At 40.4% G+C, this 57,671-nt stretch carries 50 protein-coding genes, 3 tRNA genes and 1 pseudogene (1 of these 54 running past the window's edge); 21 read left to right on the forward strand and 33 right to left on the reverse strand.

Annotation, left to right across the window (positions count from 1 at the left end; genetic code table 11):
* Positions 1-2,094 (forward strand): COR domain-containing protein (locus VB732_RS14045; protein WP_323231473.1); only part of this gene is annotated, 2,094 nt, incomplete at its 5' end.
* A gap of 137 nt (positions 2,095-2,231) precedes the next feature.
* Here the strand turns inward: VB732_RS14045 and VB732_RS14050 are convergent.
* The 3 genes from VB732_RS14050 to VB732_RS14060 form a co-directional block, all read right to left on the reverse strand.
* A complete protein-coding gene (locus tag VB732_RS14050) occupies positions 2,232-2,915 on the reverse strand; it encodes an SAM-dependent methyltransferase (RefSeq protein WP_323231474.1) in 684 nt (227 codons plus the stop codon).
* 625 nt (positions 2,916-3,540) lie between these two features.
* Positions 3,541-5,811 (reverse strand): FdhF/YdeP family oxidoreductase, encoded by a 2,271-nt coding sequence (locus VB732_RS14055; RefSeq protein WP_323231476.1) that lies wholly within the window; start codon positions 5,809-5,811, stop codon positions 3,541-3,543.
* Between the two features lie 170 nt (positions 5,812-5,981).
* On the reverse strand, positions 5,982-8,036 hold the full coding sequence (locus VB732_RS14060) for a bifunctional metallophosphatase/5'-nucleotidase (RefSeq protein ID WP_323231477.1): 2,055 nt from the start codon (positions 8,034-8,036) through the stop codon (positions 5,982-5,984).
* A 684-nt stretch (positions 8,037-8,720) separates the two neighbouring features.
* Between VB732_RS14060 and VB732_RS14065 the strand changes: the two genes are divergently transcribed.
* Positions 8,721-9,077 carry a VOC family protein gene (locus VB732_RS14065; protein WP_323231479.1) on the forward strand — a complete coding sequence of 119 codons (357 nt, stop codon included), beginning with the start codon at positions 8,721-8,723 and terminating at the stop codon, positions 9,075-9,077.
* A 35-nt stretch (positions 9,078-9,112) separates the two neighbouring features.
* Here VB732_RS14065 and VB732_RS14070 read toward each other — a convergent pair whose 3' ends face one another.
* Positions 9,113-9,343 carry a hypothetical protein gene (locus tag VB732_RS14070; RefSeq protein WP_323231481.1) on the reverse strand — a complete coding sequence of 77 codons (231 nt, stop codon included), beginning with the start codon at positions 9,341-9,343 and terminating at the stop codon, positions 9,113-9,115.
* 264 nt (positions 9,344-9,607) lie between these two features.
* On the opposite strand from VB732_RS14070, the pseudogene VB732_RS14075 reads away from it, so the two are divergent.
* Positions 9,608-10,117: pseudogene (locus VB732_RS14075) on the forward strand (IS4 family transposase); the annotation flags it as partial.
* A gap of 179 nt (positions 10,118-10,296) precedes the next feature.
* Here the strand turns inward: VB732_RS14075 and VB732_RS14080 are convergent.
* Positions 10,297-11,586, reverse strand: coding sequence for a hypothetical protein (locus VB732_RS14080; protein WP_323231482.1), 1,290 nt, complete (start codon positions 11,584-11,586; stop codon positions 10,297-10,299).
* Between the two features lie 206 nt (positions 11,587-11,792).
* Between VB732_RS14080 and VB732_RS14085 the strand changes: the two genes are divergently transcribed.
* Positions 11,793-12,272 (forward strand): hypothetical protein, encoded by a 480-nt coding sequence (locus VB732_RS14085; protein ID WP_323231483.1) that lies wholly within the window; start codon positions 11,793-11,795, stop codon positions 12,270-12,272.
* Between the two features lie 86 nt (positions 12,273-12,358).
* Here the strand turns inward: VB732_RS14085 and VB732_RS14090 are convergent.
* The 12 genes from VB732_RS14090 to murA form a co-directional block, all read right to left on the reverse strand.
* A tRNA-Gln gene (locus VB732_RS14090) sits at positions 12,359-12,430 on the reverse strand.
* 530 nt (positions 12,431-12,960) lie between these two features.
* Complete coding sequence (locus VB732_RS14095) at positions 12,961-13,806, reverse strand: FAD-binding protein (RefSeq protein ID WP_323231485.1); 846 nt, start codon at positions 13,804-13,806, stop codon at positions 12,961-12,963.
* A 305-nt stretch (positions 13,807-14,111) separates the two neighbouring features.
* Entirely contained in the window at positions 14,112-15,173 is a 1,062-nt protein-coding gene (locus VB732_RS14100) for a polysaccharide pyruvyl transferase family protein (protein WP_323231486.1), read from the reverse strand.
* Positions 15,174-15,332: 159 nt separating this feature from the next.
* A complete protein-coding gene (locus VB732_RS14105) occupies positions 15,333-16,814 on the reverse strand; it encodes a lipopolysaccharide biosynthesis protein (protein ID WP_323231487.1) in 1,482 nt (493 codons plus the stop codon).
* A gap of 572 nt (positions 16,815-17,386) precedes the next feature.
* Entirely contained in the window at positions 17,387-18,184 is a 798-nt protein-coding gene (locus tag VB732_RS14110; RefSeq protein ID WP_323231489.1) for a WecB/TagA/CpsF family glycosyltransferase, read from the reverse strand.
* The gene (locus tag VB732_RS14115) at positions 18,156-18,293 is read right to left on the reverse strand and encodes a hypothetical protein (RefSeq protein ID WP_323231490.1); all 138 of its coding nucleotides are present in this window, start codon (positions 18,291-18,293) and stop codon (positions 18,156-18,158) included. Before VB732_RS14115 ends, VB732_RS14110 begins: the two co-directional genes overlap by 29 nt.
* A gap of 260 nt (positions 18,294-18,553) precedes the next feature.
* A complete protein-coding gene (locus VB732_RS14120) occupies positions 18,554-18,802 on the reverse strand; it encodes a hypothetical protein (RefSeq protein ID WP_323231492.1) in 249 nt (82 codons plus the stop codon).
* A gap of 34 nt (positions 18,803-18,836) precedes the next feature.
* Positions 18,837-18,920 (reverse strand) — tRNA-Leu (locus VB732_RS14125).
* Between the two features lie 111 nt (positions 18,921-19,031).
* On the reverse strand, positions 19,032-20,153 hold the full coding sequence (locus tag VB732_RS14130) for an alpha-hydroxy acid oxidase (RefSeq protein WP_323231493.1): 1,122 nt from the start codon (positions 20,151-20,153) through the stop codon (positions 19,032-19,034).
* Positions 20,154-20,233: 80 nt separating this feature from the next.
* Entirely contained in the window at positions 20,234-21,142 is a 909-nt protein-coding gene (locus tag VB732_RS14135; protein ID WP_323231494.1) for a hypothetical protein, read from the reverse strand.
* A 212-nt stretch (positions 21,143-21,354) separates the two neighbouring features.
* Positions 21,355-22,233: a M48 family metallopeptidase gene (locus VB732_RS14140; RefSeq protein ID WP_323231495.1), complete on the reverse strand. Its 879-nt coding sequence runs from the start codon at positions 22,231-22,233 to the stop codon at positions 21,355-21,357.
* A gap of 543 nt (positions 22,234-22,776) precedes the next feature.
* A complete protein-coding gene (gene murA / locus VB732_RS14145; RefSeq protein WP_323231552.1) occupies positions 22,777-24,144 on the reverse strand; it encodes a UDP-N-acetylglucosamine 1-carboxyvinyltransferase in 1,368 nt (455 codons plus the stop codon).
* 409 nt (positions 24,145-24,553) lie between these two features.
* On the opposite strand from murA, the gene VB732_RS14150 reads away from it, so the two are divergent.
* A tRNA-Leu gene (locus VB732_RS14150) sits at positions 24,554-24,634 on the forward strand.
* Between the two features lie 79 nt (positions 24,635-24,713).
* On the forward strand, positions 24,714-25,496 hold the full coding sequence (locus VB732_RS14155) for an RNA methyltransferase (RefSeq protein ID WP_323231496.1): 783 nt from the start codon (positions 24,714-24,716) through the stop codon (positions 25,494-25,496).
* Positions 25,497-25,520: 24 nt separating this feature from the next.
* Here the strand turns inward: VB732_RS14155 and VB732_RS14160 are convergent, their stop codons facing one another.
* Positions 25,521-25,781, reverse strand: a complete 261-nt coding sequence (locus VB732_RS14160) for a hypothetical protein (RefSeq protein ID WP_323231497.1) — start codon at positions 25,779-25,781, stop codon at positions 25,521-25,523.
* Positions 25,782-25,972: 191 nt separating this feature from the next.
* The gene (locus VB732_RS14165; RefSeq protein WP_323231498.1) at positions 25,973-26,398 is read right to left on the reverse strand and encodes a thioesterase family protein; all 426 of its coding nucleotides are present in this window, start codon (positions 26,396-26,398) and stop codon (positions 25,973-25,975) included.
* Between the two features lie 1,006 nt (positions 26,399-27,404).
* Here VB732_RS14165 and VB732_RS14170 point away from each other — a divergent pair.
* The gene (locus VB732_RS14170) at positions 27,405-27,719 is read left to right on the forward strand and encodes an S-layer protein (protein ID WP_323231499.1); all 315 of its coding nucleotides are present in this window, start codon (positions 27,405-27,407) and stop codon (positions 27,717-27,719) included.
* Positions 27,720-27,861: 142 nt separating this feature from the next.
* Here the strand turns inward: VB732_RS14170 and VB732_RS14175 are convergent, their stop codons facing one another.
* Positions 27,862-28,440, reverse strand: coding sequence for a Uma2 family endonuclease (locus tag VB732_RS14175; protein ID WP_323231500.1), 579 nt, complete (start codon positions 28,438-28,440; stop codon positions 27,862-27,864).
* Between the two features lie 94 nt (positions 28,441-28,534).
* Complete coding sequence (gene aroB / locus VB732_RS14180) at positions 28,535-29,626, reverse strand: 3-dehydroquinate synthase (RefSeq protein ID WP_323231501.1); 1,092 nt, start codon at positions 29,624-29,626, stop codon at positions 28,535-28,537.
* A 193-nt stretch (positions 29,627-29,819) separates the two neighbouring features.
* Between aroB and petL the strand changes: the two genes are divergently transcribed.
* Entirely contained in the window at positions 29,820-29,915 is a 96-nt protein-coding gene (gene petL / locus VB732_RS14185) for a cytochrome b6-f complex subunit PetL (protein ID WP_109007553.1), read from the forward strand.
* 82 nt (positions 29,916-29,997) lie between these two features.
* Here the strand turns inward: petL and bioB are convergent, their stop codons facing one another.
* Positions 29,998-31,005, reverse strand: a complete 1,008-nt coding sequence (bioB, locus tag VB732_RS14190; protein ID WP_323231553.1) for a biotin synthase BioB — start codon at positions 31,003-31,005, stop codon at positions 29,998-30,000.
* A gap of 326 nt (positions 31,006-31,331) precedes the next feature.
* On the opposite strand from bioB, the gene VB732_RS14195 reads away from it, so the two are divergent.
* Positions 31,332-31,907, forward strand: coding sequence for a GNAT family N-acetyltransferase (locus tag VB732_RS14195; protein ID WP_323231502.1), 576 nt, complete (start codon positions 31,332-31,334; stop codon positions 31,905-31,907).
* Positions 31,908-32,152: 245 nt separating this feature from the next.
* On the opposite strand, the gene VB732_RS14200 is transcribed toward VB732_RS14195, so the two are convergent.
* Positions 32,153-32,821, reverse strand: coding sequence for an SMI1/KNR4 family protein (locus VB732_RS14200; RefSeq protein WP_323231503.1), 669 nt, complete (start codon positions 32,819-32,821; stop codon positions 32,153-32,155).
* Positions 32,822-32,951: 130 nt separating this feature from the next.
* Between VB732_RS14200 and VB732_RS14205 the strand changes: the two genes are divergently transcribed.
* From VB732_RS14205 to VB732_RS14215, 3 genes are all read left to right on the forward strand, one after another.
* Positions 32,952-34,409 carry a protein adenylyltransferase SelO gene (locus VB732_RS14205; RefSeq protein WP_323231505.1) on the forward strand — a complete coding sequence of 486 codons (1,458 nt, stop codon included), beginning with the start codon at positions 32,952-32,954 and terminating at the stop codon, positions 34,407-34,409.
* 585 nt (positions 34,410-34,994) lie between these two features.
* Entirely contained in the window at positions 34,995-36,203 is a 1,209-nt protein-coding gene (locus VB732_RS14210; protein ID WP_323231507.1) for a TIR domain-containing protein, read from the forward strand.
* Positions 36,204-36,224: 21 nt separating this feature from the next.
* Positions 36,225-36,350: a hypothetical protein gene (locus VB732_RS14215; protein ID WP_323231508.1), complete on the forward strand. Its 126-nt coding sequence runs from the start codon at positions 36,225-36,227 to the stop codon at positions 36,348-36,350.
* A 49-nt stretch (positions 36,351-36,399) separates the two neighbouring features.
* Here the strand turns inward: VB732_RS14215 and VB732_RS14220 are convergent, their stop codons facing one another.
* The 3 genes from VB732_RS14220 to VB732_RS14230 form a co-directional block, all read right to left on the reverse strand.
* The gene (locus VB732_RS14220; protein ID WP_323231509.1) at positions 36,400-36,606 is read right to left on the reverse strand and encodes a hypothetical protein; all 207 of its coding nucleotides are present in this window, start codon (positions 36,604-36,606) and stop codon (positions 36,400-36,402) included.
* An 18-nt stretch (positions 36,607-36,624) separates the two neighbouring features.
* Positions 36,625-37,263: a histidine phosphatase family protein gene (locus VB732_RS14225; protein WP_323231510.1), complete on the reverse strand. Its 639-nt coding sequence runs from the start codon at positions 37,261-37,263 to the stop codon at positions 36,625-36,627.
* A 337-nt stretch (positions 37,264-37,600) separates the two neighbouring features.
* Complete coding sequence (locus VB732_RS14230) at positions 37,601-39,325, reverse strand: ABC transporter ATP-binding protein (RefSeq protein WP_323231511.1); 1,725 nt, start codon at positions 39,323-39,325, stop codon at positions 37,601-37,603.
* A 263-nt stretch (positions 39,326-39,588) separates the two neighbouring features.
* Between VB732_RS14230 and VB732_RS14235 the strand changes: the two genes are divergently transcribed.
* Both VB732_RS14235 and VB732_RS14240 read left to right on the forward strand, forming a co-directional pair.
* Positions 39,589-39,828: a hypothetical protein gene (locus VB732_RS14235; protein ID WP_323231512.1), complete on the forward strand. Its 240-nt coding sequence runs from the start codon at positions 39,589-39,591 to the stop codon at positions 39,826-39,828.
* Positions 39,825-40,091, forward strand: a complete 267-nt coding sequence (locus VB732_RS14240) for a type II toxin-antitoxin system RelE/ParE family toxin (RefSeq protein WP_323231513.1) — start codon at positions 39,825-39,827, stop codon at positions 40,089-40,091. Before VB732_RS14235 ends, VB732_RS14240 begins: the two co-directional genes overlap by 4 nt.
* 248 nt (positions 40,092-40,339) lie before the next feature.
* On the opposite strand, the gene VB732_RS14245 is transcribed toward VB732_RS14240, so the two are convergent.
* The 4 genes from VB732_RS14245 to VB732_RS14260 form a co-directional block, all read right to left on the reverse strand.
* Positions 40,340-41,338 (reverse strand): PRC-barrel domain-containing protein, encoded by a 999-nt coding sequence (locus VB732_RS14245; RefSeq protein ID WP_323231514.1) that lies wholly within the window; start codon positions 41,336-41,338, stop codon positions 40,340-40,342.
* A 58-nt stretch (positions 41,339-41,396) separates the two neighbouring features.
* Positions 41,397-45,080: a chromosome segregation protein SMC gene (gene smc, locus VB732_RS14250; protein ID WP_323231515.1), complete on the reverse strand. Its 3,684-nt coding sequence runs from the start codon at positions 45,078-45,080 to the stop codon at positions 41,397-41,399.
* Positions 45,081-45,732: 652 nt separating this feature from the next.
* The gene (locus VB732_RS14255; RefSeq protein ID WP_323231516.1) at positions 45,733-45,909 is read right to left on the reverse strand and encodes a hypothetical protein; all 177 of its coding nucleotides are present in this window, start codon (positions 45,907-45,909) and stop codon (positions 45,733-45,735) included.
* 106 nt (positions 45,910-46,015) lie between these two features.
* Positions 46,016-46,471 carry a BON domain-containing protein gene (locus tag VB732_RS14260; protein ID WP_323231518.1) on the reverse strand — a complete coding sequence of 152 codons (456 nt, stop codon included), beginning with the start codon at positions 46,469-46,471 and terminating at the stop codon, positions 46,016-46,018.
* A 464-nt stretch (positions 46,472-46,935) separates the two neighbouring features.
* On the opposite strand from VB732_RS14260, the gene VB732_RS14265 reads away from it, so the two are divergent.
* Together VB732_RS14265 and VB732_RS14270 are read left to right on the forward strand one after the other, a co-directional pair.
* Positions 46,936-47,856, forward strand: coding sequence for a ribonuclease D (locus VB732_RS14265; protein WP_323231519.1), 921 nt, complete (start codon positions 46,936-46,938; stop codon positions 47,854-47,856).
* 226 nt (positions 47,857-48,082) lie between these two features.
* The gene (locus tag VB732_RS14270; protein WP_323231520.1) at positions 48,083-48,943 is read left to right on the forward strand and encodes a tetratricopeptide repeat protein; all 861 of its coding nucleotides are present in this window, start codon (positions 48,083-48,085) and stop codon (positions 48,941-48,943) included.
* 88 nt (positions 48,944-49,031) lie between these two features.
* Here the strand turns inward: VB732_RS14270 and VB732_RS14275 are convergent, their stop codons facing one another.
* Complete coding sequence (locus VB732_RS14275; protein WP_323231521.1) at positions 49,032-50,687, reverse strand: sodium:solute symporter family protein; 1,656 nt, start codon at positions 50,685-50,687, stop codon at positions 49,032-49,034.
* Positions 50,688-50,696: 9 nt separating this feature from the next.
* Positions 50,697-50,951, reverse strand: coding sequence for a DUF4212 domain-containing protein (locus VB732_RS14280; protein WP_323231522.1), 255 nt, complete (start codon positions 50,949-50,951; stop codon positions 50,697-50,699).
* 840 nt (positions 50,952-51,791) lie between these two features.
* Here VB732_RS14280 and VB732_RS14285 point away from each other — a divergent pair.
* Entirely contained in the window at positions 51,792-52,400 is a 609-nt protein-coding gene (locus VB732_RS14285) for a site-2 protease family protein (protein ID WP_323231523.1), read from the forward strand.
* 114 nt (positions 52,401-52,514) lie between these two features.
* On the opposite strand, the gene VB732_RS14290 is transcribed toward VB732_RS14285, so the two are convergent.
* The gene (locus VB732_RS14290; protein ID WP_323231524.1) at positions 52,515-53,903 is read right to left on the reverse strand and encodes a hypothetical protein; all 1,389 of its coding nucleotides are present in this window, start codon (positions 53,901-53,903) and stop codon (positions 52,515-52,517) included.
* Positions 53,904-54,489: 586 nt separating this feature from the next.
* Here VB732_RS14290 and VB732_RS14295 point away from each other — a divergent pair.
* The 4 genes from VB732_RS14295 to VB732_RS14310 all read left to right on the forward strand — a co-directional run.
* The gene (locus tag VB732_RS14295) at positions 54,490-55,059 is read left to right on the forward strand and encodes a COP23 domain-containing protein (RefSeq protein ID WP_323231525.1); all 570 of its coding nucleotides are present in this window, start codon (positions 54,490-54,492) and stop codon (positions 55,057-55,059) included.
* 56 nt (positions 55,060-55,115) lie between these two features.
* Positions 55,116-55,949: a serine protease gene (locus tag VB732_RS14300; RefSeq protein WP_323231527.1), complete on the forward strand. Its 834-nt coding sequence runs from the start codon at positions 55,116-55,118 to the stop codon at positions 55,947-55,949.
* A complete protein-coding gene (locus VB732_RS14305; RefSeq protein ID WP_323231528.1) occupies positions 55,942-57,471 on the forward strand; it encodes a tetratricopeptide repeat-containing serine protease family protein in 1,530 nt (509 codons plus the stop codon). Before VB732_RS14300 ends, VB732_RS14305 begins: the two co-directional genes overlap by 8 nt.
* A gap of 109 nt (positions 57,472-57,580) precedes the next feature.
* Positions 57,581-57,671 carry the 5' end (the start) of a tRNA-(ms[2]io[6]A)-hydroxylase gene (locus tag VB732_RS14310; RefSeq protein WP_323231529.1) on the forward strand. It continues 506 nt past the right edge of the window, so 91 of the gene's 597 nt are visible here — the first part of the coding sequence; it begins with the start codon at positions 57,581-57,583; the stop codon falls past the right edge of the window.

The following is a 57,671-nucleotide window of genomic DNA, read 5'->3' on the forward strand; positions in this document are numbered from 1 at the left end:
AGCCTCAGCAGACTTGACCTCGGCTCCAATCAACTGACAACGCTGCCAGTAGAGATTGGTAAACGTCAACTCACCAACCTCAGCGAACTTTACCTTCGTGGTAATCCAGTCCCCATCCCACCGGAAATTTTAGCTCCAGGCAATGCCAAAGAAATCTTAGATTTCTATTTCCGTGTGCAAGACCCAAACGAAACCGAACCTTTGTATGAAGCTAAATTCCTCATTGTGGGCGAAGGGGGAGCAGGTAAAACTTCCCTAGCAAAAAAAATTGAAAACGAAGACTACAAACTTGAGCCAGAGGAGGAATCAACCCAAGGTATTGATGTAATTCAGTGGAAATTCACATTACCCAGTGGGCAAGAATTTCGCGTCAATATTTGGGACTTTGGCGGACAGGAAATCTATCACCAAACTCACCAGTTTTTCCTTACAGAACGTTCACTCTATGCCTTAGTTGCTGATACCCGCAAAGAAAACACAGATTTTTATTACTGGCTAAAAGTTGTCGAACTTTTGAGTGACAATAGCTCTGTATTGATTATCAAAAATGAAAAACAAAATCGTGAGTGCCCAGTTAATGAGCGGGAATTACGGGGAGAATTTACTAACCTCAAAGAAATTCTTGCCACCGATTTAGCCAATAATCGAGGTTTAGCGGAAATTAAACAAGCGATTCAAGATTACATCATCAAGCTTCCCCACGTTGGGACTAATTTACCAAAACTCTGGGTGAGAGTTCGAGTCGCCTTAGAAAACTATTCGCGCAATTACATTAGTGTCCAAGAATATTATGAGCTTTGCCGAGGCAATAAATTAACTGACCGCCAAGATATGCTGCGCCTCAGTCGCTATTTGCACGACCTCGGCGTTTGTCTTCACTTTCAAAACGATCCAGTCTTGAAAAATACAGTTATCCTCAAACCAGAATGGGGTACAACTGCCGTCTACAAAGTTCTGGATAATCAGACTGTCAAGAAAAATCAGGGTTATTTTACCCAAAACAATCTCGCCGATATTTGGCAAAACGTTGATTATGCCGAGATGCGAGATGAACTACTGCAACTGATGAAGCGGTTCAAGCTGTGCTACGAAATTCCCGGAAGTCCCGGTACTTATATTGCACCAAACCTACTTTCTCTCGACCAGCCTAATTACAACTGGGATGAATCTAATAATCTTATCCTGCGCTATACATACGAATTCATGCCTAAAGGAATTCTCACCCGTTTTATTGTCGAGATGCACCGTTATATTGAGCAACAAAAGCTGGTTTGGAAAACAGGTGTTGTTCTCAGCAAAGACTCAACCCGCGCAGAAGTAATTGAATACTACAATCAACGGGAAATTAAACTTCGCCTCACCGGAAAACGCAAGAAAGAACTGCTAGCAATCATCACCCATGTATTTGACGAAATACATAATTCTTACGATCGCCTAAAATATCATACCCTTGTTCCTTGCAACTGTGAAACCTGTAAGGATAGTCAAACGCCTGAATCCTATGATTTAAAGGTGCTGCGTGATTTCCGGGACGTTAAAAAAAGATACCAAATTCAGTGCCGAATTAGCGCAGATATGGTAGATGTCCGAAGATTAATTGACGATGTTTTAGAAACTGACAATAATTTACCAACATCTATGATAGAACCTGTAACCAGAAATCAAGTTTTTATCAGTTATAGCCATCAAGACCAAGAGTGGTTTAATAAACTCCAAACTTCGCTCAAACCAATGATTCGCAACCAAACCCTGCAAGTGTGGGACGATACCCAAATTAAACCGGGTACTAAATGGTTCAAAGAAATTAAAAATGCTCTAGCAGCCGCAAAAGTGGCAATATTAATGGTTAGCCCCAACTTTTTGGCCTCAGATTTTATTGCCAACGATGAGTTACCCCCATTGTTAAAGGCTGCTGAAACCGAAGGGCTGACCATTATCTGGATACCTTTAAGTTATAGCCTTTATGAGGAAACTGAAATTAAAGAATATCAAGCAGCACACCCTCCCAACCAACCTTTAGATACTTTGAGTCTAGCAGAACAAAATAAAGCCTGGGTGGATATTTGTAAAAAGATTAAAGCCGCAGCCAATTGAGCTAATCAATGACTGAATAATTCGTAATTCGTAGTTTGTTTAAAGATTTATTAATAAGTAATGTAGACGCTAGCTATTTGTCTTTAGAAATCGCCTTTCAAACATCATCATTCAGCCTCAGAACTCGAAAATTACACTTAATCTTTTGTTATCTTCAACATCTTATTTCCACCAGGCTGTAGTTCATATTCAACCTCTTCAATCTCGACCTTGTAACCTAATGAAGTGTAATGTTTAACTATTTTATCTAAATGTTGTGAATTTTTCCACATTAAAGTTATCAGAGGAAATATCCTGATTTCTTTAGCTATACGTAGCATTTCCTCTATAGAATTCAGGTGAAAATTGTAATCGAGATGATCTGAATATAAAAACAATAAATGTGAACAAAGAGCTATGTCAAATTCTTGATTTTTAAATGCCAATTTTGGCAGTTCACCGACAATGTATCTGTTGCTCTTTTTGCCAGCTTCGTAATCAGACAGAAATTCTTGAATAACCTTGACTCGATTGTGTCGTAAATCATCTGGGGATTTATGATAGCTCCATACCCAATCATTCGATGTAGCTCTAACTTGGTTAATAATGTTATCTACTACTTCATTAAATCTTTGCAAGATTTCATCACCGGAAAATTGGTATAGTGGATCAACAGAAACTACACTTTTATTTTGGCTGGTCATTTCTGCATTAAAGCTTGCTGGCCCGTCGCCAATGCCAATGATTTTTTGATTTAAATCTGTGTCTATTAAATTGAATATCTTTATATATTCATCCATTGATCTTCCAAAAGGAACTACTTTATCTAGAACCATTGCCATAGAATTTACCTCGTAAATAGACTGACTAAACAGGATAATAGCGGAATCAAAAGACTTTATCCATTGCTATAGAAATCATATTTGATTTTTGAACAAAATTAGGTATTGTAGTGGCGTGTCTACAACGGGCTACGTCTACTCATTCGTAAAGCCACCATCACCTTGTTAAAATCGACAATACTCTGAGACAAGCAAATATTCTTATGCACATAATAGACGATTTGTACAGTGCATAATACCATGTTCGGCAAATCACCTACGATATGTCATTGCGAATGCAACGAAGTGGAATGAAGCAATCGCAAAGGTTTGGGATTGCCGTGCTTCGCTCGCAATGACATAAGTAATAAGTATTAAAAGGTTTAGGATTGCCGCGCTTCGCTCGCAATGACATAAGTATTAAGTCGAACATGATATAAATCATAAGTTGCAATCTCCGAACCACTGCGATTGCTTCATTCCACTCCGTTGCACTCGCAATGACATATCGTAAGTGATTAGGGGAACATGATATGACTCGAATTCCGGGGTCTTTTAGTTTAAGTCAAAAGCTATCTGTAGCCAGATCCGATTTGTAGTCTGATGTGAAATCCTCTAACTTCTATATTATGGCGTTCTTTGAAAGCTACGATCGCACTTCTCCATACACTAGCACCGGAACCCGTTTGTAAGCAGGCGTACCAGAGCGGGTTTCCGTTCTGGCTTTAAAAATGACATTCACTTCTGGATAAAACATCAACGCCGCGCCTTCCCGCACAGCGCCATAAATCACTTCCACGTTATCTAGTTTGTCAGCATCGCCTTGCACTGTGACGCGATCGTGTTCCGCTAACCCAATCTTTTCTGCATCTATGCGGTTCATCAAAATGCAGTGGCGATGAGGCATTCCCCGATACTGATCGCCAATTTTGTAAACCACGGTGTTGTGTTGGGAATAGCTGCGTCCTGTCATTAATGCCAGCACGAGACTGTTTGCAGGTTGATCGATGCCAAAGTCTTTAGGTTCAGGTAGAGTCAGATTTGGCAGTGGCGTAGTAAACATTTTTGCTTTGCCTGACTGCGTTTTGAAGTGGGGTTCGGTGACGATGCGCCCGGAGATGGTGAACTCTTCTTTGGTGTCGTCAATCGTCGCAATTTTTTCATAGCCGGGAATGGTTCTAGCTATCAGTTGCCGCACGTAGCGAGTATCTTGCAGTTTGCGCCATTCGATGGGATAGTCGCCTAGTAACCGATGCGCCAGTTCAGTTAAAAACTCAACTTCTGAAATTATATCTGCATCCTTCAGGTGAGTTTTGCCTTCATCATTGAGGCGCACAAAGTTGTTACCGGATTCAACGGTGGTTTTGTGGGGGTTTTCAAATCGGTTGAGGACGGGAATGATAATTGTGTTTGTTTTTGCCAATCCGTTAAAGTGCCCAATGTTGGGTTTAGTTGCCAGATAGATGATGGTATCGATGTTACCCAATGCCCGTTTTGTCTGTGCTGAGTCGGGATTAGCACCATAGAGATTACCGCCGACACATATCAAACTATCCACTTTGCCGGCTTCTGCGGCTTCGATCAGATCACGAGTGTGATAACCCTTGGGTAAGTTTAGCGATCGCCCCAATAATTTCTCCAACGCCTGCTTAATCTCTTCTTTGAGCTTTACAGTTACACCCATTGAGCCAAAACCCTGCACATTGGAATGTCCCCGCACGGGCATAACTCCGGCTCCCATTTTGCCAATCTGACCGCAAATCAACGCTGTATTAGCAATGCTGTAGACGTTATCGACACCATTTGTATGTTGCGTAATTCCCATTGCCCAACCAAAAACCACACCCTTTGATGTGCCGATGATGGTTGCTGCTGTTTCAATTTCTGGTTTGGACACGCCGCAGGTAGTAGTAATGGTTTCCCAAGAGAGCGATCGCGCCTCTTCTAATACAGCTTCCCACCCTTCTGTGTGTGCTTGCAAAAAGTCGTGCTGTACAAACCCCTGTTCAATTAACGCTTTCTGGATGCCAATGAACAGTGCCACATCACTACCGGGAATTGGTTGAAGATACAATGAAGCAATGTCGGAACCGGGAATCAGAGATTTGATCGGGAATGCAGGAGAGCCAAACTTAACCAATCCAATTTCCATCACGGGATTGATGACAATCACTTTGCCACCCTTTTCTCGCAGTTTGATCAACTCATTCATCAAACGCGGATGGTTGTAAGAGGAATTTGCGCCTGTTAACACCACACAATCCGCCTGCTTCAAGCTTTCCAGACTGACGATTGATGTGTTTGTGCCAAACATCTCTTTGAGTGCAACTGTAGAGGGGGCATGGCAGAGATCCGAACAATCTGCCAGATTATTGGAACCGAGGGTTCGCAGTTGCAGTTGTAATAAAAATGCCGCTTCGTTGGAGCCGCGCCCAGAACTGTAGGATGCAACTCGCTCTGGTGGTTTCTGAAAAGCAGCCGTGGCGATCGCATAAATTTCATCCCAGGAAATACGCTCATAATGGTCGCTACCTGCCCGTCTAATCACCGGGAAGCTGAGTCTTCCCAAGCGATCCGCTTCCATAGAGGATAGCTGTTGTAATTCAGTAATTGTGTGCGAATCAAAGAAGTGGGCTGGAACGGGAGGTTGGATTTCGGCTGAAATTGCTTCTACACTTTTCATGCAGCGTTGCAGTTTCTCACCAGTTTCATTTGTAAATCCACCTTTTTGTCCACCAGTGCCCCAAGAGCAGGATAGGCAAGCACTATGGTGGAGCAGGGTTTTCCAGAGCTTTGCACCTTCCGGCGACAGCGTGTGCTTCGCCCAATACTCAATTACAGGCAATCCACCGCCAATTTCTGGGGTTTGATCGTTGGTTTCGTGGAAGGGTGGTTGGGATTGGGAGTTGGTATCCATGTAGCTAGGACGACAAATTGCTTCATCTTGTACAACCTAACGTAGTTTCAGATTCTTGTCAGCTAGCTTTTGGCGATCGCGGAAGGCAGGAGGGATTGATAACACCCAGAATTTACGCAAAAAATACCCCAAACCCTAATTTCCAGGTAGGGGCAATTCATGAATTGCCCCTACCGCGTGTAGTTTTGCGTAAGTCCTAACACCATATCTTTACGCAATTTCAAATTTTGAATGCGAGTATCCTCGGTAGGCGGCACATCCTCTCGATCAAATGGAGTCTGCTTAAAGTTAGCGGCTAGATATTCTGCCAATGCATCTTGCTCAGAACCATCAGCAGCAAAGGTGGCTAAACCTGTGCGTTTAGGATCTTTTGATGTCAAATCAATCCCTTCTCTTTTAGGAAAAGGATAGCCATCACCACCAGTTGCGAGAAACTTTAGGGTGACAGTGCGGAATATCCGATTAGGATCGCCCACTAACTCTGCATTTTTAACCACGACATCAATAATTTTACCTTTATCGTCTTTAATCGCCAGGGATTTGACACGCTTACCTGATGGCAAATCTGGGTCAAAGCTAAAGGCTAATCCCGCTACTTGGGGAAAACTGCCAGGGGTAGCGCCGGGTGCTATGGCTGCAACGCCGTGTTCAATCACTGCCAATAGTTCTTTTGCATTTAAAGTAACTAAAGTCAAGCCATTATTGAAGCGTAGAGCATTGGTAATATCAAGCTGGGAAATTTCTTTTTCTTTCTTACCTGCCACAGGATTGGCTTGAGGTGGTAGTTTGATAACATCCTGTGAGCGAGTCGAACCTGCGGGAAAGGTATAGATACCGATGTTGTCACGGATACCACCGCCATTTTTGATGGAAATAACAGTTTTAGGATCGTATCGTTTGGCGATCGCTAAATCAGCTTCGGCTGTCAAATTCCCTAAATTAGTTTCTTGTGTGCGGACATCACCCCGCGACCCGTTGAGAAATACGTTGGTTTTCCCGAAAATCTTACCATCTTGAGCAATAATCACTTTTTTCAGTGCTTCTGTAATGGCGACAATTTTGGGGTCAGGTTTTCCACCCACAACTGCTACACCTTGAGAATCAGTAGCATAAGCACCACTAATTTTGGAGTCAATACTTTTAGGAATAATCACCCCATTCCCATCAAAGTTAACCACTAAACGACCAACATAGCGATAGTTTCCATCGGTATTAACTACGGCTATCGGATTCCCATCTGCTGCTTTTTTGAGAATGGGATAAGTTCCAGCAGATTTATCACCGGCTCGCAGACGGTCTGTTTTGTCGGCGAGTAAGGTATTGGAACCACCAGCAACAATGATATCTACTCCTTTGAGTAATTCCGCTAGCTTTTGCTCAATGGCAATTTGCTGCATGTGCGCCAACAAAATAACTTTATTAATCTCTGGGTTTTTTGTTCGCAACGCATCGACAGAAGTTTGAATTTCACTAGCTAAGGCGGCGATGTCTGCGGTATCACGGTCATTAAATTTTTTAGGTAACACAGTCACACCACCGGGAGAAGAAATACTTTGGAGTGTGGGAGTTGTCGCCCCAACTACACCAATTTTTTCACCATTGAGGGTAATGATGGTACTACGGGCAATTTTATGAGGAATTTTGCTTGCCTCTTGACCATCAGCAGTAACGAATGTTGCTAGGTCTTTGTCAGTGCTGAAGTCTAGATTGGCGCTGAGATAGGGAAATTTTGTCCCAGGATAATCTGCTTTCGGTCTGATTAAATCGGCAACAACATTCGTACCCAAATCAAATTCGTGATTACCAAATGCGATCGCACCAAACCCTAGAGCATTTAAAATTAAAATATCTCCTCTTCCTTGTCCACCAAAAGCTGTGTCACTGGCAAATAAAAAGGGGCTGGGAATATAGGCATCACCAGATGAAAGGATTAAGGTATTGGGATAATCAGGTTTGCCATCACCATTAGCATCCTGATTTTTGAGTGCATTCAACACCGCCGAAAAGTTTGGTGCATCCTTCAGGGCCAGAACACCTGCTTCTTGGTCAGAAGTATGTAAAAGTTGCAGTGTGAACCCTGACTTAGAGCGTGTTCTGACTTGCGCTAAACCGACACTGCTTCCTAAAAAGAATAATATACCAAATATAACTAGTATTAAGTGGTGAGGACTGAAATCTAAAGTCTTAGTACTTAAAAATCTATTTTTGTCATCTAGAAAACGCATAATAATTTCCCTAAATTCTGCAATATAATGCGATCGCTACAATAGGTGTTGTGATTTTAACTTTTCTGGCTCTGTTTAATCATTAACTTAGATTTATTTCGGGATCAATTTAATTTTGTAGAAGGTATAGCAATCCTAAATCATTCGTGAAAAGTTAGATCCCCGACTTCTTAAAGAAGTCGGGGATCTGGACACTGAGAATTTTCACAAATCAGATAGGGTTACTATATCTGCAACCTCTTGTTGTTTAGTAATCACTTCATCTGTGAGCGGAATTATATCATACTCACGTCGCTTTTCTGTTATCTCCAACATAATCGGATTGGAAGGGACGCAAGTTTATTTGAGGCGACTTACCTATATTTCTTGTAGAGACATCAATTCAAGATGGCATCAAAAAGTCTTATACTGCTATTTTCTCTGACGGACTCCTCAAGCTAGGTACTGATGCAAAATTTATGTATATATATATGTTATGGCTATACAGATGACTGATGTAGGGCTAAAGGAGTAGAAATGAAATGTGTTTTGATTAACAGCGAACAACGTTATCAAGAGCTAGGTGAACAGAGAGTTTAAGACCTTTTTCAAGTTGAAGATAGGCTATTTCTCGATCAATCTTAGTAAGTATGATTGCCGAGTAAGCAAAATAAAGTACACTAGCCGCCTAATAGACAGTTTGCAATGCAAATTCTTAAAGTACTAACCAGAGTCTATCTTAGTCCGGTAGACTTGGATGAGGCGATCGCTTTCTATGAAAATCTGTTTACAGAAAAATGTTGGTTGTGGTTTCAATATTCCGAAGCTGAATTGGAACTTGCAGGTGTGGGTTCTATTCTTTTAATTGCTGGTTCAGCAGAAGCACTTTCTCCATTTAAGGGTACACACGCAACATTTATCGTTGACTCACTCAATGATTTTAAAGAAGCGCTGACTCAGCAAGGTGCAGTAATTCTGGCGGAACCAAATAAAGTTTCCACCGGAATTAATATGCGAGCAATGCATCCTGATGGAAGTATTGTTGAATATATTGAATTTTGATGATTAGTTGTAAGTGTTCAACAAGCTACTAATCTTCAGTCCTTTTTACACAGGCTGGGATCTGAGTAAATCTGTTTTACTTGCTGCGCTAATGCCAACCCAGGAATTTGCAATGGTAAGCGGGGAAACAGTAATTCTGCGACTCGATATTTATCAACAGCTTGGGCAATTTGCTGCATATAGGAATAAGTAGCTAGTCGCCTACCAATTGTATTACCTAAATAATGCTCATCTCCCTGAGTAGGTAAATACCAGAAAACTTCCATTTTTATATCTCCTGGCACTATTTTTGACTAATTGTTTCTGGTGTAATTGCTGCATATTCTTCAGTAGTCAATTACGAGTGCAGTGATAACGGAGCCGTGGTTAAAGCGATCGCTTGTCTGCGACACGCACTTGCGTTCGTCGTTCCTCTTCGCTGCGGAAAGGCTGACAGAGCGATCGCCGCACAATCCTATTGCTAGATGACGAAACCAAGTACTAAGGGGAATTTTAAGACTTGTGTGTACACCGTAGCCTAAAAAATGATAATGTTACCAGAATTCTACGAGACAAACCTCAAGCGAGAATTGGGACGTGCAGAATATTTATTACTAAAAATCCTGATAAATTTATTACAATCTATTAAAACTGTAAGCCTTGAGGCATTGGCTACAGCTTTACCTATTCCAATATTGTTTGAAAGTAGAAGAAAAAAGATTCAACGTTTTTTATCTCTGAACTACATAAATGTTGAAGAAATATGGTTTCCTATAGTTAAAAGCTGGCTAGAAATATATTTTCCTTTGACTGAAGTTGTTTATGTAGTTATAGATCGGACTAATTGGGGATGCATTAACCTATTAATGATTAGTGTGGTTTGGGATAAAAGGTCTATTCCAATATATTTTGAGTTGTTAGACAAGTTAGGTTCGAGTAATTTTGACGAACAGAAAGTTGTTTTTAATAAAGCGCTACCCCTGTTTAAAAATTATAAAACTGTTGTGCTAGGAGACCGCGAATTCTGTTCGCTAAAATTGGCTAACTGGCTTACAGAGCAGAAGATGACACCACCTCCACCAGGCGCACCGCGAGAGTTGCCTAAGCCGCCTAAGCAGCCTAATGAGCCGGGCAAAGACAAGTAATTGATGAAATTTTTTAACTCTATGCTCTCTGTGCCTCTGTAGTTAAATAAAAAACTTTTTAACCGCTCCAGAGGCGGAGGGCATAGAGAGAAAACTTATGACTCGTCTAACCGCCGTTGCCATTCAGCATCAATTTGTGCAGAACGCTCAACTTCTTGGTCGAGTAAGTCAGTTTCGCTAGAATACACTAAATCTTCCTTGCCAATGACTTTTTCTGTGGCAAATTGTTGAGCATAGTCGATTTTTTGTTGCAAAGGTGCATCAGGAGTTTCCAATACCCTTGATCGGGAAAGGCGATCGCGGTTGCGATCGATAATGTTCCGATTACGCCACCTAATCCAGAAATAACGCAATAACGGAATGCCTAAAAAACCTACTCCGTAAGCCAATAGCAGCCAATAAATTCCTTGTACAAAAGCTACTAGTCCACCTAATTGGGCCGCAACAGTACCATCTCTGAGCAAACTTCCCAGCACTAAAGCACCAACAAAATTTAGTACCCCTAACCCCGCACTCAACATAATTTGCCCTGAACTTGCAGCACTAAAACGCCAAGGCAATTCCTCCAAGTAAGGCGATATTGAATGACGGCGCTTTTTAACTGCACTCACCTGTAACTCTGGGAAGTAATAAACAATTTGCCCTTCTGGGCTTACCGCCGGTTGCCCATTAAATCGTGTTAGAACGGGCAGCATATAATCTTCGTATTCTCTTGTATATCCTTCGCCAATGTCATCCAAATATGGGGCAATTTGTTCTGCTACCACTGCGCCACGATTACCCCGAATTACCGTAGCAATTTCTTGCCAGCGACGTTCGTCTAAGTTGGCGTTAGGATTTCCATCACCAAACAAAAACGAAAACACAGCTTCAAAGAAATTTAGATCGCTTCCTTCTTGGTTTCCACGTTGCCGTTCCTGGTAGTGAGTCTCATAATTTGGGCTAAGATACCAGAATAAATTTGGAAAATAGAAGAAACCCCCACCGCCAGAATTACCGCCCCGATTGTCGCCGTCGCGATCTGAATTGGCAGCAGTAATAATCATGAAGATGGTAATAGTTATTAGAGCGATGGAAACAGTTAAGAAAACTCCAAAAGAAATGCGAATCAGGTAAAACAGAACACTCCAGACCTTTTTCCACCATTCCTGCAATCGTAACTGGAAGTATTTATTACGCAAAATTGCTCGAAAATTTTGTGGAAAAAGGTAAACTATATCACCTGAATCTGCTACCTGCAAATGTCCCCCAGCATCGGATGCCAGGGCTAACAAGCTTTGATTAGCTTCAGCGACGTTCAATCCTGCTTGAGTTGCCACATCACCAACGGTGACACGGTAGCCCAATTTTTCCACAGCTTGCATGATGGTGGGATTGGGAGCCATTGCTCTCCCCTCCTGTTGAAATTTATTACCCTTTTATTAAGTATAAAGTTTTATTTTGATCGACTTAGCAACGGTAGGAATGAAGCATGAAATTATGGAAAGTTAAATCGCAAAACCGAAATAGATAAACCAACAAATTAGTTGACACATTAAATGTTATAATTGCTTGCCTCAGCTTGGTTAACCAGCAAATTTTCTCTTCAAATATGGTGCAATATACTCTCGCTCAAAGCCCAGAAATTATCCTTACTGTTTCTGGAAAAGATTCAGCCAAAGCCCGTGACAAAGCAATGGATCAGTTGATGGAACTGATGGATGCAGGTAAGCTACCCACGGAACTAGAAGAAGGATTTGGCCCTCAACAATTAATTGAGGTTAAAGAGTCAACTATTGATACTGCTAGCGGTGAGGATACTATTACACAGGCTGTACAGGTCTTAAGTAACCTGGCCACACTCAAGCTGAAAGTTCAGGAGTCAAGAACTGAAGCATTAGAAATTCGCAAAGCTGTTGATGTTCTGTTCACGGACGATTCGGTGACTGAAGAGGAAATTACTCGACTTAAGGAAGGTTTTAAAGTCCTCAAAAGTTTCGCCCAAGCTAATTTGCGTTATCAAGATGCGCGTTCTAAAGCAGAACAGGCTCGGCAAATTCTGGATCAAGCTCTCAAATCACCTGATAAGTAACATCTACAGAATCAGATGTCTTGAGATGCGTATTTAATAATATAAAAACTTTAAAAGACAGGTTTAACAACCTGTCTTTAGATGTACTGGGGCGCTAGGATTCGAACCTAGGGATGGCGGGACCAAAACCCGCTGCCTTACCACTTGGCTACGCCCCAACAATTTCACTCTACTTAATATAGCAGTTATAGCTGGGTTACTGTCAAGTACTTTAGCAGTTTATTTCAGATAATGGTTTTTTAAGTCCTAATTTTATGTACTTAAAAAGCTTTGTGTATAATCTAAAACAAATATCTTCACAGGTTTTATCTAGTATAGCGCGGCGGAAATCAAGCTACCATTTTAAAACTTGCAGAACCCTTAATATACAAAACTTTTGAATATGTGAATGCGTGACTTCCGCCTAGGGGTACTAGTTGGAACAACCATGTTCAGCCTTTAGATAGCTCCTTGGCAAAACCTTAGTTAGGATATGGATTTGTAAGATTTTGGTATCTACGGTGTTTACGAGCGATCGCACCTTATGATATGTAATAGAAACATTCCTGTTTCTTAGGAGCAGTCCTAATGGCAGCGTAACACTCCTTACGAATGGAAGAAACAAGTCAAATTCCCCTGCTTCCTACCTTTTTTCTGCAATAGAGTGAGACTGCTTCTATCTAAAATATATCTTTTTTGAACTAGCTTTTTAATCAATTGTAATTAGTTCGAGAACAATTTTTTGTCTAGTTATAAAATGTAAAATCTTAGCTATTGTAATTAGGATAACTATTGAATAGCTACTTTGTGATTTACTAATTATCCAGTTACTCGTTTTCGCAGAAAACATAGTTTTACCTGTAGACATACCCTTGAGCTTTCCAAGTATTCTATAATTAGCAGTTTTGAATACCGAGCCACAGTTAGGTGCTGTATTATCTTGATGTTCTTTTGCCCAAACTTGTCTTGAAACTAGAGGATTTTCGGTGAATTCTGTTCGTTCAAATTTGAAAATTGCGCTCAATATCAGTTTTGAGTGCATACCAGTAAACATAGTTTCCCGATAATCACGGACAATTTGACTATTCTCAAGGGTTTTTATACATCCATCCTCAAAAAAAGTTACACTTTCAACAAAGTCGTATATTGTACATCCATGTTGTCTTCCTCTACCAGCATTCATCGCTAATGCACCACCAATAGTTGCTGGTACAGATGCAAGATAATAGAAAGAATTCATAGAGTTTTGGTAACAGTACTTTAGTACTTCCATAACCGAAACAGAAGAAGATACTTCAAGTCTGTTATCAGGTAAAGAATTTGTGTACTTAGGTAGTTTATTTTTTAGAACCAATGATCGGATATTATTTTTAACAAACAGCGTGTTAGAGCCATTTCCAATTATGTAAATATTTACTTTGTTTTCTTTGGCCCAATTACAGTACTCCTGAAGGTCATCTACACTATTAATCTCTCCGACTCGCTCGAAGTTATGTCGAGTTCTATAGTGTGAAAGACTGTTTGATGTTAAAGACTCAATCTTTAAATTAGACATCTGAACTCTTTCTACTCCTTTGGAACTTTGGATAAAAATAGATTATGTATAATTTTGCAGATACCTTACAGCCATAAACAGCCATACAAGAGGATATCCACGACTCCCCGAACTTACGACAATATGACGTTAAGTGCCTACTTACACGCTATGCCTCAATTAAATCACAATCAGTGGTGAAGTAAGTCGGCACAATAAAAGTGATGTATGTTTAATTTTGTAAAAACTGTGGGAGGCTTTTTTATTTTATACAAATTTCAAAGCCGTTATTATACTTTATATTATTTATACAACTTATCTCCTCCTTATGAAATCGCTTCAACTAAATATTTTTTCGATTCCCCAATTTTTGATTCTAGTATTCTGGATACTGGCTCATAGTCAATATCAAAAATTTCTTTGTTGAGTATTTGGGATTTTAGTTTATCTGAGAATATCCTGTTTTCTAAACCTAAATCAGTAAGTAAGTCTGTTACTTTATTCGACTTATCACTAGGAACAAATACGTTAAAAGGCCGCTGGAAAATAATAGAAAACACAGTACCATGAAAAGTATTAGTCACAATGTAAGATGCTTGGCTATGTAACCCAATCCATTCTTTGGGCCCAGCACCTTCTAGATTTATTTGTGCTAATTTATGATCTCTACCAACTGAAATTATAATTAGATTTTGATTGGTCGCCAGTGATTTAATAAAATCTTCCTCTTCTGCTCCTATTTCTGCTTGAGTATATAACAAAAGATATTTATCTTTTATTTTTGGAGGTTCTAAAAGAGCCTCATATTTAATCAAGAAAGTAGGATCTAAAACTTTTGTAGCTTCTTGGTTGCATTGATCCTTAATAATCTTTAGACTATTAGAATCACGAACTAAAATAGTTTGAAATTGACCGATTAAAGCATATATTTCTTTTTGGTAATCACCTAATTTTAAGGTGTTCCCAAAACTTGCAGCATAACTTATCTTACGAGTAGTTTGCTTATTAATAAAGTCTAAAAAGAAAGAAGAATTATATCCTCTAAAAGAATCTAAACACCAGATTTGATCACTGCCACATATTACTACGTCATACTTGTCATTATAGTATTGCAAACCTTTTTTATCATAAAACTTCCGATCACTCAACTTAACATTAGAGAGTAAAAACTGCCTCATTTTCCAAGCTCTTGGAATATTCACAAAAACTTTTCCAAGCCTTTTGAGTGGAATTAAAGGTCTGAAATATATCCACGATATTTTAAGAGGCCGATAGTCTATTATTTCAACATCATAACCTTGACTATTAAGAAAAATCCAAAGAGCACAAGCTTGCAGTGTTGCCCCGTAATTGTCTATATGGTGAAAAGTTAAAATTCCGATTTTCATCTTTAACATCTCTGAATAAACTATAGGTATGCTGCTCTTTTTACAACCAAATTAGTGAATTTGGTGTTTTCATTTATGAAGTTAATTATACTTTAAGTCGATTTAATTAATTCACTAAAATTGACGAAAATAAAAATTTATTTCTAAACATAAGTAAGTTCACACTTTCTTTTTTATTTGAGTATTCAAATTTTCTGCCAATTCAAGTAGTCGGTTGAAAAGCTTTGGCGAGATTACTGAAATAGTAAAAACATAAATTGAGATACCTAATAATAATGAAATAGCGAGTAAAATCCATGCTTCAATAAATGTTCCAAAGAGATATTTAGTTGCTAATATAGTTCCAATCATTACTCCAGAAGCTACTAAAGGTACTATGTACAAACGTAGATAGTTAGTTATATTGATCTTAACGAGTTTATTAATAGCAAATAACGAAATGGGTAATAGTAAGTAACCACGAACTACGTAAGCAGATGCAACAGCTACAATACCCCATTTGACTGCCAGAGCAAAACCAACGACATTAGTAGCTGTATTGATAACTTGTATCCATAACCTCCACGAAGGTTTGCCCAGTGCCAGAATTACAGAATTGTTATAGAAGACAATTAGGTGAACAGGGCCAATGAGCGAGAGTACTTGCAATACTGGAATGCTCTGAATCCACTGATCACCAAAAAAGACTTTTATAAATTCAGGTGCTAACACTGGTACACAGAGAAATACTGGAAAAACAATGAGACTTGTGAATTGAGTAGCGCTATAGAAAGCGCTTAGTAAGCGTTCTGGTTCTCCTTGTAACCTAGAAAATATTGGTAATGCGACCTTAGTTGTGGTGCTGATTAAAACTTGCATCATTACTAGCAGCAGTTTGTAGGCAACTGAGTAATAACCTAATGCAACTAGTCCTAAAAAGTAGCCAATTAGTAAGTCATCGGCTCGGCGATTGAAAAAGTTGATGATGTTAAACGCAGATATATTAATTCCAAAGGTAAAAAGTTCTTTAGCATGTATGACAGAAAATTTGAATCCTGGTCGCCAATCACTAACTCGCCATAAGACTAATACTTGTACGAAACTACTGTATAATTGTTGACCAACAAGACTCCAAACACCAAAGTTTAAAAGAGCCATCCCTACGCCAACTATTCCACCTATTATCACTGCTGATAGTGAGCGTATTGCTAAAGTTTTGAAATTAAACTGACGTTCAAGAACCGCTTGCTGCACACTACTCAACCCACTAAATGTAAAGCTTATAGATAACAGCTGAATAATTGGTACTAACTGCGGTTGTTTAAAGAAATTAGCTGTTAATCCAGCGCAAGCAACACTGAATACAGTCAAGAGTATACTGATTCCTAAAGTTGTCCAGAATGCAGTGTCTAAGTGTTCTGTATCTATATCTTGACGTTGGATAATTGCTACAGAAAATCCTTGATCAACAAAAATTTGTACAAATTCAATAAAAATATATGCTAGAGCAATTAAACCAAAAGTTTCTGGACTAAGTAAACGAGCTAATATAAAGAAAACAACTAAAGAGACTGCTTGACGTCCCCAACTTTCAATAGCAGTCCAAATTACACTTTTAACAGCCTTTTGCCGTAAGTTTGATGAATCTTTAGATGATTCCATTACAGAGTTTACCGATGAAAGAACCTAGAGTATTATATAGCTTTGATATTCCTAAGTAGTGATTAATATCATTAATTTGGATGGGATGTTAAAATTAGTAGTCAGCAGCTATCAGCCTTGAAATTGGTCAATAAACTACTCATTACCAATCGAGCAAAATTAATGATATATATTTATAACAAGCAGATAGATAGTTTCTTTTTAAGCCAATTAGTTCTACCTATTTTTTAAGTTATGGTACTCATCAAAAATTTTTGCTCCAAAAAAGACACAGAAGGTATATTTAACAATGATTGCTGCAATTTTTCAAAAAATACTCTTGATATCAAGCAAGTAATATATTCTAGAGGAGTATACCACAATCTTTTTGCAATTTGGTGGCTATTCAACAAACTCTTGGCAGAAAAATTACTGATTAATTTGGAGACTGTTACTTACATTTTCTAGCTTTAGGTGGTGTCTAACTTTTCTAATCACTGGTTACAACAACATAAATTTTTGATTTTTTTGGTTAGTAGAGTTCATAAATGTATAAACAACGTAGTGTTGTTAAAAAGAATACATATTTTTCCTTAATCCCCAGTCTCGTGAAGGAAAACTGCTGCAATCCGACTTGATGATAGTAGTTGCTTCATAGCCAGCCATATAAATAGTGGAATGGTCTTAGCATAGCGGCCGCAAAGTCGGCGCGGTTCTTGAATCCATCGATACAGCCATTCAAGTCCTAAATCTCGAACTATGCGGGGCGCACGCTTATGAATTCCTGCATAAACTGGGAAAACTCCACCTAGTCCAATCATTACAGCTTGTATTTTACCTTTATGTTGAGCTATCCAATTTTCTTGTTTAGGACATCCCAGTGACACTAAGACAGCGCTAGCACCACTAGAATTAATCTTTTGAACCAAAGCTTCGTCCTCAATTTGAGTCAGGGGACGAAATGGTAGAGGCTCCATCGCTGCAATCTTTATCTGTGGAAATTCTTGCTCTAACCTTTTTTGCATCCTAGAGAGAATTTCTGTTTGGGAACCGACAAAGAAAATACTAAGGTTTTGTGTTTGACTTAGCTGACACAAGGCTAGAAAGATATCCATCCCTGCCACACGGTCTTGGGAATACGCTCCCATTTTTCGCATCATCCATACAAGAGGCATACCATCAGGAGTAACTATATCTGCATTTCGTAATACGCTGGCAAACTGTGGCTCCCAATGAGCTTCAATGAGCATGTGTACATTGGCTACATATACAGCTTTACTCTCGCGCTTACTTGCCCACTTCAGTATTGTTTGTATCTGCTGCTCAAACCGTAAAGCAGTAATAGGAAAATCAAGCACTTTTTTAGTAGGTAGAAGCACTCTTGCCACCATCAATAACTCCTGTGTCCAAGAAAAAAATCCATAGATTACCTGAAGCAATCCGAATATTGAATAATTCGCATTGGATAACTCCTGACTTTTTGTAGGCTTGTGTCATCATTGGAAGTTAACACGTGGAGGTGCAATTACCTTCTTAGTAAACTTTTGGCTTAATCGGTAATACTAGAATTACTTGCTGTTGTGTCCTAGCTTACTGTTTTAAGCTAAGATTTTCTGACACTAGTTGGCAAAATTCATACTTTCTTCATAATTAATTTTTGATTGGTTCATGTAAGCATTACAATTACAAGAAATTTTTATAGAGATTTTATTACTGAGTAAGATTTGTGATGTATTTTCTTTATCTAAAAGAGTAATATATCACGCACTTAGCCTGCCATTTTGATACGTAAGTATGTGCTTAAGAGGTAAAAACCCAAAAAATAAGGGGAAGATAAGCTTGTCTTCCCCTGTTCTATTATTTTTGTTATTGTCTGGTTTGTTAGCTTCTTTGAGTCTTTGGCGTAACATTTGCCGTTGCTTTTTCAGTTGCCGCTTCCTGGCAGAACCGCCTCTACCTTTGTCATTCCTGCCTTCTTTACGGGGAGACTCCCATCTTTTCAGGCGCATAAGTTTTTAACCTCTCTATTTAGTTGTTTGGTAGTGGGCAGGAGGAGAATCGAACTCCTATGACCGTAAGGCCGCCACATTTTGAGTGTGGTGCGTCTACCAATTCCGCCACCCGCCCGTTACATCTAACTTAACTATTGTACTCTAGTTGAGGGATTTTGTAACAAGTTTAAAAATTAATTTTCAAACTTTTTCTAGGATAATACGTCTAATAACTAGAATATAAGGCTTAAAAGCGTGGCAAGGTCAATAAACTAGGGTCGATATCCTGTAGTTTGGCACAGCCGCTAAGTGCCATCCCCACATTTAGCTCATCCTGTAGTAGTGAGATGACGTGAGATACACCGACTTGTCCTGCTACTGCTAGTCCCCACAAAACAGGTCTTCCAATTAGTACTGCTTTTGCTCCTAATGCCAGAGCTTTGAGGATGTCTGTACCCCTGCGAATGCCTCCATCCAGCAGCACTTCTACTTTACCATCTACTGCTGCTACTATTTCAACTAGGGCTTCTATTGAAGCGATCGCACCATCGAGTTGTCTGCCACCATGATTAGAAACAACAATTGCTTTGGCCCCATATTCTACAGCCCGCACAGCATCATCTCCCCGTAAAATTCCTTTGATAACTAAAGGTAGTGGAGATAAAGATTGCAACCATTCCAAATCATCCCAAGTTACTGCTGGGTTTAGCTGTTGGGCAAAATAGGTAAATAACCCAGATTCGCCTTTTTCATGGGAAATATCTAGTCCTGAGATGGTGGCGAGATTAGCCAGATGTAAGTCTGTGGGTAAGGCAAACTCGTTACGTCTATCTCTTTCGCGTTGTCCGAGAACTGGTGCATCTACAGTCAGGCAAAGCGCTTTGTAGCCTGCTTTATAGGCTTTTTCTACCAAAGCACGAGTTAATCCTCGGTCTTTATGGATATAAAGCTGAAACCATCGCAGAGAATCTGGAAATTTATCACACGCAGTCGCTACTTCTTCAATGCCCTTTGTGGCCATTGTACTTAATACCATCCCCACACCAGCTGATGCCGCAGCTAGAGCGGTGGCTACTTCTCCGTCTGGATGGGCTAGACATTGAAAGGCCATTGGCGCAATTAATATAGGTAGTTGCAGGGGTTGTCCTAGAATGGAGGTAGTGAGATTGCGATCGCTAACATCGACTAATACCCGAGGTCTTAACTTGACTCGCTCAAAGGCAGCACAATTATCTCGTAATGTGATTTCGTCCCAAGCACCACTGCTATAGTAATCAAGGGTCATTTGAGACAGATGCTCTTTTGCTAGCTTTTCGTACTCAAAGAGATTTATGGGTTGAAAGCGATGGTCATTGGATACAACTGTCATGGTAGCGGCTGTGGGTTAACCAATATGATGTTTTTTAATCCGATTGTCTGATTGAACTATTTTTTAGTAACTGAGTTCTTTTAAAGGAACCTATCTAATAATTCTTCCCTAGATAGTTGCAGTAATAAAGGAGTAAATTCTTCTGGAGATAATGCCAATAAAGCTTCAGTAATTCCTCTTAGTTCTGCATCTAAAGAACCAAAGCGAACTCGCAACAAATTTTCTATAACATTACGACGTTCTGCTTGAATTCCTTCTTGAATTCCTTCGTGGATTCCTTCTTCTTTAACTTCTGCTAATTTTTGCTCGTAAATAGGTGATAAACGCATAATTAAAACTCTATCCTCCTCGTCTATATTTTGATTGAATTCTAAGGTAGTCTTTAAATTCAATAATAAATCAATTGCTTTGGAACGTAAGGGATTATTTGGGGGAAGTGCTTCTAGTTCGTCTATAGCTTGTTGCTGGACTCTTCCCTTACCTAAAATTCTCAACCATAGCGTTTCTTCTGTACACGGTAATTGGTGAATTACCACAATTGCTGTTCTAAAGTAATCGCCTAAAAAATGTACTCCTATTCCCCAATTTTCCTGATCTAGGTTAGTTCTAAAACCATCTAGTATAGATTCAGAAGCTGTGGGTGACAAAATCCACAAACGTGGCAAATCTGATTCTGCAAGCCGACTTTTATCGCCTTTAGCATGACGTTTTACTTCAGCAAAGATATCAAATAGTTTATTTATACAACTGCGGATTTCCGCAATTGTCGCCGCATTTCTAAATGGTTCAACTAATGCAGGTTCAGCCGCAAATTTCCCTAACAGCCCTAATTCGATTGGATTTTTTGTGGATTGGGGCAGAGGTACAAAATAAACATCAATCTCTCGGATTTGGGCTGGAACTTTCCGACTGGTTTCCACTTCTCCCAATGGCTGTAACAATTCTTTAAGATAGTCTTTGGCGAATTGGTCGTAAGGGAACCTGGTCAAGTCGCTTCGCTCCAATTAAAAATTATTAATTAAAAATTCCAAGATGCTTTAGAACGAGCCAGCGCTGCGGTATCAGTGGGGGCTTGTAGCTAAAATTAATTAAAAATTATTCTTCTTGATTAATTTTTAACTTTTAATTAAAAAAGCTCATTAGCTGATTTTTGGGGTGAACCAGTATTTTACATCACAGTGCGATCGCATCATTAGTAACTCTACCAGTTTCGCCAGCCGCCTTTGGGTGCTACTTCATTACTTGTAGACTTCAATCCATGAGTTTGGATTAAAGATTGGTATTCTGTGCTGCTTGCCCAACGGTCAATTTCTCGCGCCCGCAACACTGGCACTGGATGGGTTAATTGGGCTGTTCGGGCGGTTTTGACCATTTCGCCTAATTCGGTCTTGCTAATGTCATCGTAAGCGCGAGCTTGGGCAACAAAGGCATCGAGATTCAGTTGTGGCGCTAAAGTTGGGGAACCACCCGCCAGCTTCATCAACACGGACATGACAACTTTGGGGTCTTGGGTTGCTAGTAAGGCGGCGCGATCGCAGGTAAACTCAGCACAGCGTACCCATTCTAAAAGTTGTGCCTGTATCGCTTGAGCAACAAAGGTTCCGACATTGGGCACAATCGCCGCAGCTAATATTAGTAAATTTACAGGCGTTAAGTAAACGCTATGGTCACACTTGAGATGTCCCAACTCGTGGGCAATTACTGCCTGGATTTCCTCTGGGGTGAGGATATCAATTAGGGATGTGTGTATCACCACAAAGGGCTGCTTACCGCGCACAGCAAAAGTATAGGCGTTGGGAGCCGGATGTTGCCGGACGTACAACTGGGGAGGTTCTATATCCAAAATTTTACAAGCGTCTAACAATAGCTTGTATAAATTGGGCAGTTGATTTTCACCCACCAGAATGCTGGAAGCAATATTTTCTACATAAAAAACCTGCTCTGCCATTGGCCCAAGCCAATTTCGTACCAACATATCTATGCCTGGTATTTGCTTGAGCGTTTTAGTAGCTTCCAGGTCTAATGGATGACGAAATGAGTCAGCTTTTAAACCAATCAGAGGGGTTTTGAAGAAAGACATAGTGCAGCAAGCTATAAAAAACACAACTATGGAATCTGGCTAGTTAAATAAACAGCCACCCACAGTTAGTATAACGATTCAACCAGGTTGGACAGGGGGAGTGAGGGGAGAAAATTTTACCTTGTCTCCCTCATTCCCCTTATTCCCGCCTCAGTCTCAATCTATCAATTTCCTGACTTTTAACGGTGGAAAACCTCTCTCTAAATCTCTCTCCTACAAGGAGAGAGACTTTGAATTTTCCCCCTTCCCGACAAGGCTATCCATTACCCGGATCTTTCTCAACATTTGCGAGAGTATTCACTCACGTTTTTTCTAACCCTGATTCGTTCGTTGTTAATTCTCAATAAAAACCTAATTTTAGCGAGAATATTAAGAGCCAATTTGTCAAGTATGTCTCACACCTCAGTGTTGAAGATGCCTACAAAACAAGGGTTTCAAGATTGTAAAGAAAGATGTGACTAATGGATAGCCGACAAGGGAAGGGGGCTAGGGGGTTAGGTTTTTCATGGGCTTTTCCACACAACCTGAATTGTCAGATCAATTTCAACTCGACAGGCTACTGATGCTGGGAGCGATTTCGGCATCTGCTGATGTTTCACCCACACGAAGGATTTTAGCTCCCAATTGCTGCAACTTCATATCGAGCCGATCATAGCCGCGATCGAGATGCTGCAATCCTTGAATGGTAGTTTTTCCTTCTGCTGCCAGTCCTGCTATGACTAGCGCTGCCGATGCTCGTAAGTCTGTACCTAATACTGGTGCGCCAGACAATTTTGGCACTCCCCGAACGAAAGCAGCGTTGCCTTTAACACGAATGTCTGCCCCCAAGCGGTTTAATTCTGAGGCATGACGCAAACGATTTTCAAAGACGGATTCGTTAATCACGCTGTCGCCTTCGGCCAATGTCAGCAAAGCCATGAACGGCGCTTGCATATCTGTGGGAAAACCTGGATGGTATTGAGTTTCAATATCCGTTGCCTTGAGAGTTTCCGCCGGTAGAATACGTAAGTGTTCAGGCTTTTCCTCAATTATTGTCACTCCAATATCCCGCAGCTTCGCAATCACTGGTATAAGGTGTTCTGGAGCCACTGGCGATAGGAGAAGTTCGGAACGGGTAATTGCTGCTGCCAGCAAAAACGTTCCGGCCTCAATGCGATCGGGAATGATACTGTAGTCAACAGAATGCAGCTTGGGGACTCCTTCGATAATAATCCTGCTACTCCCCGCCCCTTTGATCTTCGCTCCCATCGCGTTACAGAAGTTAGCTAAATCAACTACTTCCGGTTCTCTGGCTGCATTTTCGATGATCGTTTCGCCCTCTGCCAGGGTAGCCGCCATCATCAAATTTTCTGTCGCTCCGACACTGGCGATATCTAAGTAAATCTTCGCACCTTTTAATCTTCGGCTGCTACCAGGGACGTAGGCATTACAAATGCCATGCTCAATCTGCACCTCAGCCCCCATCGCTTGCAGTCCCCGAACATGCAAGTCAACTGGTCTTGCCCCAATAGCACAACCGCCTGGTAAGGGCATCTGTGCTACTCCCAATCTTGCTAGAATCGCACCAATGGCGAAGAAACTCGCCCTCAGTTGGGTAACTAGTTCGTAGGGAGCTTTTGATGTTTTAATTTCGCTGGCGTTGATGTCTAAAATATCGCCTTGCCGCGTTAAGCTTACACCCAAAGCTGACAACACCTGACCCATCCGGTCTACGTCCGCCAATAAGGGGACATTGCGGATACGACAATCGCCCGGACACAGCAAGGCTCCAGCCATGATTACCAGTGCTGCATTTTTTGCCCCGCTAATTTTCACATGACCACGCAAAGGATGCCCGCCCCAAATTTGCAAAACTGAGGAGTCTGCTTCGGGAGCTATTTTTGCATCTGGTAAGCTGGTAGAAGGATTGATAAGCCTACCTCCAAAAGTAATACGTATTTTATATGTTTGAAGTTGGTTTTGATTCTACATTAAAGATTCAAATTGTCCACATTTTAAAGCAACATCTTGCAAAAAAAAATTGTTTTTTGGTGAAAAAATCGGGCTGAAAAGAAGCAATAGTATGCTTTTTGAGCTTTTAAAAAATTTAATAAAAACGAAGTAAGAAGTAGTTGTTTTAAGCTAAATTAAATACTCAGTAAAACAACTTAAGTGTTCTCTAAAAATCAATGCTGTACTGTTCAGTTAATATTTTGATTTGACCTAATCTCCTGAAAAAGTCTTTTCCAGTTTGAGCCTCTTAAACGAAGCTTTATGTTTTGACTTGACAAAGGTAAAACATAACGCAATAATAGGAAATTGTCGATAAAGACAAGTGCAAGCGGAACTGGCGGAATGGCAGACGCGCTAGATTCAGGTTCTAGTGCCGCAAGGCTTCCGGGTTCAAGTCCCGGGTTCCGCATAACCAGTGCTGAGTGCCGAGTAGTGAGTGCTGAGAAAGAAAAACTCAGCACTCACTACTCAGCACTCACAACTAAAAAATGTTGACCAGTTTACAAAATTCCTTAGTTAAGCAAATTCGCAAACTCCACTCCACCAAGGAGCGGCACAAACAGCAGTTATTTTTACTGGAAGGGACACACCTGTTGGAAGAAGCTTGTGCGGTAAATTACCCACTAGAAACAGTGTGTTGTACTCCAGATTGGCAAGCAGCGCACTTATCACTATGGGAAGAGGCTTGTAGTAAAAGCGATCGCACCGAAATTGTCAGCGAGGAAGTCTTAAATGCGATCGCTACTACAGTCCAACCTGATGGTGTGGTAGCAACGGCAAAACGAAGAGATAGCCAAACTCAACTACCATTTACTGGTTTAGTTCTAGCTTTAGAAACGGTGCAAGATCCGGGAAATCTGGGTACGATGATTCGCACTGCGGCGGCGGTGGGAGCATCAGGTTTGTGGGTAAGTGGAGATAGTGTAGATTTAGACAGTCCAAAAGTTCTCCGGGCTTCCGCAGGACAATGGTTTCGTCTAGCAACGGCCGTAACCGAAGATTTAAAAGCAACAGTTCAACAAAGTCAGCAAGCAGGAATGCAGGTAGTGGCAACCTTACCCAGTGCGACTTTAACTTATTGGGATGTGGACTGGCGCAAACCCAGTCTGATTTTACTGGGAAATGAAGGTGCTGGATTGTCGGCAGATTTAGCAGCGATCGCAGATCAACAAGTCAGAATTCCTTTGAGTCCTGGGGTAGAATCTTTGAATGTAGCGATCGCAGCCGCTTTAATGTTGTACGAAGCTCGGCGGCAAATGAGACGCGATTAATCGCGTCTGTACAGGAATGAAAGCTCATAACTTTTCTTGGGTTTTTGTCTTTTCTTCGAGATATTGTTCAATATCAGCAACTGCGTCTTCAAGGGCAGCTAAATCAATAGCGATTAAATCTTCATCGACTTCGACTTCACTAAGATTAGTATTATGCAGTTGGGGGAGTTGTGATATTTCTTCTTCCTCATTGGAAATTTCTTGTAAAATATCCTCCAACTGATCGAGGGATTGCTGAAACACTTGATCGGCGACGCGGCGCTGTTGTGGCTGAATTGGCTCCATAATTAATATTGAATTAGAAAATCCTGATTTACTGACCTAATTGTGATTGCAGTTTCTACAGATTTAAATTTTGCACTTATAACATCATAGTTGTGTATTCTTGATCGTCAGCATTACCTGGAAAAAAAATCAATCATTTATTTTTCATGAGAATAATTAAGATTTATTAAATGGCGAATAACAAACCATTTTTAGGTTGTAACACCTGGATTTTGGATTTGCAAAAATTTGTCTAACATGATGCTGGGAATTGGTCGTGGGCGCATTGTCTGTGCATCTACCCAAACCCATAGCGCCTCTGCCGTTACTAACAAATCATCTTGGTTTTGTTTACGAATCTCATAGCATCGGAAGGCACGAGTCCCGCGCATTTCTTTCAACCAGGTAGTGACTTCTAGGGTATCGCCTGCTACTGCCGGGCGTAAATACTCAATTTCTACCCGCCGCATGACAAATACGCCACCTACTTCCCGATATACATCCAAAGTTAAGCCCAGGTATTCTGAATGCTCAATGGCTGCTTGTTCTAGATAGTTTTGGTAGACGGCGTTATTTACATGCCCAAGTGCATCCATCTCATAGTGGCGGACGCGTAGCAGAGTTTTGAACGGTAGCATAGTTTAGTTGGTAGTACGGCACTGTTTTTTACACTTTCTCTATATTAGTTTTTCCATTTCAGTGCTTTTACTACCTCTAAAGCAATTCAAACTTTGGTTGAAAGAAGCGGAGATACTTCGGCTCATAAATTATTTTGAGTCCGCGCAAACTTCTTTGTCTTGGTTAGCTGTAATTCTCTCAACTGGAATAATACAGATATACTGATGTTCGTTATGTCTTATTTATTACAGCATTTTTGCCTGCCATAAAACTGTTAATTGTGTCTATTTTCAAATCTAGATAAATCACAACTGAAAAGTGAAACATTATCAGTATTTAAGTAGTTTTTGATTTAAATAACACCACCTTTTATACTAAGTTAAGAGAAGATTAAGAATTTTCTCAAAATTGCCAAACTTCTAAGTACAAACAGTCATGTATGGCAAAATAAAGTTAAGCATAAACAAATATCTTTTTGTAAATTTTTGTTCGTTTTTTAAATCAGTAATGTTTCAGAGGGAATTGGAAATTGGGCAAACCCAGATTTTTAACGAACAGAATACATGCGTTAGTCGCCAGAATTCAGAAGAAGGTTAAGCGAGTGGCGGATGAATAAAGGGCGTTTTTGCTCCCCCACTAAATCGGAGATTTAGTGGTGCAATAATCGAGTGGTGGGTCTAAATCCCCCACTCATTAATTCTGACTTCTGAATTCTTTTTTAAAGTAGGCTTTTAACCAATAATTTAAAGTTTTCGTCCCAATTATCAATTCCCAATTCCCTAACCGAAAGATTTTGTAAGTTTAATAAAAATTGGAGGTTATAAAATGGCAACTCGGAATAACTTAGTTAGCAATTTTTGGCAAAGAGTACAAAAAGATTCAGTTAGTTGGGGATCATTAGCTCTTTGGATCAGTGGATTAGTTGTTCTATTAGTAATGCTTACCATGTTTTCTAACGCTTAGGTTATTCTAGTTCCTGGGCAACAGCCTGGGAACTAAGATAGGGTACTCTAGAAAACTCAAATTATGAACTACAAACTTTTGGTAACAGTCGTAGTGCTAGCTACTACTAGCTTTGTTACTCCGGTTAAATCTCAAGAGCCTACTACCGACACACCAGCAAAATCAAATCAAGTTTTGAATGCTTGTATCCAAAATCAAGCAGAAACTTTACCGAATCCCTTTAGTGATGTGCCAAAAGACCATTGGGCTTTTAAAGCAGTTATGACTATGCACTACTGCGGTGCATTTCGTAAAGCTACGCCACCAGCTTTATTTAATAAATTGCAACCAACAAATAGCCAGCAGCAACCACAGAAAGAACCGCAGTTTCAAAAATAGGATGTTGCTAATTTAAAGATATGAAAACATCGCGTACATATAAGTTTGAGTAGTATCTAACTCACGTCAAAATAGAATTTATCTCGGCAATTATGCAAGATAGATTGATATGCGTCAAATTGTGCTATATGCAAAAAATATGCTATTCGGCATTTAATGGTATTTTCGCCTTTTGAAACAGCTGCTCAACAGTAAATTCCAGTCCCTCGAATAGGGAATCTGTGAGTAATTCGTCTCCCATATAAGTTTGTGGTGCTGCATCTGGATAAAAAACAGTAATACTTCTGGCTTTACTATCTACCACCCACACCCGTAGCACCTTAGCATCCAAATAGTCTTTGGCTTTAGCTGCCATTTGTCCAAAGGTTTGTCCTGGCGAAATAATTTCAATCACCAAATCGGGAGGAACAGAACATGCTCCTTCTTGATCCCATTCAGGGGGTAAACGTTCATTGGAAATATATAAAATATCCGGTATTGGCATCCAATCTCGCCCTCGACGGGTTAAGGCGATAGCTAATTCTGGACAAACTTCTCCTTTTCCCTCACAGCATTGCTCAATCAAATTGAGAAGTGCGCGAGTAAGTTTAGAGTGGAATTTTTTTGGTGACATTTTAGGAATTGCTTGACCGTCAACAAGTTCATAAGTTATATCTCCTTCGCCGGGTGGAAGATTTAGGAACTCTTGCAAAGTTAATTGATTTTTAGCTTGGAGTATCATGGCTCAGTAATTCGTAATTCGTAATTCGTAATTCGTAATTGAAGAACAGAGTAACTAATTTTTATTCTGATTCCTGAATTCTTTTTTAGATTGTTCACATTTCCTGCAAAACTTGCCGAATGATATCTGATGGCACTTCATCGGTAACTGTAACTACACCAATCTCTGTTGGTAAAACAAACCGTACTTTCCCTGCTTTGACTTTTTTATCTAGTTGCAACGCTTCAATAATTGCTTCAATATCTACCCCAGATGGTAACTGAGTCGGTAAACCCGTTTTTTGAATTAAAGCATTTTGACGTTCTGTATCTTCTTTTTGCCACATTCCCAATTCCACAGCAATTTGACCGGCTGCTACCATACCAATAGCCACCGCTTCACCGTGATTCACTAGACGATAACCAGTCAAGCTTTCTACTGCATGACCGATGGTATGCCCATAGTTGAGAATTGCGCGTAATCCGCCTTCTTTCTCGTCTTTGCTAACAACGTCAGCTTTGGCTTGACAAGAACGCATTAAAATGCTGTCTATTAATTCAGGTTTTACATAGCGGAGTTGGTCGAGCCGTTTACTTGCTTCCAACTGGGCAAATAATTCAGCATCCCAAATTACACCGTACTTAATAACTTCTGCCATTCCTGCCCGAAATTCGCGCATTGGAAGAGTTTTTAAAACATCTGGGTCAATCAAAACCAAGCGCGGTTGATGGAATGCCCCAATCAAGTTTTTACCGTGGGGATGATTTACGCCAGTTTTGCCACCAATTGCCGAATCTACCATCGCCAAGAGAGTTGTAGGCACTTGGACAACATTAATGCCGCGCAGCCAGGTTGCGGCGGCAAAGCCAGTCATATCGCCAATGACACCTCCACCCAAAGCCACCATCGTCGCAGAACGTTCTAGGCGATTTTCTAAGGCGACATCGTAGAGTTTTTGGATGGAATTGAGGGTTTTGTAGCGTTCACCAGGCGGTAAGGTGCAGCTAGCAACTTCAAATCCAGCAGATTTCAGGGATGTAATTGCTCTTTCCCCGTAATGCTTAAAAATTGTCGGATTAGAAACTAGCAGTACCTTCTTGCCTAGCTTCAGATTGGCCATCTGTTGACCTAGTTGATCTAAATTCAAAGATGCGATCGCAATCTCATAAGACTGATCTGGTAAATTTACATTAATTACAGAAGTCATTGCTCAACCCCTAACAAGCGCCCGTGGGCAGTATTCTATCGCAATCTGGGAGTGGGGGGTGAGGGGCAGGGGGCAGGGGGCAGGGGGCAGGGGGCAGGGAGCAGGGGAAGAATAACTATTAATTATTGACTAATGACCAATGACCAATAACTAATGATTCAATAGATTTAGGAAGTATTGTGGAGAAAAATAAATGTTTGCGATTGCAGCTTACATCGGCTTTTTAGCTTTGTTCTTTGGTTTGGCTGTCGGTCTGTTATTCGGTCTGCGGACTGCCAAGATAATTTAACTAAGACTTTTGTGGGGCGGGCATCTTACCTGCCCTCAGTTTATCCAGGGACGGGTGAGACACCCATCCCACAAGAAGATATTTATCCTACAACTGCTGGACTTGCTACCTTCTCCTGTCTTTGGGAAGGCGATCGCATTCCCAAACCGAGTAAATTCAGCATTTCTCGATCGCTATCATAATCTGGACAGGGAGTTGTCACCGTCAACATTTTGTTGTCGTCGCTAGAAAAGATAGAATTGGCTCCTGCCATAAAACAGAAAGCTTGTTCTACTTGAGAAAGTCTGGCTCTACCTGCACTAAGCCGCACATCAGAAGCTGGCATTAAAATTCTGGCTGTGGCAATCATCCGCACAATATCCCAAATGGGGACATCAGGCTGATTTTCTAAGGGTGTGCCCGGCACTTGGGAAAGAATATTAATTGGTACTGACTCTGGATGCGGATGTAAGTTTGCCAGAGTTTGTAACATCCCAACTCGGTCATCGACAGTTTCGCCTAAACCCAGGATGCCGCCAGAACATACGGTAACATTTGTCTGACGGACATTCTCGATTGTGTTCAAGCGATCGCTATATGTCCTCGTGGTAATAATTGTGCTGTAATATTCCTGCGAGGTATCTAAGTTATGGTTGTAGGCGTAAAGTCCCGCTTCTTCTAATTTCTTGGCCTGATTTGCCGTCAACATCCCCAGAGTGCAGCACACTTCTAAACCCATTGCAGTTACATCCTTGACCATTTCCAGGACTTCCTCAAATTGTGAGTTATCCCGGACTTCGCGCCAAGCAGCACCCATGCAAATGCGACTAACACCAGTTTCTTTCGCTTTCTGGGCGATGTTAACAACGGTTTCCTTTTCTAGGAGTGCTTCCGCCTTTACCTCTGTTTTATAGCGGGAAGATTGGGCACAGTAGCTACAATCTTCTGGACAGCCTCCCGTTTTAATGGATATAAGCTTACAAACTTGTATTTTTGTTGGGTCATGATATTGGCGATGCACGCTAGCAGCTTGATAAATAAGCTCTAGCAATGGCGTGTTGTATATCGCCCGAATCTCTAATTCCTGCCAATCGTAGCGTATTCCCACCACATCACTATCCTTCTTGTAGACTGGGCTAAATCTTGAGCTTTCTTTTGGTTGAATTTCCTGCGGTACAGTGTTTAGGCAAAGCGATTTGATTTTATCGAAGTTGTGCCGTGTACTGTGCTTTATCACCCATTGGCTCTCAATCCTTCCGCTCTAGATATTAGACATCAGCTTATCAAGATTTTGGTGGAATGGCAGATTAGCTGTAAAAATACTTACCCTGTCTGTTGAAAATAAGTGAGATTCTCCTCTAACTGCTGCTGTGCAACCGTAGGTATGAGAAAATTTATAAAATTTAAAGAGTGTATTGGGAAGAGATTCCGTCAATTATGATGTCAGAACTGCCACTAATTGTTAGCGATCGCCTATTATTACGAGCGGGGATTCATGAAGATATACCCCAAATTCTCGAATACTTCATTTATAACAAAACTTATCTCACCCCATTCTACCCTCTATGGGCTGATGGTTTTTTCACTGAAGAATATTGGCAATATCAAATAGAGAATAGTTTTTTAGAATTTATTAATGGGCAATCATTAAAGCTATTTATTTTTACCAAAAAAAATCCTACTATAATTATTGGAACTATTAATTTCAGCAATTTTGTCCGAGGAGCCGCTCATTTTTGCTATGTGGGATATAGCCTTGCTGAAAGTAAACAAGGTAAAGGATATATGGCGGAAGGGCTTAAAGCTGCAACCGAATATCTCTTTCAAGAGTTAAATTTTCACCGAGTTATGGCTAATTATATGCCTCACAATCAGCGCAGTGGTAATGTCTTAAAAAGACTTGGATTTGTCATTGAAGGATATGCTAGAGACTATTTGCTAATTAATGGAAAATGGGAAGATCATATTATGACAAGTCTTACAAATACTAATTGGCAACCATCAAAGTTTTAAGTAAGTAGCTACAGTTTTTTTCAGGTAAATAACTTACACATTTAGGGGTATAGCACTGCTGTGCCCTTAAGATCATCTGTAATTTACTAAGTTGCAATCGGCTGTATTTTCTAACAGTGTATAGATACCAAACTTCTTAAACAAGTCCGGTATTTTTGTATTTATGATCAAGTAAAATAAATTCTATCTTCACAAGCATCACAACCAATTAAAGAGTAGGAAACTCCAGCTTAATGTAATTAAGACTAAGTTTCCGAAGACTGGCGGATTTGATCCAAACTTCGGTTAAGCCAGTCTTCATACCAATCATAAAAACTCAAAGGCTGTTCCTCATCGTTATTTGGATGCAAATCATCAGGATCAGCATCATGGAAAGCATGACAAAAACTCAAAGAAGCAGGATATATCCCATTATCATTAGTCCGGTCATCTATCCAAATTTTTCCTGGCTGCTCTCCAGTAATAACTAACATTCCATAAATTCCACAACCATAATTTGTAATGGTGAGAGTGCCCTGAATAAATTTATCATCGAAGTAAGCATCGTCGTTGGCAACAAAATCTGTATTATTCTTGACAATTAAATCCAAATTATTCCATGCCTTTGTTAAAGGAAATGGTTTAGAGAGAATTTCGTAGTTCTCCTGGTATAGGTTTTCCGGGATGACATCTTCATATTCAATCCCCGATAATCCGTATCCTGGCCCCGCACCACCATTGCCAATTTCTAACAGAAAATTTTTATATTCGCTTGGTAGCGTAATATTGTATCTGGATTCAAAAACTTGAATATCTTTGTTACTCAAGCAAGGTTTTAATTGATATTGGTGTGATTCTGAGCCAAAAACCTCAAATGTAGCGTCTAAAATAGCTAATTGAGTTAATTTTTTCTTTAATTGCAAAACTTTATTCATTATCCGCTCTAGGTTTTTGATGGTAGCGCTGTCATATTCTTAGATATGGGTCGCTTTTTGCGTCTATGCTGATGCTGATGCTGGAGCCAGAGGTAGTATTAAAGGAAGAATGAATTATGCTTTGCTCGTAATGACTCTGGCTGAAACTCCAAACTACAAAAATTCTAGCAATCCTTTTCTCTCCCTCAACTACGAAAGCGCCTTAGAATCTCTAGGCGATGACTACTACGACGAGGTTGCAGCAGAGGAATTTCCCCAACACCTCTTGCGTTGGCGTAACGATGCACTATTACCTCTTTTGGGTCTAGACCCCCAAGCAGTCAAAGACGAAGATTTCATCACAGCTTTTGGACAGTTTCAGGGGCGCAAACCCTTGTTAGCATTACGTTACCACGGCTATCAATTTGGTGAATATAACCGACAGTTGGGCGATGGTAGAGGCTTTCTCTATGGGCAAGTACGCGCCACTGATGGCGAATTGTACGATTTTGGCACAAAAGGTTCTGGGAGAACGCCCTACTCCCGTGGTGGCGATGGTATGCTCACGCTCAAAGGTGGGGTGCGGGAAGTTCTGGCTGCGGAAGCATTGCACCAATTAGGTGTACGTACCTCGCGCTGTTTGAGCATGATTGAAACAGGTTTACCCCTGTGGCGGGGCGATGAACCTTCACCTACCCGCTCATCTGTAATGATTAGAATGAGCCGTTCTCATATTCGGTTTGGCAATTTTGAGCGACTGCATTATTTCCAGCGCCCAGATTTAACTAAGAAGTTATTAGACCACGTAATTGAGCAATATTATCGGCACTTAAATAGCGAAGAAGATAAATATGTTCTGTTTTATGCCGAATTAGTTAAACGAGTTGCAGAACTAGTGGCGCAGTGGATGGCGGCTGGCTTTTGTCATGCAGTCCTGAATACTGACAATATGTCGATTACTGGAGAAAGTTTTGACTATGGCCCTTATGCGTTTATCCCGACTTATAATCCATCCTTTATAGCTGCATATTTTGACTATTATGGACGCTATTGTTACGGTAATCAACCAAGTATTTGCCACTTGAATTTACAAATGCTTCAAGAACCTTTAAAGGCAATTATTGATAAAGGCGAAATGGAAGCTGCATTAGAAAGGTTTGCTGAATATTATCGAACTGAATACAGTTCTTTGATGTTGAAAAAGTTAGGTTTTGCGGAGTTGTCGCATCCACAAGCTGCGGAACTGTTGAATCTAACGGTTGAATTTTTGAAGGAGAGCCAGGTTGGTTATCACCAGTTTTTTTATGAGATGGCTCGGACTTTTTCATCGAAATGGCGAGACGAACCAGGTTTTGTGATGAATAATTCAGATATTGTGCCAGTACCCGGTGCGTCAGGAATTTTTGATGATTGGTGTATATTATACAATAAAATATTGAACGATTTTGATAGTGATAACATCGATCTAATTGCTCAGACCTTAGCCGTTAACAATCCAAAAACGGCATTATTAAGACCTGTGATTGAGTCTACTTGGGAAGCAATTGCTCAAGAAGATAATTGGCAACCTTTTTATGACTTAATCGAGGTAATTCAGTCTAGGAAATAGTACAGTTGTGGCTATTTTCTTTTTCATCTAGACAGACTGTTGATAAGACGAATAATCTCATAAGAGACGTTGTAATGCAACGTCTCTAAAACTTACGCACGAGTTAGGAAATAACCTTGCAGTTCCCTGATTTGTAGCAACTGGCGCGACACGGAGAAATGAGAGTTTGGGGACTTCCAAGTAAAAAAATATTTTATCGCTTTAAGGACAGGGGCAAGGAAAGTTGTAGTGAGTTCAGAAAAGTTCAGAAATTGGATAATTTATTTTTTGGAGTTCCCTTGAGAGATATTTTGCATAAATCCTAGCCTCTAAAAACAATTCCGAATTTAATTGCGAGAAAATACGTAGGTTGTTTGTAATAAATATAAAATAAAATTTTATTCAGCATTGGTGGGTAGAAATTACGACTACACAGACAAAACTCTCAAGTTGTGATAATCGGAAAACTTGCTTCAGTTTTATCTTTGCCTGTGCGGGTTATTTTTTTAGCCGATGCAGGTAGATTTTATTGGTGTAGTAGCGAATTATTATATTCACCACATTGTTTCTAAATCTATTTATAGCATCTAAGAAAATCTGAAAGAAATGAACCAAATATACATATCATACGCATGGAAAGATAACAAGAGTGAATTAGGTTGTCAACGCGAAGAATTAGTCGATAAAATTTGTACCGCACTTATTTCAAAACGTTACAACTTAATTCGCGATCGCAACTATTTAACGCTAGGTAAGAGTATACACGACTTCATGCAGGAAATCGGGCGTGGAAACTATATAATTGTCGTTGTCAGCGACAAATATTTGCGATCGGAATACTGTATGTTTGAAGCTGTTAAAATAATGAAATGCAAAGATTATGAACAAAAAGTTTTTCCAGTTGTTTTACAGGATGCTAATGTATATACCAAAGAAGGTCAGAGCGATTACATAAATTACTGGAAGCAACAGAAAGAAAAACTCAAAGAACTCATCGGTTCAGAACTATCTCTTAATGAAGATTCAGCAATGCATAATGTTGCTGAAAAAATTATAGAAATTTCCCAAAAAATTGATGAGTTTATGTTTTTTATCTCGGATAAATTAAGCATAGATCCCTCTATCAATTTTAATGCATTTATTAATCAGCTTACTGATGCTATTAAAGATGATGCTGTTAAACTTAGAAGCAAAAAGAGCATTTTAGTTGCAGGAACAGGAGGCTTTAATATTCCTGACGAAATCAATTGGTGCGCTCAAAAACTTGGTGAGAAAATTGCAGAATATAACTATAACTTGATAACAGGTGGATGGGATGGAGTAGATTATGTTGTAGCTGAGAAGTTTGCCGAAAAAATCACGCAACAAAATATCCGCCTAACCGATAAGTTAACACACGTTGTTCCACGAGGAAAACAACCTGTATTTAAGGGTGGAAAAGTCGAATACACCGAGTTAGGTATTAATGAATGGCTCGATTGTTTGCGATATTCAGATTTGGTGATTCTTGTGGGAGGTGTTGGTGGAACCTATGAAACTTATCTGTATGCTAAACAAGAGAAAATCCCGGTGATTCCTATTGTATGTACTAATGGTGATGCCAAAAAGGTGTTCGATGAAATGCTGGCAAATTGGGATAGTAAGTTAATGGGGAATATCTTACCAGAAAAATTTAAATCACTGAATCAATATATCAACGATCCATCAACAGCAGAAGATGTAGTCAATGATGTAATGGATATTGTTAACGAAATTATTTTTGCAAAAATGATGTTAAATGCCCAGGAAAGCTCACCTGATTTGGTATCAAGTTAACTTGACAATTGAGTAAGAGAAATGGGAAAACTTCAATGCTGTTGTCACCAATATCAGGAGTCAGCATTGATGTCAGATGGCTTTGATACTAAATCTGCTAATGCTCTGAAAAATCCTAGTGGTGAGAGAAAGCCCACAGAAATTTAGAAATGGCAAATGTTTTCGGAGAGTGACATCTTGCACCTAGCCCTAGCGATTAGAAATCGCGGCTATACAAACGAAGTCCGCCTGCGCGGACTAACACAAAACCAAGGCTTTTCAACCTGCGGAGGCAGGTTTTGTCTCGTGTAGCCGCGACTTCTAGTCGCCTGGTGCAAGATATAAGGAGAGTGACAGAAGCTTTTTGAAAGGCTGCTATCCCTTCTTTGCAAGCCATGTCAAATCCGACTTGTATCCCACTCATAATAAAACTTTTTGCCAATTATGTTCCCGGACGAGAGCGAATATGATCGGGTATATGATGGCGATCGCCTAATATTTCTAACAAAGGGCCATGAACATCAAATTTAACCATACTTACCGACGCGACCAAAATATTCACCCGATAGCGATAGCGTCCCAAATCAATGCCCAGTAAACTGCAAAGCAGAATCCGAATCGTGGCTTTATGGGAAACTACTAAAACATTACCTTGGTGATGTTTTTCTTGAATTTCAGCAATTACAGGCATAGAACGGTTAGCAATATCTACCGCAGTTTCTCCACCTAGTGGTGCATTCCAAGCGGGTTCTGTCAACCATTTTACATAGTTTTCTGCGTAATTCTCTTGAGCAAAGGATTTACTCTTCCTTTCCCATTCGCCATAACTACCTTCTCTAAGTCCGTCACGCAACTGCATATCCATACCGATAGCATCGCAAAATGGCTTGGCAGTTGCTATTGTGCGCTTCATCGGGCTAACATAAACAGCCTCCCACTTCAATTTTTGATAAACATCGGCAAAACCGGATGCCATCTGCATCCCCTCTGTTGTCAACTCCGCATCAGTTTCACCGCAGAAGTTACCACTTTGACTAAAAGTAGTTTCTCCATGTCGCAGTAAATATAAATTGAGTGTCATAGCTTATATCGCGTTTGGGATAAAGGAGTTGGTGCAAACGTAAAGTACCATCAATCTCGCAATCAAATATGTGACACTAGGACAAAATAATCAACCAAAAAAGTCAATCAAAGACAAACTTTTGAAATCAAAGATAAAAGTAGCGGTTTCAGCTAGTACTAGGATAGTGCGTTAGCCTCCGGCATAACACACCCTACAAAATGGGATTTGGGGTAATTAAATTATTTGTGTGTACACCATAAGACACAGACAGAGGTAAGAGGAATAATTATTATACAAATTTTTAAAATTATTAAGTTTGGGTATTAAAGTTTTCAGTTCTGCTGATTCCCTACCTTTAACTAAATTGCTGGGCATAAAACCGCGCGTAGCGATGCTCTAGGGCTAATAATTCTTCATGGGTTCCTGATTCAACAATTTGTCCCTGTTCGAGAACTAAAATACGATCGCACCTTCTCACGGTTGATAAACGATGAGCAATAATAAATACCGTGCGTTTTTGCATCAATCTTTCCAGCGCTTCCTGTACCAGTGCTTCTGACTCAGAATCTAATGCTGATGTCGCTTCATCAAGAATCAATATTTGAGGATTGAGCAGAACAGCACGAGCGATCGCAATTCTTTGTCTTTGTCCCCCTGATAAGTTTACCCCACGTTCGCCTATCCAAGTTTTATAACCCTCTGGTAGTTGGCTAATAAACTGATGAGCATTAGCAATTTTTGCCGCCTCTTTCACTGCTTTTATGTCAAAAATATCTTGTCCAAAGGCGATATTTTGGGCAATTGTCCCAGAAAACATGATGGTTTCTTGAGGAACAATCCCGATTTGTCGCCGCAGACTATGCAGCTTCACATCCCGAATATCAACATCGTCAATGAAAATTTGACCAACTTCCGGGTCGTAAAAACGCGGGAGAAGGTTGACAAATGTGGTTTTACCAGCACCCGAAGCACCCACAAGAGCGATCGCTTCACCTGGTGATACCAATAAACTGATATCTTTTAATACGGGTTCACCTGGCTTATAGGCGAAGGAAATATGACGATATTCTACTTTGCCTTTGACTGGAGGGAGAGCGATCGCATTTATCTTTTCGATTACCGTTGGCTGAATTGCCATCAATTCAAAAACGCGATCAACAGATGCCTCACCCTGCTTAAATTCGTTGTAGTTGTTAGTAGTATGAGCGATGGGATCAATTAACAGCGCCGCCGCCGCCAGATAGCTGAAAAAATTCGCCACTGATAAGTTATTTTGGGAAATTTGCCACGCTCCCACAATCAGCAACGATAACGCACTTAAGGCTTCCAGAAATCCGATGATGGGAATCTGAATCGCTTTCAGACGTTCGGCTGAGTATTTAGCTTTGAGACTGCGTTCTGCTTCATGGCCAAAGCGGGCGATTTCGTAATTTTCGGCAGCAAATGCCTGTACCAAACGAATACCGTTGAAAACTTCCGCGAGGATAGCTGATAAACCCGATACGCGATTTTGACTTTTTAAGGAATACTTGCTCAAGCGTTCGCCAAACCAGCCAATTAAAAGACCCATCAGTGGCGCAACAATCACCGTTGCTAGTGTCAGTTGCCAATTCAGGTAAATCATGTAAATCGGAATTGCCAACAACTGCAAAATGCAGGGGATAAAGTCGTGGAATCCTTTATTTACGACTTCGCCAACCCGGTCAACATCTTCGGTGAGGCGGTAAGATAAATCACCTGCTTTTGCGGTTTCAAAAAAGCTGAGATTTAGCTTTTGCAGATGGGCGTAGACTTGCTGGCGGAGATGAAAAGCAACTCTCAAAGAAGCTTTCGCCATGTACATATCTTGTATAGACTGAAACAAGCCTCTGACAAGAAAGACTAAGGCACAACTGCCAGTTATTTGAGCGATCGCTACTACATTACCTTGAGCAAAGGGAATTGCCAATCTACCGGCAAGATTTATCAACACTAATGTCGCCAGTACGTATCCGAAGATGCCAATAAGTCCCTTGGTGATGGTTCGCCACTGGAGGTGGATATAAGGCAGTAGTTGCCAGTAATTAGAACGGGTTTTCAAGCTCGAAAGTCCACAGCGATATTTTACTTTGTTTGACGCTAGCAGTTTTTGGTGAGTTTCTGAAAAGTTAACTCATTAGTTACAAACTGTTTTAGCCTTCATCGTGGAGTTTCCCGGTGTTCTTCTATTATTAAAGTGGAATGTTCATTCGAGGGGTCTTGCTTTATGAAACTGGAAGAGTATTTCAACGCACTTGCACCAAATGACACTAAAAAATAGAATTGATAAATTAATCAAACTTAACATCTTAAAGAGGGTTAGTTATGAAAACCGAACACGAACGCGAACAATTAATCAAAGCTATTAACGTACTGCTAAACCAAGCTTACGACAGTACCCTAGATGAAATTTATGCACTACTTCAACAAATCGAAGATGAAGAGGAAGAAAACGATTTAAAAGCCTATCATGCTGCTATAAGTGATGTAGAAAATAATAGTCTTATCTCGTGGGACGATATTAAAAAGGAAATCGCTAATGAAAGAAAAAAGGACGTAGCGTGACTTACGAAATTAAATTTACTAAAGGTGCTAAGAAAATGTTTAAAAAATTATCTCAAGAATTGCAAGATCGCATACAACCCAAAATAGATGAGTTGTCTATAGAACCACGTCCCAATGGAGTTAAAAAATTACAAGGTGAAGAAAATACATACCGAATTAGAGTAGGCGATTATCGAGTTATATACGATATTTTCGATGATGTTTTATTGGTAAATGTTATAGATGTCGGGCATCGTAATAAGGTTTATAAGAATGAAAGTTGACAAACAAAGAAATATTAGAGCTATCGCCTACAGTGTCTTCACTATAAGTACTGAAACGAAATTAATTACACGCAATTCAGGCGTGAAACCCTTGTGCAGACTAAAAAATTAGCTCTTTCCTTACTTGTAAGGAAAGAGCTAGACTAATCTTGAAATTTAATTACGAATTACGTTAGCGTAGCGGTAGCGAGTCCGCGTTCGCTTTTAGCGTCTCGTAGAGAGCGTCATTACGAATTACGAATTACGAATTAATATCCGCCTTCTTCTTCGTATTCTGGCTGCCTTTCCTTGACTTTCTTAGGAATATTCACAGGCTTCGGCTCATCTTCCCAAGCATCGCCCTCTACGTCGTCATAATCATCGTATTCATCAACATAAGGCTTGCTGTAAGGCTGGGCTTCATACTTTAGCGGCTGCGGTTGTTGATACCTGTCGCTACCTGTTGCTTCACTCCAGTTATCTTCTTCCTCGTCTTCTTCGTACTGAATAGACTCATACTGCCGCGCCTTCATTACCTGACGCTGTGGCCTTTCTTCTTCCATATAGTCTTCATTCCATTCCTCTTCCCGCGCTACGGGTTCGGGAGCGCGAGTTCTTTGCTTGGATGGCTGTAATGGCACTCCAGGAGGGAGTTGATTACCTGGTGCAACTTGGCGGGGTGGAGTATAGCCGCCGTATTCTGTATCTTCATCACGCTCCCACGGCGCTTTACCGATACCCAGGCGCTCTAGTAAACCAGTTGTCAACTGATTCACCCGTTCTTCGGCTCCTTCAAATACAATCAATCTATTGGGGCCAGTGCTGACAATTTCATCCACTGAGAACTCGTAAGTACTCAAAAATTGGTCGGGAATTTGGGGCAATCCTAAAGAAGCGATGACTATGGAGTTAAGCTTCCCGGTTTCGCCGTTGAACTTAAAGCCCCGAACTTTGCCTAGTACTTCACCTGTTTCTGTAATTACTTCCCAGCTAATCAGATTGCTGAGAGATTCAACTTCAATATCTTCAATTACATCTTCGTTATCAACTAAGATGACATCACCAATCTGGTTGATGTTGTTGAGGTACATATAGCGCGGTATGCCCGAAATGGAGATCAGGCTGTCTCGCAAACCAAGAGCCACAACCTCTCGTTGATCAATATCAACCCATACTTGACTGATGATGCCTAGCCGCTTGCCGTTGTCGCGGGTAATCACCTGGGTGTTTAATATATCGGAACGTCTAATTATCTGTTCGGAGGTCATTCTATACCGAGTCCTGATCTCGAATCCGGTTTGTCTATACACTATTATTAACAAAAACTCAAGCAGATGTATTGGATGATTGTAATTTAATCCCCAAAACTTGAGTGTAAGCTCCTCGTGCTTGAGTAACGCCGATTGTGCGTTCGGCTGATTCTATCATCGGACGACGCAAACTCACAACTATAAATTGCGCTTGTTGTGACTGTTGTTTGATCATTTTAGCTAATCGTTCTACGTTTGCTCCATCTAAAAACATATCCACTTCGTCAAAGGCGTAAAAGGGCGATGGGCGGTAGCGTTGCAGGGCAAAGATAAAGCTCAAGGCTGTAAGTGATTTTTCTCCCCCAGACATGGAAGCTAGGCGCTGTACGGGTTTACCTTTGGGGTGCGCGACTAAATTTAGTCCACTGCTAAAGGGATCTTCGGGATTTTCGAGTTGTAGGAAGCCGTCGCCGTCGGAAAGAATGGCAAAAATTGATTGAAAGTTTTCGTTGACAGCATCGAATGCTTCTTTAAAAGCAAGTTGCCGCAATGTGGTAAAGTTTTCAATCCGCAAAAGTAATTCGGTGCGTTCCCCTTCTAGGGTTTCTAATTTTTGCGTCAGTTCTTGGAGGCGGTTTTGAGTGCGTTCGTATTCTTCCAACGCCAGCATATTCACCGGTTCCATTGCCTGTAAGCGTTTGGTAAGCGATCGCAATTCTTTCTGCAATTCTTCCAAATCTACCTTATCTGGAACCTCCGGCAAAGGATTTGGTAATTCTGCTCCCATATCCCGCAACTGGCTTTGCAGTGCAATTAGTTCCTCTCGCCGTTTCTCTTGGGTTTCTTTGAGTTTTTCGATTTCCCATTGCAATTGTTGTTGGCGTAAAAGATGCGATCGCACTTCTAGTTCTGTAGCGTCGCGTTTTTGTTTCTCTTCACCCAAATTCTGCTCCATTTGATTTAACGATAAACGGGTTTGGGTTATTTGGTCGTTTAGCGTTGTAATTTGTGCAAAGACGCGATGAATCGCGTCTCTACAAGAGGTTTGTTGGGTTTCGTATTCGGTGATTCGCGTTTCTGCTTCCTGGATTTTTTCTTGCGATCGCTGTTGCTGATTTTCCAAATTTTTTAATCTTTGTTCAGCTTCGCGTAATGTTGTCTCACGTTGTTGCAATTGTTGCTCTTGAATTTTAATGGTCGCCTGGATTTGTTGCCATTCACTGGGAGTTTGAGACGCTTCCAACTCTGCTAAATCGTGTCGCAATTCTTGCAACTGAGTTTCTTGTCCAGGTAATTCCCGATCTAATATTTCTAATCGGGATTGAGCAGTGGCTAACTTTTCGCTGTTTTGGGCGAGTTGCGATCGCGTCCCCTCTAATTGCACTGTCAAATTCTTAATGTCTTTTTGCAACTGTTCCAATTGCAACTGCTGTTCGCGCCGCGCCTGTCGCGCTTCTGCGAGTTCTTGGGTGAGTTTTTTGGCTCTGACTGACAAAGTTGCGATCGCTTCAGTACAACGCTCTAAAACTCGCTCAATATCCACCAAACGACTTCTCAAAGCGATCGCTTCATCAGATTCCGCCGCCTCACCCGTACCAAACCGCAAGGCTGAACGATTGCTGTTACTACCACCAGTCATTGCACCGCTAGTTTCTAATAACTCTCCGTCTAAGGTGACGATGCGATACAATCCTAAATTTTTCCGCGCCGCCTCCAGGCTGGAAAATACGACGGTGTTGCCGAAAACATAGCTGAATACATCTTTGTAACGGCGATCGCAATCGACTAAGTTCACAGCATAGTTAACGAAGCCACTGGCGAAACGCAGCGTTGCATCTTGAGTAAATTTAGGTGCGTGAATTTTATTTAGTGGTAAAAAAGTCGCTCTCCCGGCACGCTTCTGTTTGAGCAATTCAATACCGGCTGCGGCTACACTATCATCTTCCACCACAATATGTCCCAAGCGTCCACCGGCAGCCATTTCTAAAGCTAGTTGATGGCGGGGTTCAACTTTTCCTAACTGTACAACCAAGCCACAAAGTCCAGGCATTCCCGATTGTAAAATAACTTTACTCGCTTGGGTTCCTTGAACTTCTTGCTGTGCTTGCGTTTGCGCCTCGATTTTATCCAACTGGCGTTGTTTTTCCCGTTGTTCAAAAAGTAAGCGTTTTTGAGTTTCCTGTTGGATTTGCAGTTCTTGTTCTGTGGCTGAGAGATTTTGGGCTAAATTCTGGATGGGTTCGCTAGAGGCGTTAAATTCCGTTTCAATTTGACTACAGTCGGTTTGTTTTTGGGCTAATAGGGGTTCGTCACGTTCAATTAACTGGGTTTGTTCGGAAATTAATTGCTGTAACTGATTATTGCGTTCTGTGAGTTGTGCTTTTTCGGTGCGTTGCGGTTCTAGAGTTTGCAGCAGAGTTTCAATTTGACGGTTGAATGCCGTTTGTTGCTGCACCCACGCTTCGGAAGCTGAGGCGATTTCGGCGGCGGCTTCGCGGGAGGTTTCTAGAGATTGGTGGGCTTCATTCCTTTGGTGTTGGGAAGACGCGATGAATCGCGTCTCTACAATGTGTGTTTCGGCAATTTCTTCTAGGGAATGACGGTGTTTTTGAATATCTTGCTGAGTTTGAAGCAGACGTTTGGCGGTTTCTTGGGAAGCTGTTTCTAATTCCGTTAGCTGACGTTGGAGTTGTTTTCGTTCGGCTTCTTGGGTGGCGAGGGTAGATTGTACCGCCAAAAGTTCATCTTCTCCCAATGCTTTGACATGGGCATTGAGTTGTTCAAGTTCGGCAGTTTTTTGGACGATTTCGGAATTTAGATTTGTGAGTTGGGTTGAGAGTTCAGTAGAATTGCGATCGCCTGTTTGAATTTCATGAACTAACTTTTCTTGTTGTGCTTGTAGCGATCGCCATGATAAAACAGCTTCCCAGGATTGTTTCGCTAGAAATTCCGTGCGGAGTTTTTGATATTTCTCAGCTTTAGCACGATCTTGGGCAAGGCGATCGCGCTGTGCAGTTAATTCTGTTTCAATAATCCGACAGCTATCTTCCTTTTCCTTCACCTCATCTAAAGTTGATTTGGCTTGAATGATTTTGCGATCATACGCCGCCACCCCTGCCAATTCATCAATAATTTCCCGCCGTTCTCGCGCATTCATCGAGATAATGCTGGTGACATCCCCTTGCAGCACCACGTTGTAGCCTTCAGGATAAACCCGCAGGTTACTTAATTGCTGATGCAACTCTGTCAGCGTGCAAGCTTCACCATTGATATAGTAATTCGACGTGTAACTTCCTTGATGAGTGACTCGCAGCCTTCTAGTAACACTCCACTCAGCCGATTTTGGATTTTGGATTTCGGCTTCGCTCAGTCGAGCGATTTTGGATTTTGGATTTTCTTCCCCTGCCTCCCCTGCCTCCCCTGCTTCCCCTGCCTCCTCTACTTCCTCTACTTCCTCCCTTTGCACCTTTGTGTCTTTGTGTGAGATTTCATCCGACAAATCAAACGTTACAGTGACGCTAGCTTCGATAGAAGCGCGTCCTTTAGAGGTTTGGGTGTTATTTACCAAATCTGGTAAGCGTTCGGCTCGCATTCCCTTAGAACTGGAGAGTCCGAGGCAAAATAGCAGTGCATCTAAAATATTAGATTTACCCGAACCATTTGGGCCAGATATGACGGTACACCCCGGCAGCAAAGGGACTGAGGTAGTACCGCCGAAGGATTTGAAGTTGGTAAGTTCCACGCGCTTGATATGAACCATAGGCGCTGGTTAACTGGGCTAATGAAGAACAAGTGTATCAACTAATTAAAAATTCGCAAGAGGGTAGGGGGGAAATTTGAAGATTATTGAACCGCAGAGGCAAGAGAGACGCAGAGGAGGGAGGTAAGGTTAGCGATCGCTGATTTTTTTCGTTTTATGTCTGGCTTCTTTAGAGGATGTTTGAAAATTATAAGTATGTAAGATTAAATTTTTCTTTTTTGAGGAGATTTTTTGTGTCAGCTACTCAAATGAGAAAACAAAAGCTGCTTTTGAGAAAACAAAAGCTTATTTTATTTGCGGAAAACACTAAAATGAGAAAGCAAAAGCTGCTTTTGAGAAATTAAAAGCTTGTTTTACTTGCGGAAAACACCAAAATGAGAAAGCAAAAGCTGCTTTTGAGCAAGTAAAAGCTTATTTTACTTGCGGTAAACACTAAAATAAGAAAGTAAAAGCTGCTTTTGAGTAAGCAAACTGGGGTTTTAGAAAGTAATTGCGTCTTTTGCTGATTGAATTCAATTAAAACATCAAGTTTAAATAAAGTTCTTCAAAATATTGCTGATAAATGCTGATTATTTTTTAAATAAGTAGAAAATTATACTTTAGTGTAAGCAAGAAAGGCGATCGCCCTCTGCCAAGAATCTGCAATGTTCAGTTAAGAAGAATTGTAGGTTAGGTTGAACTTTAGTGTTACCCAACAAAGCTTTGATAATGTTGGGTTTTGTTCCTCAAACGCCACGTGCTTCAAGTCGGGGAACCGCAAGGGCGCAGTGGCTCCCCAACCTACACCAGTTTTACTACCAACAGGTAATACTGACGAAGTAATGAGCATTTTAGTCCGTCAGATTTTAATGCGGTAAGCAATTAAATCCTTTGTGAAAAAAAAGATCCTCGACTTCTTTAAGAAGTCGGGAATCTGCCTTTTATATAAACTATACCTATGGCTTTTTCACAGCTTCAACTTTTGCTTCTACCTTCACTGTCTTTACACCTTGAACTTCTTTAGCCAAGGTTTCAGCCTTCTTAAGTTCTTCAGCAGAAGTCGCTGTACCTTTGAGGATAATTTCACCCTCTTTGTTTTCAACTTGTAACTTATTGCCTGGTAAGCCTTTGTTCAACTTGGCGCTAACTTCAGTTTTCAAGTCACTTTTAACTTTTGTTGCTGCCGTTTTTTCAGAATCGGTTTTAACTTTAGTATCTGTGATAGCTGCTAAAGGAGTTGTTTGTATTCCTGGAACTTTGACAGTTTCATTTGTCTGAGAAGCTGGTTTTGCGGGTAGAGCAGCTTCATTAGTAGTGCTAGGAGTTTCCGAACCGGTTTTAGGAGCCTCTTGGCAGCCAAAAGTACCAACTACCAAAATGCTACTAACTAGTAATAGAATTAGCTTTTTCATTATCTATCTCCGAATTGATTACTGGAAGCAATTAATTTGTGTGTCATGGTGAGGAGCAGATGTTAAAAAGCAATGAAATGTGAAGTAGCAAAAGTGCCCAAGCAATCGCTCAGTTTACTGGAAATTAAAACTTAGACGATTTCTTGAGGCTAAGATTTTGCAGCAATTTTTGAGAAGCGCCAATTCAATTTTTTGACAGTTGCAAATGAGGATTCCTTTGCATACCGTCTGTAGCTCCTATGAATTTAATGTAGATGCTGAGGAGCTTTTTGAATGATAGACTATGCAGCCTTACACTAGTGACTTATGTTATCAGATTTGAGTCAGTTTGGCGATGTCTACGACCATGTAACTCAAAACTTCAGCGTTTTTACAATTCTGTGCCAGCAAAATTACCAACAAAATGTTACTTTATAAAACTATGCCTTACTTACAATGCCCTAAATATCAGGAAATATTAGCCAATGCCTTATCTTACTTCTGCCCGCGAAATTAGTGCCATTGTTGCTGAATATACCAAGGCGAAAACGCTGTGGATAGATACAGAAGTAGCCGATTATAAAAGTCGTAATCCTAGACTATCGCTGATTCAGGTATTAGATGATCCTCAAGATATGAGTGGCGATCGCGTCTACCTTTTAGATGTCTTGGATCAACCTGATATTATAGCTGAATTTATTGAAGAAATTATGATAAATTCTGCCATTGAAAAGGTTTTTCACAATTCCAGTTACGATCTAAAATTTCTCGGTAATAAGAAAGCCAAAAATATTACTTGCACTTTGGAAATGGCAAAAAAAATTCCTTACTATCTCTTGCCATTACCTAATTACCAACTCAAAACCATAGCTACGGCACTTTGTAGCTTTAATAATATCGACAAACAAGAACAAACAAGCGATTGGGCAAAACGTCCCCTAACTGAAGAACAGATAGAGTATGCTTACTTAGATTGTATTTATCTTGCTCAAATCCACTTAAATTTGTTAGGTTTACAAGCCCAAGCTAGCCCGGAACCTACCACAGAAGATTTAATATCACTAAGTACTAGATATTCACAAATTGAGCAACAATACAAGTTGTTGAATTCAGAATTTGAGCATTTGCAAGAACGCATGAAAAAAGCCATGCAAGCTCAGAATATATCTGAAACTTCTTATCATAAGCTGACTAGTTACGATCGCACTACAGTCAAAGCTACTTTTTCAGAATTGGCAAGGCTAGCCCAAACCCAAGATATTGATTTAGATTTCCCGATCACACTAACTCAGAAACTCCAAAAAGATTTAGGGGCAAATCTAGAACAACTCTCTGTAGATATTGAAAAAACTACCTCTTGGCGGCTAACTTCTAAAACTCAAGATAGTGAAACTGAGGATGAGTAAAAAGCACAGAGATCACAATAACAAAAAACCAGATTGACAATTTTTATACTTTATGAACTAGATGTTTTCCTTAAAATAACTATATAAGAGGCTGTTTGAATATCAGGTAAACTTGTTAATTGACTTGAAATGTCTATCAAAAGTTAAAATAACTGTTGAGTTCAAGAATTAAAATCTAGATTTTGGTACTAATTGGTTCAGGTGTTATGGCAGTTTATATTAAATTATGAGATGGCATTTATTTAGACAAAAGCGAGCAAAGGTAAATCAAGTATTTACTATAGCTATTTTTACCACATTGACAGCAATTAGCAGTATTTCTTGTAGCAAGAATGACAATGTTTTGGTGACAGAAATAGGACTTAGTACACCTAGCCGTCGTTCAGCTACAGCGTCCAGAGGTGGAGAATTCTATCTTCAGGGAAAAAATCAACATTTAAACGGCGATTTACAAGCTGCGATCGCATCTTATGGTAGAGCAATCGATCAAAACTCTCAATATGGCGCTGCCTACAACGGCCGCGGATTAGCCTACTTCGACTTGGGAGACAAAGAAAAAGCGATCGCAGATTACAATCAAGCCCTCCGCATCAACCCTAATGATGCCGAAGCCTACAATAATCTGGGTAATGCCCGCGCCTCATTGGGAAATAACAGAGAAGCAGTTAAAGATTACAGTGAAGCGATTCGCCTCAATCCCAACTATGCCGAAGCTTACAATAACCGAGGGAATGCCCGCGCCACCAATGGAGATAGACAGGGGGCGCTAGATGATTTTGACCAAGCAATTCTCCTCAACCCCAAATATGCGATCGCCTACAATAATCGAGGAAATGCCCGTGCTACCAATGGAGACCTAAATGGCGCGATCGCAGATTACAATCAAGCCATTCGCCTCAACCCTAACTTTGCCCCCGCCTACAATAACCGGGGAAATGCCCGCGCCACCAATGGAGATAGACAGGGGGCGCTGAAAGACTTAGAAAAAGCAGGAAGCATTTTTCAAAGTCAGGGTAACAACGACTTATATGAACAAGTGATGAAAAACATCAAAGAACTTGGACAAAGTAGGCAAGCAGGGCAATAGGGGACAAGGGGACAAGGGGACAAAAGTTTAGAACTTACAACAAGTCTTTCGCCTTGTCCCCAATTCCCAATCCCCAATCCCCAATCCCTTATTCTTCAATCAATGGGCTGCGGAGGTCTTCTACCATCGCTTGAATTTCTGCTGGGGGAGGTGGCGTTAGGCGCGAAACTACTAGGGTGACAGCGAAGTTAATTAGCATACCCAAAGTACCAATGCCTTCGGGAGAAACCCCAAAAAACCAGGGTTGCATACCCCCAAACTTGACACCGACAATGTAGATTATCGTAAAAATTAAACCCGTCAACATCCCAGCGATCGCACCTTCAGAATTAGTGCGTTTGTCGAAAATCCCTAAGAAAATCACCGGGAAGAAACTAGCAGCAGCTAAACCGAAGGCAAAAGCTACCACCTGACCTACAAATCCTGGCGGATTCACCCCAAAATAGCCGGCGAGGACGAGGGAAAAACCCACCATGATCCGCCCGACAAACACCCGTTTTTGTTCTGAGGCTGATGAATCTACGATCCGGTAGTAGATATCGTGGGCGATAGAACTAGAAATTACCAGCAATAAACCTGATGCTGTAGACAAAGCAGCCGCCAAACCGCCAGCCGCTACTAACCCAATCACCCACGGAGGCAGATTAGCTACTTCTGGGGTGGAAAGCACGATGATATCTGGGTCGATCTTTATTTCATTAGTCTCTTTATTTGGAGTTAACTGGAGACGGCCATCTTTATTTATGTCATTAAAACCCAAAAGTTTAGTTTTTTCCCACTTCGCCGCCCAGTCTAGCTGCTGCACTTCTGCAACTGTCTGATTGTGCAAAGAATCAATCAGGTTGTAGCGGGCAAACATCGAGAGGGCCGGAGCCGTTGTATAAAGAATGGCAATAAATAGCAATGCCCAACCCGCAGAAAAACGGGCTGCACGCACACTTTTCACTGTGTAAAACCTGACAATAATATGGGGTAAGCCAGCCGTGCCTACCATCAGGGCAATAGTTGTGAACAGCACATCTAACATCGATTTGTTCACAAATGGCTCAGTATAAGGCTTAAAACCCAGGTCAACCTGAATTTGATTGAGTTTGTCAGCAATATCACTGAAGGTAAATGCTAGCTGAGGAACAGGATTACCAGTGAGAAACCAGGCGATCGCGATCGCTGGAATCAGGTAAGCAAAAATCAACACAGAGTACTGTGCAACTTGTGTCCAAGTAATACCTTTCATCCCTCCCAACACAGAGAAAAAGCCGACGATCACCATACCGATGATTACACCTGTATTGATATCGACTTGGAGGAAGCGGCTAAAAACAATGCCCACGCCCCGCATTTGTCCAGCAACGTAAGTTAGGGAGATGAAAATAGCTGCAACTACTGCCACTAAACGGGCGATATTAGAGTAGTAGCGATCGCCTACGAAATCTGGCACTGTATACTTCCCAAATTTCCGTAGGTAAGGAGCCAGTAATAATGCTAGCAGTACATAGCCACCCGTCCAGCCCATTAAATAAATAGAACCGTCGTAACCCAAAGAAGAAATTAGCCCCGCCATTGAAATAAACGAAGCTGCTGACATCCAATCGGCGGCGGTGGCCGCACCGTTAGCAATTGAAGGTATCCCTTGACCGGCTATAAAGAAGTCTTTACTATTTTCGACTCGTGATTGCCAACCAATATAAATGTAGGCGAGGAAAGAAAGTCCAACTAATACAATAGTCCAAATTTCAACTGACACGGTTTTTCCTCACTTCTTGAGATTGTATTTTTGGTCTAGCTTGTCCATTTGAAAGGCATAAATGAAAATCAAGGCCACAAATACCAGGATTGATCCTTGCTGCGCCATCCAAAAGCCAAAGGGTACGCCAAAAAAGCGTATTGCATTCAAAGGTTGAACCAATAAAATACTGAAAACTAGAGAAACCAATGCCCAGACAATTAAAAGATTACGAATTAAAGCAGTATTAGCACGCCAATAAGCACGGCGCTGATCTTCATCCATCGTTATTCATCATTGCGTTAGTGCATCAAAATAATACCAGTAACCCTTAATATCCTTTCTAATTACTGTATTAATTTTTAAATTATTTAGTAAATCATATTTAAGCTACAGGTACTAAATGCAACCAAGTACTAGCTAAGTAAGAATTACTTTAAAGTAAATTATGAACAAATGATTTGGTTGATGCAACTAAAATATCCTAGAGAATATTTATAAATATAATAATACTAAGAGCTTTCCAAAAAATAAATGATTCAAAACCTGGCATTGCTTCGCTCGCAATGACAATTGAGCATTTTTTTACTTGAGCTACTCTAAATACAAAAACTTTAAAATTTATTACGTATTAACTACTAGATAATTGACAGCTTTAAACCCAAGAAATTCAATTTTCGTATTTACAAGCAATTGATGCTTATAAAAATAACTGAAGTTAATTTATAAAATATACCAATAATTACTATAGCCATTTACGTGGTTATTTTCATAACATTTGTATAACGAGCTTGTTATTACACAGAAGAGGCATTACCAAAATATAGTAAATTGTGATGTGAATAGCGTCTTACCCAGCTTTCCAATGCCTCGCAAGCTGATTTTTACAAGGCATCTTGCAAAGCGATGGCTAACTTTTAACTAACTGATTCGCTTCATTCTCAACAAGCAGCGTCTCCATAGATTTTTTCACTAGTCTTGGAAATCACGTAAAAAGAACTTACCTAATTTATTTGTAATTAGCCTTGAGAATCAAGGCTTACAGTTTTGGAATTAGGTAACTTTTTCGTGCGTGTCTTCAGAATGCGCGGATTTTAGCTTCAACCATATCACGAGCCAGAATATATGTTTATCCAAACACTCTTGACAGAGCCAATTCAGTTTTTCAGAATCGTTATAATTGTCATATTTTCTATCACTTTACATGAACTTGCTCACGGCTGGGCTGCGATGAGTCAGGGAGATAACACTCCACAACAAACTGGTCATCTTACCCTTAATCCTGTAGTTCACATGGGCAAAGAATCAATGATCTTTCTCTGCCTCATGGGTATAGCTTGGGGACAAATGCCCGTCAACCCATCCAAGTTTCGATCTGGAAAGTTAGGCAATATTTTGGTGTCTGCTGCTGGGCCATTATCAAATCTGGCTTTAGGCATTTTATTTATTGTAATGATGAAATTTCTCTCTAATCTGAGTTTTTCGGAACTTTTGAGTGGGGAGTTTCTTTACTTAGCTGCTCGGATAAATTTGACCTTATTTCTGTTTAATCTGCTGCCAATCCCGCCACTAGATGGGTTTCATGTCTTTAGCGAAATATTTCCTCAGCTAAAGCCACTACAATATAGCCAATTCGGAGTTTTTGCAATGATGCTTCTATTTATAATTCCAGAATTTGGGGCGGGACTTAGTGAAATTACTGATTTAGTTATTCAGTCAATACTTGATGAATAATCAGCAGATTTTAAAGCAAAAATAGATTATTTACATAGTAATCTTATGTAATTTTTGATAATAGAAATAATAAGATCCCCGGCTTTTTAAAGAAGTCGGGGATCTTATTGTTCACTAAGGATTTAGGATAGCCACCTTTTTGCTGTAGTATTCAGTTTTGGCATAAATGCTGATAATACTATCACCGACTGCAAAAAAAGTACCTTCTTGCTCATTTTTAGAAAATTGCAAATTTGGGTATTTAGCAGCAGCTTCTTCAGCAGTCATGGGTTTTACTTCCATTTGTTCTGGCAATACTCCAGTACAACCAATATAAAATACTAAGGGAGAAACCTTATCTTGATAGATATTTTCTGCATATTGTTCTAGCTTGATATTCGCTGCCGTCAACGCTGCAACCATTTCCTCTTTACTGATTTGCTTACCAGTTTGCTTATCTTGTAATAACTGCGCCAAACTATCAGCACCTACTTTATTAAGAATATCTACGACTATGCCATTTTGCTCAATCCCAAGAAAATCGTCAAAAATTGGTTTCATAAACTCATCAACTTTTGTAATCTTGGTGCGTGATGACAGTAATCTTTGCTTGACAGCAAAATTCTCATTAAATGCCATATCAAAACTTGCCTTCATGATAATTTTTCCAGTCTCCTTATCATAAAGACGATACATTCTATTCAGAAACTTGTTAGCAGAAGGGAACTTACTTAAGTTCAGAATATCTTGACTACCGATGTCGATTTTGTAGCTCAATCTTGAGTCAAGAGTACCATTCAATAAAGCTTCATGGATGTCAGTGTATTCATTAGTTGTAGGAAAGTTAAGGTAAACACTCTTAGATAGATAGTGCTTTTTAAACTCATCTAGCTGTTCTGATACAAATGCATCTGATTCCTGTTTTAAGTGAGCAGAAATAATACTACTTAGTACTTTAATTTCTGCGAGTTCATTGAATAGTCCATCAATGCTGCTGTAATAACTATTAGCAGTTACAAGCGGTAAGTTATCTAACCGAATAGTATGTTCAGTACGGAAATCAAAGCATTCTGCATCTAACAGACTTTTTTCTTTGAGCAAGTCAAAAACTTTTTTACTACTAATTTTGACTTGTAAGGACTTTATATTGATTTTGCCGTCGCTTACAATCGTGTAATTATTGAAGCTATTCAGGTCATTTACTAGCAAACCTGCTACTTCAAGAGTGGGGGTTTTGTCTTCAGATTTGGCAAGTTTGACTTTACGTTTGATAAGCATATTGATAGTAGCAGTATTGCGGTTAAACTGAAACCCGCCTATACCAACATACTCAGCATCATCTATATATTCTGTTTGTAACCAAGGTTGTAAAAGGTTCCCATTTTCGTCTCTCACACCTTTAACCCGCTTGATGCCTGTCCTTTGATAATTTTCTTGCAGATGCTTGATGTTGACAATGATATTGTTGCGATATTCTGCAAAAATCTGGATAAGTTCTAGCAGAGAAATTTGATTATTTGTCATATTGTCACCTTCCATCTAAAGGTCAATAAGCCTGTTAAATTCACGGTTTATAATAAGTTTTTCCAACCGCGAAAAATTGAAGGACAAACACACAATAAATTCATGCAAAATATATGCTAATGCAGAGGGCAAAATTCCCTTGTTAAAGCCTCAGTGTGCTAGTTTTTATGGGTAGAAAATTTGGGCACTTCTTGCCAAACTTAGCGTTATCTCATGCCGATTAAACTCGCAATGACATATCATAAGTAATTTGCCGAATAAGCCTATTACATACTCACCGGACATTCGTATTTATAGTACAATTGTACCATAAATTCTATTTGTGTAGGCGATCTGATCGTAGATATCGCCCTAAAATGAGGTGTTATGGGATTAACGCCTGAATCTGCACGAACCAATGCTACAATTAGGCGATTTTGGGTTCAATGTTAGCTTACCGGGGAATCTATTATTTCTTACCTTTGTTAGTAGCATCGGGTTTGCTAGGACTTTATGAAATTAGATCCGGTAATTTCATAAATATCAATTTAGGTCTTAAAATTTTAGTAACATATCTGCTGTTTTATTAGTAAGTTACGCATTAATAATGAGACTAAGGCTAGTTGCTCAAAGATTGATAAAAGTTGCAACAGCTTCGCTGGCTGCATTTACCACAACTGTAAGCATCAATCACCCTAGTTATGCTGAAGGGACAACTTTCTATTGTGGAAAGAGTAATGGTGTATCCGTAACATTTGCTCGTACCCAAAATGGAAGAAAAGTGCCGATGATTAAGTGGACTTCTCAGAACTACTTTTCGCAAGAGTGGACAGTTGAGCGCCGTTGTCAAGAAGTATCTCGCAGATTTCAAAGGAGCTATGATAATGGTACGCTAAAGTACATCAGGACTGGGACGCTGAGAGGGGAACCAGTTGTATGTGCTGCTACTAAAGAAAATGCTCCTTGTACAGATAGCAGTTTGTTATTCACTCTCAAGCGTGGTAGTAATGCCAAAGTTACTCTGCGAAGGTTATTAAATCGCCGTGGTTTGGTAGCTGGAAATGTATTGAATGAAAGCGGTGGAGACAATCTCAATATCAATTTTGATGTGTATTTAAATAATGTTACAGATGAGCTAAATAGTGAGTCCGATCAAGGTTCAGGTAATACTCCTTGATGCGATATCTGTGACGGACTACACACACGTTAATAATTTAAAATTACCTATATCAGATGGATTGGCATAAATTCATACTGGTTATTTGTATTGCCAGTTTATCCCTTTCATTGTCAGCATCGACACCAGTTAACAGTGTTTCTGCCCCAGATAAAAGCCTTAATTGCAACATCTCTGAGTCGGGGCAAATCTTTCAAAATGCACAGTCTATCACTGTCAAAGTCTTATCAACAGAGTTTCTGGGTTCAGGAATTATACTGTGGAAAAAATCTGCTGTTTATACAGTGTTAACCAATGCTCATGTGTTACAGGCAGGCGATCGCCCCTATCGCATTCAAACCCCGGATGGTAACATTTATGCAGCTAATGTATCTCAAAATTTGAATTTTGGGGAAAATGATTTAGCTTTATTGCAATTTCAAAGTCCCAGTACTATCTATGCTGTGGCATCCCTTGCATCTTCCCCTAAGCAGGGAAATGAGGTATTTGTAGCGGGTTTTCCTGCGACCGAAGAAGGTTTTCAGAACCAAAGTTTGGCCTTTACTACTGGTAAAATTTCGTTGATACTACCCAAACCTTTAGAGGGAGGTTATCAGCTTGGATATACTAACGATCTCAAAAAGGGCATGAGTGGCGGGCCATTGTTGAATTGTCAGGGTAAGGTTGTGGGAGTGAATGGAATGCAGGCTTATCCTTTGTGGGATGCTCCTTCTGTTTTTCAGGATGGTTCCAAAGCTGATGAACAATTACATCAGATGATTATCCGCCTAAGTTGGGCTGTACCAATGGAAAAGCTTGTGCAGATGACACCAAAATCTATAAAAACTAAAGATTCTCCCGTTTTAAATAAGGCTGATAAGAGTGATGGGAGAGGAAGTTTGAATGATTAAATTTTATGATGCGATCGCACCAGCAATCATTGGAGTGGCAATTACCCTTGTACAACCGCAATTTGCCGTCGCCTTATCCTCAAATGAGGTGGGTAAAATTGCCAAAGCAATCACGGTACTAATTGACAATCAAAATGGTTCTGGTACTGGAGTCATAATTCAGCGAGAAGGCAACACTTACATAGTCCTCACTGCCAAGCACGTAATCGAAACTCAAACCAAATATGAAATTGTCACTCCAGATGGCCAGCGTTATTCACTCGACTACAAGACTGTGAAAAAGCTGCCTGAAGTAGATTTAGCAATTGTCCAGTTTACCAGCAAACAAGCTTACACTGTTGCTAAAATCGGCAATTCCAATGCAGCGACCGAAGGGACTACAGCTTATGTGGCTGGTTTCCCACAAGCCACAGCCGCAATTTCTAGCACAATTTACAATTTCGTCACTGGACGAATTACTGCTAATGCTTCCAAACCTCTGCGTGATGGTTATGCCTTGGTCTACAGTAATGTTACTTTACCGGGGATGAGTGGTGGCCCGGTGCTGAACGATCAAGGCGAATTGGTAGGAATTCATGGCAGAGGAGATGAAGCAGATATAGAAACCTCAAAAATCAATTCCACAGTTGCTTATGTCAAATCAGGTTTTAATTTAGGCGTTCCGGTTAATACCTTTTTGAGAATGTCAACTCAGGCTGGCGTAGATTTAGGCATTAGTCCTCCCAGCGTACCAATAGCAACAGCACCGAAAGCAGACGACTTCTATATTCAAGCTGGCGATAAATACGATAAAGGAGACTTTAAAGGTGCGATCGCTGATTATACTAAAGCAGTTAGCCGAAATCCTAAATATGTTGATGCTTACAATAATCGCGGTCTTGCCCGCTATAACTTAGGAGACTTCCAAGGCGCAATTGACGACTATAATCAATCTCTAAAAATTAATTCCCAAGATGCTGATTCTTACAATAACCGGGGTTTAGCTCGTTCTGCCTTGGGAGACAAGAAAAGTGCGATCGCAGATTATAATCGAGCCATAGAAATTAATCCCAACTATGTCTTTGCCTACAACAACCGTGGCATTGCCCATAATAGCTTGGATAATAGCAAAAGAGCGATCGCAGATTTCAACCAAGCATTAAAATTTAATCCCAACTATGCCGAAGCCTATGGGGGACGGGGAATTTCCCGTTATCAGTTGGGAGATAAAAAAGGAGCGATCGCAGATTTTACTACAGCTTTGCGAATTAATCCCAATCTTGCCCCACCTTACGCCAGTCGCGGAATTGCCCGGTTTGATTTGGGAGACAAGAAGAGAGCAATTACTGATTTTAACCAAGCCTTGCGACTCAATCCCGACTTAGCTCCAGCCTATACTGGTCGGGGAATTGCCCGTTATACCTTGGGAGATAAACAGGGTGCGATCGCAGATTTACAAAAAGCTGCTAATCTGAATTTGGAACAAGGGAAAATAGATGATTATCAACAGTTATTAGAGTTAATTAAAAAACTTCAATCGTAAGGGTATGGTAAAGTCTTGTTGACCGATAAGAGTAACAAATTACTCCATTCCCGATTAAAATCAATTTGCTGGGATACTCAGCCAAATTTAAATTTTGGAGTTTTGTAATGTGCTTACTCAGTTACCAACTATCAACGCCCTAAAACAGCCCACTAGCTCTGCTTGGGTTGAACAAGCGATCGCAAACTTAGATATCATTT

Source organism: Nostoc sp. UHCC 0252 (assembly GCF_034931145.1).
Classification (GTDB): domain Bacteria; phylum Cyanobacteriota; class Cyanobacteriia; order Cyanobacteriales; family Nostocaceae; genus Nostoc.

What these genes read in the sequence shown, in the direction of transcription:
- VB732_RS14100 (WP_323231486.1), bottom strand. Translation starts at nt 15,173, where the DNA reads ATGAAAATCGGAATTTTAACTTTTCACCATATAGACAATTACGGGGCA.
- VB732_RS14265 (WP_323231519.1), top strand. Translation starts at nt 46,936, where the DNA reads ATGCCTTATCTTACTTCTGCCCGCGAAATTAGTGCCATTGTTGCTGAA.
- VB732_RS14295 (WP_323231525.1), top strand. Translation starts at nt 54,490, where the DNA reads ATGAGACTAAGGCTAGTTGCTCAAAGATTGATAAAAGTTGCAACAGCT.
- VB732_RS14255 (WP_323231516.1), bottom strand. Translation starts at nt 45,909, where the DNA reads ATGCTCATTACTTCGTCAGTATTACCTGTTGGTAGTAAAACTGGTGTA.
- VB732_RS14260 (WP_323231518.1), bottom strand. Translation starts at nt 46,471, where the DNA reads ATGAAAAAGCTAATTCTATTACTAGTTAGTAGCATTTTGGTAGTTGGT.
- VB732_RS14170 (WP_323231499.1), top strand. Translation starts at nt 27,405, where the DNA reads ATGAACTACAAACTTTTGGTAACAGTCGTAGTGCTAGCTACTACTAGC.
- VB732_RS14105 (WP_323231487.1), bottom strand. Translation starts at nt 16,814, where the DNA reads ATGGAATCATCTAAAGATTCATCAAACTTACGGCAAAAGGCTGTTAAA.
- petL (WP_109007553.1), top strand. Translation starts at nt 29,820, where the DNA reads ATGTTTGCGATTGCAGCTTACATCGGCTTTTTAGCTTTGTTCTTTGGT.
- VB732_RS14175 (WP_323231500.1), bottom strand. Translation starts at nt 28,440, where the DNA reads ATGATACTCCAAGCTAAAAATCAATTAACTTTGCAAGAGTTCCTAAAT.
- VB732_RS14270 (WP_323231520.1), top strand. Translation starts at nt 48,083, where the DNA reads ATGAGATGGCATTTATTTAGACAAAAGCGAGCAAAGGTAAATCAAGTA.
- VB732_RS14225 (WP_323231510.1), bottom strand. Translation starts at nt 37,263, where the DNA reads ATGACACTCAATTTATATTTACTGCGACATGGAGAAACTACTTTTAGT.
- VB732_RS14065 (WP_323231479.1), top strand. Translation starts at nt 8,721, where the DNA reads ATGCAAATTCTTAAAGTACTAACCAGAGTCTATCTTAGTCCGGTAGAC.
- VB732_RS14200 (WP_323231503.1), bottom strand. Translation starts at nt 32,821, where the DNA reads ATGAATAAAGTTTTGCAATTAAAGAAAAAATTAACTCAATTAGCTATT.
- VB732_RS14220 (WP_323231509.1), bottom strand. Translation starts at nt 36,606, where the DNA reads ATGAGTGGGATACAAGTCGGATTTGACATGGCTTGCAAAGAAGGGATA.
- VB732_RS14070 (WP_323231481.1), bottom strand. Translation starts at nt 9,343, where the DNA reads ATGGAAGTTTTCTGGTATTTACCTACTCAGGGAGATGAGCATTATTTA.
- VB732_RS14055 (WP_323231476.1), bottom strand. Translation starts at nt 5,811, where the DNA reads ATGGATACCAACTCCCAATCCCAACCACCCTTCCACGAAACCAACGAT.
- VB732_RS14245 (WP_323231514.1), bottom strand. Translation starts at nt 41,338, where the DNA reads ATGACCTCCGAACAGATAATTAGACGTTCCGATATATTAAACACCCAG.
- VB732_RS14165 (WP_323231498.1), bottom strand. Translation starts at nt 26,398, where the DNA reads ATGCTACCGTTCAAAACTCTGCTACGCGTCCGCCACTATGAGATGGAT.
- VB732_RS14285 (WP_323231523.1), top strand. Translation starts at nt 51,792, where the DNA reads ATGTTTATCCAAACACTCTTGACAGAGCCAATTCAGTTTTTCAGAATC.
- VB732_RS14155 (WP_323231496.1), top strand. Translation starts at nt 24,714, where the DNA reads ATGTTGACCAGTTTACAAAATTCCTTAGTTAAGCAAATTCGCAAACTC.
- aroB (WP_323231501.1), bottom strand. Translation starts at nt 29,626, where the DNA reads ATGACTTCTGTAATTAATGTAAATTTACCAGATCAGTCTTATGAGATT.
- VB732_RS14140 (WP_323231495.1), bottom strand. Translation starts at nt 22,233, where the DNA reads ATGTCTTTCTTCAAAACCCCTCTGATTGGTTTAAAAGCTGACTCATTT.
- VB732_RS14115 (WP_323231490.1), bottom strand. Translation starts at nt 18,293, where the DNA reads ATGATGACACAAGCCTACAAAAAGTCAGGAGTTATCCAATGCGAATTA.
- VB732_RS14060 (WP_323231477.1), bottom strand. Translation starts at nt 8,036, where the DNA reads ATGCGTTTTCTAGATGACAAAAATAGATTTTTAAGTACTAAGACTTTA.
- smc (WP_323231515.1), bottom strand. Translation starts at nt 45,080, where the DNA reads ATGGTTCATATCAAGCGCGTGGAACTTACCAACTTCAAATCCTTCGGC.
- VB732_RS14160 (WP_323231497.1), bottom strand. Translation starts at nt 25,781, where the DNA reads ATGGAGCCAATTCAGCCACAACAGCGCCGCGTCGCCGATCAAGTGTTT.
- VB732_RS14050 (WP_323231474.1), bottom strand. Translation starts at nt 2,915, where the DNA reads ATGGCAATGGTTCTAGATAAAGTAGTTCCTTTTGGAAGATCAATGGAT.
- VB732_RS14095 (WP_323231485.1), bottom strand. Translation starts at nt 13,806, where the DNA reads ATGTCTAATTTAAAGATTGAGTCTTTAACATCAAACAGTCTTTCACAC.
- VB732_RS14085 (WP_323231483.1), top strand. Translation starts at nt 11,793, where the DNA reads ATGGTGCAATATACTCTCGCTCAAAGCCCAGAAATTATCCTTACTGTT.
- VB732_RS14215 (WP_323231508.1), top strand. Translation starts at nt 36,225, where the DNA reads ATGGGAAAACTTCAATGCTGTTGTCACCAATATCAGGAGTCAGCATTG.
- VB732_RS14110 (WP_323231489.1), bottom strand. Translation starts at nt 18,184, where the DNA reads ATGGTGGCAAGAGTGCTTCTACCTACTAAAAAAGTGCTTGATTTTCCT.
- VB732_RS14235 (WP_323231512.1), top strand. Translation starts at nt 39,589, where the DNA reads ATGAAAACCGAACACGAACGCGAACAATTAATCAAAGCTATTAACGTA.
- VB732_RS14205 (WP_323231505.1), top strand. Translation starts at nt 32,952, where the DNA reads ATGACTCTGGCTGAAACTCCAAACTACAAAAATTCTAGCAATCCTTTT.
- VB732_RS14290 (WP_323231524.1), bottom strand. Translation starts at nt 53,903, where the DNA reads ATGACAAATAATCAAATTTCTCTGCTAGAACTTATCCAGATTTTTGCA.
- VB732_RS14210 (WP_323231507.1), top strand. Translation starts at nt 34,995, where the DNA reads ATGAACCAAATATACATATCATACGCATGGAAAGATAACAAGAGTGAA.
- VB732_RS14120 (WP_323231492.1), bottom strand. Translation starts at nt 18,802, where the DNA reads ATGCGCCTGAAAAGATGGGAGTCTCCCCGTAAAGAAGGCAGGAATGAC.
- VB732_RS14080 (WP_323231482.1), bottom strand. Translation starts at nt 11,586, where the DNA reads ATGGCTCCCAATCCCACCATCATGCAAGCTGTGGAAAAATTGGGCTAC.
- VB732_RS14300 (WP_323231527.1), top strand. Translation starts at nt 55,116, where the DNA reads ATGGATTGGCATAAATTCATACTGGTTATTTGTATTGCCAGTTTATCC.
- VB732_RS14195 (WP_323231502.1), top strand. Translation starts at nt 31,332, where the DNA reads ATGATGTCAGAACTGCCACTAATTGTTAGCGATCGCCTATTATTACGA.
- VB732_RS14130 (WP_323231493.1), bottom strand. Translation starts at nt 20,153, where the DNA reads ATGACAGTTGTATCCAATGACCATCGCTTTCAACCCATAAATCTCTTT.
- VB732_RS14305 (WP_323231528.1), top strand. Translation starts at nt 55,942, where the DNA reads ATGATTAAATTTTATGATGCGATCGCACCAGCAATCATTGGAGTGGCA.
- VB732_RS14280 (WP_323231522.1), bottom strand. Translation starts at nt 50,951, where the DNA reads ATGGATGAAGATCAGCGCCGTGCTTATTGGCGTGCTAATACTGCTTTA.